The 57,304-nt window shown below is 69.7% G+C and carries 50 protein-coding genes (1 of these 50 cut by a window edge); 16 read left to right on the top strand and 34 right to left on the bottom strand.

Features of this window, described 5'->3' with window-relative positions:
- The 9 genes from Aco04nite_RS14915 to Aco04nite_RS14955 form a co-directional block, all read right to left on the bottom strand.
- Window positions 1-1,296 (bottom strand): Clp protease N-terminal domain-containing protein (locus tag Aco04nite_RS14915; RefSeq protein WP_212997832.1); only part of this gene is annotated, 1,296 nt, incomplete at its 3' end.
- A 371-nt stretch (window positions 1,297-1,667) separates the two neighbouring features.
- Window positions 1,668-2,021, bottom strand: a complete 354-nt coding sequence (locus Aco04nite_RS14920; protein WP_203842875.1) for a histone-like nucleoid-structuring protein Lsr2 — start codon at window positions 2,019-2,021, stop codon at window positions 1,668-1,670.
- Between the two features lie 471 nt (window positions 2,022-2,492).
- Window positions 2,493-3,254 (bottom strand): type III pantothenate kinase, encoded by a 762-nt coding sequence (locus tag Aco04nite_RS14925; RefSeq protein WP_203842874.1) that lies wholly within the window; start codon window positions 3,252-3,254, stop codon window positions 2,493-2,495.
- Window positions 3,255-3,265: 11 nt separating this feature from the next.
- The gene (gene nadC, locus Aco04nite_RS14930; RefSeq protein ID WP_212997833.1) at window positions 3,266-4,123 is read right to left on the bottom strand and encodes a carboxylating nicotinate-nucleotide diphosphorylase; all 858 of its coding nucleotides are present in this window, start codon (window positions 4,121-4,123) and stop codon (window positions 3,266-3,268) included.
- Window positions 4,120-5,772, bottom strand: coding sequence for an L-aspartate oxidase (locus tag Aco04nite_RS14935; RefSeq protein WP_212997834.1), 1,653 nt, complete (start codon window positions 5,770-5,772; stop codon window positions 4,120-4,122). The genes nadC and Aco04nite_RS14935 overlap by 4 nt, the downstream gene beginning before the upstream one ends.
- Window positions 5,773-5,834: 62 nt before the next feature.
- Window positions 5,835-6,749, bottom strand: a complete 915-nt coding sequence (locus tag Aco04nite_RS14940) for a septum formation family protein (RefSeq protein WP_212997835.1) — start codon at window positions 6,747-6,749, stop codon at window positions 5,835-5,837.
- 87 nt (window positions 6,750-6,836) lie between these two features.
- The gene (gene panD, locus Aco04nite_RS14945) at window positions 6,837-7,265 is read right to left on the bottom strand and encodes an aspartate 1-decarboxylase (RefSeq protein ID WP_212997836.1); all 429 of its coding nucleotides are present in this window, start codon (window positions 7,263-7,265) and stop codon (window positions 6,837-6,839) included.
- Window positions 7,265-8,098 (bottom strand): pantoate--beta-alanine ligase, encoded by an 834-nt coding sequence (panC, locus tag Aco04nite_RS14950; protein WP_212997837.1) that lies wholly within the window; start codon window positions 8,096-8,098, stop codon window positions 7,265-7,267. The genes panD and panC overlap by 1 nt, the downstream gene beginning before the upstream one ends.
- Window positions 8,095-8,964, bottom strand: coding sequence for a Rossmann-like and DUF2520 domain-containing protein (locus Aco04nite_RS14955; RefSeq protein ID WP_212997838.1), 870 nt, complete (start codon window positions 8,962-8,964; stop codon window positions 8,095-8,097). The genes panC and Aco04nite_RS14955 overlap by 4 nt, the downstream gene beginning before the upstream one ends.
- 135 nt (window positions 8,965-9,099) lie before the next feature.
- Here Aco04nite_RS14955 and Aco04nite_RS14960 point away from each other — a divergent pair, with 135 nt between their 5' ends.
- Both Aco04nite_RS14960 and Aco04nite_RS14965 read left to right on the top strand, forming a co-directional pair.
- Window positions 9,100-10,062, top strand: coding sequence for an SAM-dependent methyltransferase (locus tag Aco04nite_RS14960; RefSeq protein ID WP_212997947.1), 963 nt, complete (start codon window positions 9,100-9,102; stop codon window positions 10,060-10,062).
- Window positions 10,063-10,083: 21 nt separating this feature from the next.
- The gene (locus Aco04nite_RS14965) at window positions 10,084-11,208 is read left to right on the top strand and encodes an NADH-quinone oxidoreductase subunit D (protein ID WP_212997946.1); all 1,125 of its coding nucleotides are present in this window, start codon (window positions 10,084-10,086) and stop codon (window positions 11,206-11,208) included.
- A gap of 54 nt (window positions 11,209-11,262) precedes the next feature.
- Here the strand turns inward: Aco04nite_RS14965 and Aco04nite_RS14970 are convergent, their stop codons facing one another.
- The 4 genes from Aco04nite_RS14970 to Aco04nite_RS14985 form a co-directional block, all read right to left on the bottom strand.
- Complete coding sequence (locus Aco04nite_RS14970) at window positions 11,263-13,695, bottom strand: hypothetical protein (RefSeq protein ID WP_212997969.1); 2,433 nt, start codon at window positions 13,693-13,695, stop codon at window positions 11,263-11,265.
- A 167-nt stretch (window positions 13,696-13,862) separates the two neighbouring features.
- Window positions 13,863-14,861, bottom strand: a complete 999-nt coding sequence (locus Aco04nite_RS14975) for a glycine betaine ABC transporter substrate-binding protein (protein WP_212997839.1) — start codon at window positions 14,859-14,861, stop codon at window positions 13,863-13,865.
- A 192-nt stretch (window positions 14,862-15,053) separates the two neighbouring features.
- On the bottom strand, window positions 15,054-15,770 hold the full coding sequence (locus Aco04nite_RS14980; protein WP_212997840.1) for an ABC transporter permease: 717 nt from the start codon (window positions 15,768-15,770) through the stop codon (window positions 15,054-15,056).
- Complete coding sequence (locus Aco04nite_RS14985) at window positions 15,767-16,489, bottom strand: ABC transporter permease (RefSeq protein ID WP_212997841.1); 723 nt, start codon at window positions 16,487-16,489, stop codon at window positions 15,767-15,769. Before Aco04nite_RS14985 ends, Aco04nite_RS14980 begins: the two co-directional genes overlap by 4 nt.
- 2 nt (window positions 16,490-16,491) lie before the next feature.
- On the opposite strand from Aco04nite_RS14985, the gene Aco04nite_RS14990 reads away from it, so the two are divergent.
- Entirely contained in the window at window positions 16,492-17,496 is a 1,005-nt protein-coding gene (locus Aco04nite_RS14990) for an ABC transporter ATP-binding protein (RefSeq protein ID WP_212997842.1), read from the top strand.
- Between the two features lie 41 nt (window positions 17,497-17,537).
- On the opposite strand, the gene Aco04nite_RS14995 is transcribed toward Aco04nite_RS14990, so the two are convergent.
- The 7 genes from Aco04nite_RS14995 to folP form a co-directional block, all read right to left on the bottom strand.
- Window positions 17,538-18,029, bottom strand: coding sequence for a hypothetical protein (locus tag Aco04nite_RS14995; RefSeq protein WP_203842862.1), 492 nt, complete (start codon window positions 18,027-18,029; stop codon window positions 17,538-17,540).
- A 59-nt stretch (window positions 18,030-18,088) separates the two neighbouring features.
- Window positions 18,089-18,373: a hypothetical protein gene (locus tag Aco04nite_RS15000; RefSeq protein ID WP_212997843.1), complete on the bottom strand. Its 285-nt coding sequence runs from the start codon at window positions 18,371-18,373 to the stop codon at window positions 18,089-18,091.
- A 28-nt stretch (window positions 18,374-18,401) separates the two neighbouring features.
- Entirely contained in the window at window positions 18,402-19,664 is a 1,263-nt protein-coding gene (locus Aco04nite_RS15005) for an ABC transporter permease (protein WP_212997844.1), read from the bottom strand.
- A 74-nt stretch (window positions 19,665-19,738) separates the two neighbouring features.
- Window positions 19,739-20,260 carry a DUF3180 domain-containing protein gene (locus Aco04nite_RS15010; RefSeq protein WP_212997845.1) on the bottom strand — a complete coding sequence of 174 codons (522 nt, stop codon included), beginning with the start codon at window positions 20,258-20,260 and terminating at the stop codon, window positions 19,739-19,741.
- A complete protein-coding gene (folK, locus tag Aco04nite_RS15015; RefSeq protein ID WP_212997846.1) occupies window positions 20,257-20,775 on the bottom strand; it encodes a 2-amino-4-hydroxy-6-hydroxymethyldihydropteridine diphosphokinase in 519 nt (172 codons plus the stop codon). The genes Aco04nite_RS15010 and folK overlap by 4 nt, the downstream gene beginning before the upstream one ends.
- A complete protein-coding gene (gene folB / locus Aco04nite_RS15020; RefSeq protein ID WP_212997847.1) occupies window positions 20,772-21,131 on the bottom strand; it encodes a dihydroneopterin aldolase in 360 nt (119 codons plus the stop codon). Before folB ends, folK begins: the two co-directional genes overlap by 4 nt.
- Window positions 21,128-21,949 (bottom strand): dihydropteroate synthase, encoded by an 822-nt coding sequence (gene folP / locus Aco04nite_RS15025; RefSeq protein WP_212997948.1) that lies wholly within the window; start codon window positions 21,947-21,949, stop codon window positions 21,128-21,130. The genes folB and folP overlap by 4 nt, the downstream gene beginning before the upstream one ends.
- Window positions 21,950-22,334: 385 nt before the next feature.
- On the opposite strand from folP, the gene Aco04nite_RS15030 reads away from it, so the two are divergent.
- From Aco04nite_RS15030 to Aco04nite_RS15060, 7 genes are read left to right on the top strand one after another with little or no spacing between them, the layout of a single operon-like run.
- Window positions 22,335-22,628: a hypothetical protein gene (locus Aco04nite_RS15030; protein ID WP_203842857.1), complete on the top strand. Its 294-nt coding sequence runs from the start codon at window positions 22,335-22,337 to the stop codon at window positions 22,626-22,628.
- Between the two features lie 13 nt (window positions 22,629-22,641).
- A complete protein-coding gene (locus Aco04nite_RS15035; RefSeq protein WP_203842856.1) occupies window positions 22,642-23,004 on the top strand; it encodes a hypothetical protein in 363 nt (120 codons plus the stop codon).
- Between the two features lie 43 nt (window positions 23,005-23,047).
- Window positions 23,048-26,515, top strand: a complete 3,468-nt coding sequence (locus tag Aco04nite_RS15040; protein ID WP_212997848.1) for an ATP-binding protein — start codon at window positions 23,048-23,050, stop codon at window positions 26,513-26,515.
- Between the two features lies 1 nt (window position 26,516).
- Window positions 26,517-28,508, top strand: a complete 1,992-nt coding sequence (locus tag Aco04nite_RS15045) for an MFS transporter (protein WP_212997849.1) — start codon at window positions 26,517-26,519, stop codon at window positions 28,506-28,508.
- Window positions 28,509-28,514: 6 nt separating this feature from the next.
- On the top strand, window positions 28,515-29,063 hold the full coding sequence (locus Aco04nite_RS15050) for a hypothetical protein (protein ID WP_212997850.1): 549 nt from the start codon (window positions 28,515-28,517) through the stop codon (window positions 29,061-29,063).
- Window positions 29,060-30,199: a M23 family metallopeptidase gene (locus Aco04nite_RS15055; protein ID WP_212997851.1), complete on the top strand. Its 1,140-nt coding sequence runs from the start codon at window positions 29,060-29,062 to the stop codon at window positions 30,197-30,199. Before Aco04nite_RS15050 ends, Aco04nite_RS15055 begins: the two co-directional genes overlap by 4 nt.
- 11 nt (window positions 30,200-30,210) lie before the next feature.
- Entirely contained in the window at window positions 30,211-30,807 is a 597-nt protein-coding gene (locus tag Aco04nite_RS15060; RefSeq protein ID WP_212997852.1) for a hypothetical protein, read from the top strand.
- Between the two features lies 1 nt (window position 30,808).
- Here Aco04nite_RS15060 and Aco04nite_RS15065 read toward each other — a convergent pair whose 3' ends face one another.
- Entirely contained in the window at window positions 30,809-31,327 is a 519-nt protein-coding gene (locus tag Aco04nite_RS15065; RefSeq protein WP_212997853.1) for a hypothetical protein, read from the bottom strand.
- Window positions 31,328-31,497: 170 nt separating this feature from the next.
- Here Aco04nite_RS15065 and Aco04nite_RS15070 point away from each other — a divergent pair, with 170 nt between their 5' ends.
- The 3 genes from Aco04nite_RS15070 to Aco04nite_RS15080 are packed head-to-tail and all read left to right on the top strand — an operon-like array spanning window position 31,498 to window position 34,981.
- Complete coding sequence (locus Aco04nite_RS15070; protein ID WP_212997854.1) at window positions 31,498-34,074, top strand: FtsK/SpoIIIE domain-containing protein; 2,577 nt, start codon at window positions 31,498-31,500, stop codon at window positions 34,072-34,074.
- Window positions 34,071-34,709: a hypothetical protein gene (locus Aco04nite_RS15075; RefSeq protein ID WP_212997855.1), complete on the top strand. Its 639-nt coding sequence runs from the start codon at window positions 34,071-34,073 to the stop codon at window positions 34,707-34,709. The genes Aco04nite_RS15070 and Aco04nite_RS15075 overlap by 4 nt, the downstream gene beginning before the upstream one ends.
- A gap of 11 nt (window positions 34,710-34,720) precedes the next feature.
- The gene (locus Aco04nite_RS15080) at window positions 34,721-34,981 is read left to right on the top strand and encodes a hypothetical protein (RefSeq protein ID WP_203842847.1); all 261 of its coding nucleotides are present in this window, start codon (window positions 34,721-34,723) and stop codon (window positions 34,979-34,981) included.
- Here the strand turns inward: Aco04nite_RS15080 and Aco04nite_RS15085 are convergent.
- From Aco04nite_RS15085 to dacB, 7 genes are all read right to left on the bottom strand, one after another.
- Window positions 34,978-35,385, bottom strand: a complete 408-nt coding sequence (locus Aco04nite_RS15085) for a RidA family protein (protein ID WP_212997856.1) — start codon at window positions 35,383-35,385, stop codon at window positions 34,978-34,980. The genes Aco04nite_RS15080 and Aco04nite_RS15085 overlap by 4 nt on opposite strands.
- Before the next feature lie 4 nt (window positions 35,386-35,389).
- Entirely contained in the window at window positions 35,390-36,064 is a 675-nt protein-coding gene (gene folE / locus Aco04nite_RS15090; RefSeq protein WP_203842886.1) for a GTP cyclohydrolase I FolE, read from the bottom strand.
- Window positions 36,061-38,100 (bottom strand): ATP-dependent zinc metalloprotease FtsH, encoded by a 2,040-nt coding sequence (gene ftsH / locus Aco04nite_RS15095; RefSeq protein ID WP_212997857.1) that lies wholly within the window; start codon window positions 38,098-38,100, stop codon window positions 36,061-36,063. The genes folE and ftsH overlap by 4 nt, the downstream gene beginning before the upstream one ends.
- Window positions 38,101-38,496: 396 nt before the next feature.
- Window positions 38,497-39,072, bottom strand: coding sequence for a hypoxanthine phosphoribosyltransferase (gene hpt / locus Aco04nite_RS15100; protein ID WP_212997858.1), 576 nt, complete (start codon window positions 39,070-39,072; stop codon window positions 38,497-38,499).
- A gap of 127 nt (window positions 39,073-39,199) precedes the next feature.
- Complete coding sequence (gene tilS / locus Aco04nite_RS15105; protein ID WP_212997859.1) at window positions 39,200-40,201, bottom strand: tRNA lysidine(34) synthetase TilS; 1,002 nt, start codon at window positions 40,199-40,201, stop codon at window positions 39,200-39,202.
- 3 nt (window positions 40,202-40,204) lie between these two features.
- Entirely contained in the window at window positions 40,205-41,263 is a 1,059-nt protein-coding gene (locus Aco04nite_RS15110; protein WP_212997860.1) for a zinc-dependent metalloprotease, read from the bottom strand.
- A gap of 49 nt (window positions 41,264-41,312) precedes the next feature.
- Window positions 41,313-43,049 (bottom strand): D-alanyl-D-alanine carboxypeptidase/D-alanyl-D-alanine endopeptidase, encoded by a 1,737-nt coding sequence (dacB, locus tag Aco04nite_RS15115; RefSeq protein WP_212997861.1) that lies wholly within the window; start codon window positions 43,047-43,049, stop codon window positions 41,313-41,315.
- A 1,091-nt stretch (window positions 43,050-44,140) separates the two neighbouring features.
- Between dacB and Aco04nite_RS15120 the strand changes: the two genes are divergently transcribed.
- Window positions 44,141-44,641 carry an inorganic diphosphatase gene (locus Aco04nite_RS15120; RefSeq protein ID WP_203842840.1) on the top strand — a complete coding sequence of 167 codons (501 nt, stop codon included), beginning with the start codon at window positions 44,141-44,143 and terminating at the stop codon, window positions 44,639-44,641.
- A gap of 696 nt (window positions 44,642-45,337) precedes the next feature.
- Here Aco04nite_RS15120 and eccD read toward each other — a convergent pair.
- Entirely contained in the window at window positions 45,338-46,777 is a 1,440-nt protein-coding gene (gene eccD / locus Aco04nite_RS15125) for a type VII secretion integral membrane protein EccD (RefSeq protein WP_212997862.1), read from the bottom strand.
- 170 nt (window positions 46,778-46,947) lie between these two features.
- Here eccD and eccCa point away from each other — a divergent pair, with 170 nt between their 5' ends.
- Together eccCa and mycP are read left to right on the top strand one after the other, a co-directional pair.
- Window positions 46,948-50,922 (top strand): type VII secretion protein EccCa, encoded by a 3,975-nt coding sequence (eccCa, locus tag Aco04nite_RS15130; RefSeq protein ID WP_212997863.1) that lies wholly within the window; start codon window positions 46,948-46,950, stop codon window positions 50,920-50,922.
- Between the two features lie 569 nt (window positions 50,923-51,491).
- Window positions 51,492-52,685 carry a type VII secretion-associated serine protease mycosin gene (mycP, locus tag Aco04nite_RS15135; protein ID WP_212997949.1) on the top strand — a complete coding sequence of 398 codons (1,194 nt, stop codon included), beginning with the start codon at window positions 51,492-51,494 and terminating at the stop codon, window positions 52,683-52,685.
- A gap of 623 nt (window positions 52,686-53,308) precedes the next feature.
- Here the strand turns inward: mycP and Aco04nite_RS15140 are convergent.
- The 5 genes from Aco04nite_RS15140 to Aco04nite_RS15160 all read right to left on the bottom strand — a co-directional run.
- Window positions 53,309-54,487, bottom strand: coding sequence for a MarP family serine protease (locus tag Aco04nite_RS15140; RefSeq protein WP_212997864.1), 1,179 nt, complete (start codon window positions 54,485-54,487; stop codon window positions 53,309-53,311).
- Between the two features lie 22 nt (window positions 54,488-54,509).
- Window positions 54,510-55,214, bottom strand: coding sequence for an NUDIX hydrolase (locus Aco04nite_RS15145; RefSeq protein WP_212997865.1), 705 nt, complete (start codon window positions 55,212-55,214; stop codon window positions 54,510-54,512).
- On the bottom strand, window positions 55,211-55,615 hold the full coding sequence (locus tag Aco04nite_RS15150; RefSeq protein WP_244876007.1) for a TlpA disulfide reductase family protein: 405 nt from the start codon (window positions 55,613-55,615) through the stop codon (window positions 55,211-55,213). Before Aco04nite_RS15150 ends, Aco04nite_RS15145 begins: the two co-directional genes overlap by 4 nt.
- A 149-nt stretch (window positions 55,616-55,764) precedes the next feature.
- Entirely contained in the window at window positions 55,765-56,562 is a 798-nt protein-coding gene (gene nth, locus Aco04nite_RS15155; protein WP_280519346.1) for an endonuclease III, read from the bottom strand.
- Between the two features lie 51 nt (window positions 56,563-56,613).
- Window positions 56,614-57,304, bottom strand: partial view of a CapA family protein gene (locus Aco04nite_RS15160; protein ID WP_212997866.1) — the 3' portion only. It continues 503 nt past the right edge of the window; only the last 691 of its 1,194 coding nucleotides appear in the window; the start codon falls outside the window, past its right edge; it ends in the stop codon at window positions 56,614-56,616.

Here is a 57,304-nt window from a genome sequence, read left to right on the forward strand (position 1 = left end):
CTTGTCACGACGCACCTGAGCAATGCGCTCGTCGAAGTCACGCAGGTCCGGCGGTGCGGTCATCCGACGGATCCGCATCCGTGCCCCGGCCTCATCGATCAGGTCGATCGCCTTGTCCGGCAGGAACCGGTCCGAGATGTAACGGTCAGCCAGCGTCGCCGCCGCGACCAGAGCCGCGTCGGTGATGCTGATCCGGTGATGCGCCTCGTAACGGTCACGCAGACCCTTGAGGATCTCGATCGTGTGCGCCAGCGAGGGCTCACCGACCTGGATCGGCTGGAAACGACGCTCGAGGGCGGCGTCCTTCTCGAGGTGCTTGCGGTATTCGTCGAGGGTGGTCGCGCCGATCGTCTGCAGCTCACCACGCGCGAGCATGGGCTTGAGGATCGAGGCGGCGTCGATCGCGCCCTCGGCGGCACCGGCACCCACGAGGGTGTGGATCTCGTCGATGAACAGGATGATGTCGCCGCGGGTGCGGATCTCCTTGAGAACCTTCTTCAGGCGCTCCTCGAAGTCACCGCGGTAACGGGAACCGGCGACCAGCGCACCGAGGTCGAGGGTGTAGAGCTGCTTGTCCTTCAGCGTCTCGGGCACCTCGCCCTTGACGATGGACTGCGACAGCCCCTCCACGACGGCGGTCTTGCCGACGCCGGGCTCTCCGATCAGGACGGGGTTGTTCTTCGTGCGGCGCGACAGCACCTGCATGACCCGCTCGATTTCCTTCTCCCGGCCGATGACCGGGTCGAGCTTGCCCTCGCGGGCGGCCTGCGTGAGGTTGCGTCCGAACTGGTCGAGCACCAGCGACGTCGACGGGGCTGCCTCGCCCGCGGCGGCACCGGCGGCGGCCGGCTCCTTGCCCTGATAGCCCGAGAGCAACTGGATGACCTGCTGACGGACCCGGTTGAGGTCCGCGCCGAGCTTCACCAGGACCTGGGCGGCAACACCCTCGCCCTCGCGGATCAGGCCCAGCAGGATGTGCTCCGTGCCGATGTAGTTGTGGCCCAGCTGCAGAGCCTCGCGCAGCGACAGCTCCAGCACCTTCTTGGCCCGCGGCGTGAACGGAATGTGCCCGCTCGGCGCCTGCTGACCCTGACCGATGATCTCCTCGACCTGCTGCCGAACCCCCTCGAGAGAGATACCAAGGCTCTCCAGAGCCTTCGCGGCAACACCCTCACCCTCATGGATCAGGCCGAGCAGGATGTGCTCTGTCCCGATGTAGTTGTGGTTGAGCATCCGGGCCTCTTCTTGGGCCAGGACGACAACCCGTCGCGCTCGGTCGGTGAACCGCTCGAACATGCCCTCGTGCTCCTCACGTGCCGTGCGCCAATTAACTGGCGGGGCCAGCGCACGAACATCGGTGATGCCCGTGCTGTAACCACTCTATCGCCGCTGAGGGACTCTGCTGGGCCCTCGAGCCCGGCCGGAACGTCCCGCACCGCTGATTTCCCCAACTTCGCACGCTCAGCGACTGTTCCCCACCCCTACGGAGTACGCGCACAGCGAAATCCCGGCATCGGCCACGACCGGCGCACCCGCCGTCCACAGCCTGTGGACAACGCCGTCCACCCCTGTGGATAACTTACGCAAGGGGGGCGAAGAACGAGCGAAAAGCAGCAGGGTCCGCAGCGCCGGAGCGCTGCGGACCCTGTGGAAAACGACGAACGCGACTAGCGGCCGGGACCCTTGGCGTGGAACTCGTCCACGATCTCCTGGGGAATGCGGCCCCGGTCGGAGATGTCCTTGCCGCTCTTCTTGGCCCACTCGCGGATGGCCTTGTTCTGCTCCCGGTCGGCGGTGGCACCGCCACGACCCCGGGCGGCCCGGCCACCCACGACCACTCCGCCCCGGGCGACCTTCGCTCCGGCGCCCACGTAGGGCGCGAAGACGTCGCGCAATTTCGCGGCGTTCTTGTCGGACAGGTCGATCTCATACTGAATGCCGTCGAGCGCGAACTTGACGGTCTCCTCGGCGTCACCGCCGTCGAGGTCGTCGACAAGCTTGTGAATGATCTGCTTGGCCACGGGCCGTTATCCTCCCGAATACAGGTTCTCTACGTCAGACGTCAGGCAATCCCCACCGCAACAATAACGCCAAGCCCGCGTGATCCGTCAATGCGGGTTCGATATCTGCCCACAGAGCGCACCAAGGGGAACGCAGACGTTTCCCGAATGCCCCGTCCGAGGCCGTTTCCTATTCCGCGGCAGCGCCTCGGCTGACATTCCCCACACCTTGACCCCGGTCAATCCGGGCGGCGTACCACCCACGGATCGGGTGCCGTACCGGCTCCATAGTGTGACTCGTTGTCACTTCTGGACGCCGATTCGGGGCAATTACATCGAAGTGCGTCACCATCCGTGATGCGCTGTCACGTCACGAACTCGGGCCCCGGCGGGGAATCCATTGCGGACAGTCACAGAAAGCCCCGGATAGAGATCTATGTCCACCGCGTCGCGCAGAGTCACAAAAATTATCCGGCCAGAAAAAGCGCGCGGTCAGCCGACATTCCGCTCATAAACCATCCGCAACCCGATCAGAGTGATCATCGGCTCATACGCGGTGATGGTCCTGCAGGCGTCCTTGACCAGCCCGGCAAGCCCACCGGTGGCGATCACCGCCCGCACGGAACCGAGCTCCTCGGTCATCAGGTCGACGATCCGATCGACCTGACCGGCCACCCCGAAATAAAGGCCGGACTGCAGGCACTCGACGGTGTTCTTGCCGATGACCGAACGCGGCTTCGCGGGCTCCACCTTGCGCAACTGAGCGGCCCGCGACGCCAGCGCGTCGAACGAGATCTCGATGCCGGGCGCGAACGCACCACCGAGAAACTCACCGCGCGCGCTGATGACGTCGAAATTGGTCGTGGTGCCGAAGTCGACAACGATCGACGGCCCGCCGTAGAGGGCGTGCGCCGCCAGCGTGTTCACCACGCGGTCGGAGCCGACCTCCTTCGGATTGTCGATGGCGAGCTGCACTCCGGTCTTCACGCCGGGTTCCACGACGACATTCGGTAGATCCCGGTAATAACGCCCGAGCATCGTGCGCAACGTACGCAGGGCAGCGGGCACCGTCGAACACGCCGCCACCCCGGTGATCTCGACGGCATCCCCCGCGAGCAGACCCCGCAGAATCAGCCCCAGCTCGTCGGCGGTGGACCTGGCGTCGGTCTTGATGCGCCAGTTGTGAACCAGTTTGTCGCCGTCGAACGTGGCGAGAACCGTGTTGGTATTGCCGATGTCGATGCACAAAAGCACGGTCAAAACCCCTAACGCGCGACGCGCAAGTCCATGGCGATGTCGAGAATCGGCGAGGAGTGGGTCAGCCCGCCCACGGACAGGTAGTCCACTCCCGTGGCGGCGTACGCGGCGACCGTTTCCAGGGTGAGGTTGCCCGTGGCCTCGAGCTCGGCCCGCTCCCCCACCGCGGCCACCACCTCGCGCAGCAGGTCCGGGGTCATGTTGTCGCAGAGCAGGAAGTCCGCACCCGCCTCGACGGCCTCGATCGCCTCGGCCACCGTGGTCACCTCGACCTGCACGGGGACGTCCGGGAAGGTTTCACGGACGAGCCGGTACGCCGCGGTGATGCTGCCCGCCGCGAGCTTGTGGTTGTCCTTGATCATGGCCACGTCGTAGAGGCCCATGCGCTTGTTGGTGCCGCCGCCGACGCGTACGGCGTACTTCTCCAGAGCCCGCAGGCCCGGAGTCGTCTTGCGGGTGTCGAGCACGGTCGCCTTGGTGCCGGCGAGCTCGTCGGCCCACCTGCGGGTGTGGGTCGCGACGCCCGACATCCGGCACAGCAGGTTGAGCGCGGTGCGTTCCGCGGTCAGCAGCGAGCGCGTCGGGCCGGTCACGACCGCGAGGACGTCACCACGCGTCACCCGGGTGCCCTCCTCGACCCGCTGGTCGAAGGTCGCCGTGCCGCCCGAGGTCGCCGCGAACACCTGCGCCGCGACGGGCAGCCCGGCCACCACACCGGCCGCGCGGGCGACCAGCTCGGCCGTGTCGACCTGGGCCGCCGGGATGGTCGCCTCGCTGGTCACGTCGCGGGGCGGGTCGCCCAGGTCCTCGGCGAGCGCGGTGTAGACAACCCGCTCCACCTCGGCAAGATCCAAGCCGTCGGTCATGCCATCTCCTCGAAGGTCTGGGTCAGCCGGCCGCGGGGGTCGATCGAGTTCAGCAGGTGGCCGCGCCACTCGTCGGCTGCGTTGGGGTGGTCCTCGCGCCAGTGGCAGCCGCGGGTCTCGCGGCGCTCGGCGGCCGAGGCAACCAGGGCTGCCGCGACGGTGAGCAGGTTGGTGGCCTCCCAGGCGGCGTTGCGGGGGGTGCCGTGCTGCTCGCCGAGACGGGTCAGCTCCTTGGCGGTGGCCGCGAGCGAGTCCGCCGAGCGCAGCACGCCGGCGCCGCGGGTCATCGAGCGCTGCAGCTCGGCGCGGATGGCCGGGGCCACGACCCAGCCCGGGCCGGCCGCCGCCGGGGTGGGCACCGGGTCCGCCTGCGGGGGCAGGTCGCGGGCGATGTCGTCGGCGATCCGGCGGGAGAAGACCAGACCCTCGAGCAGGGAGTTGCTGGCCAGGCGGTTGGCGCCGTGTACGCCCGTGCAGGCGACCTCGCCGCACGCGTACAGCCCGGGGATGGAGGTGCGGCCGTGCAGGTCGGTGCGGACGCCGCCGGACGCGTAGTGGGCTGCCGGGGCGACCGGGATCAGCTCGGTGGCCGGGTCGACGCCGGCCGCGCGGGTGGACGCCATGATCGTCGGGAAGCGCTGCTCGAGGAACTCGCGGCCGAGGTGCCGGGCGTCCAGGTAGACGTGGTCGGCGCCGGTGGCGCGGAGCACCCGGTGGATGCCCTTGGCGACCACGTCACGCGGGGCCAGCTCGGCGAGCTCGTGCTGGCCGAGCATGAACCGCTCGCCGGCCTCGTCGACCAGGTGGGCACCCTCGCCGCGCAGCGCCTCAGAGATGAGCGGGCGCTGCACCGAGGTCACGCTCGCGGTCACGAACGAGGTCGGGTGGAACTGGACGAACTCCACGTCGGTGACGACCGCGCCGGCACGCAGGGCGAGCGCGACGCCGTCGCCGGTCGAGACGGACGGGTTGGTGGTGGACGCGAAGACCTGGCCCATGCCGCCGGTGGCGAGCACGACCGCGCGGGCCAGGATCGCCCCGACGCCGTCCTCGCTGCCCTCGCCCAGCACGTGCAGGGTGATGCCGCAGGCCCGGCCGTCGCCGGCGCGCAGCAGGTCGAGCACGAGCGCGTGCTCGACGAGCCGGATCCAGGGGTCGCGATGCACCGCCTCGTGCAGGGCCCGCTGCACCTCGGCGCCGGTCGCGTCGCCGCCCGCGTGCACGATGCGGTCGGCGCGGTGTCCGCCCTCGCGGGTGAGCATGAGCGACCCGTCGGCGTTGCGGTCGAACTCGGCACCGATGCGGATCAGCTCGCGGATCCGGGCAGGGCCCTCCTCCACCAGCACCCGCACGGCGGCCGGGTCGCAGAGGCCGACGCCGGCGATCTCGGTGTCGAAAGCGTGCGCCTCGGGGGTGTCGAGCGGGTCGAGCACGCCCGCGATGCCGCCCTGCGCCCAGCGGGTGGACCCGTCGTCGATGTTGACCTTGGTAACCACCGTGACGTGCAGGCCCTGTTCGCGCAGGTGCAGTGCGGCGGTGAGGCCGGCGACGCCCGAGCCGACCACCAGCACGTCGGTGGTTTCGGTCCAGCCAGGCTCAGGGGCGGCCAATCGACGGGGTAGCGCCGGAAGGTCGGCGAGATGCGACATGAGATCAGTCAACATCGCGCGCGCGAGGAATTCATCGCCGGGGCACCACAAAGTGCCAAGCGTTACTGGTATTGAACGGGTAGCGACTTTTCGCCCTTGCCCTTGAGCGACGCGGTCAGGGTCGCGGTGTCCACCCAGAGATAGCAGCGCACCCCACGGTCACCCATCGCCCACACGTCATCGCCGCCCGGCAGAGATACCACACCGGCACGATATTGCAGGTCAGCGTCGTCGGGCACATCGACGTACTCAGCGATCAACGCGCGACAACCGGCATGGAAGTCGTCCCAGTCCTTACTCATCTCCGGGTACGCCGTAGCCGCCCCCGCCTTCCACAACCCGACGAACTCCGCGTTGTGCGCGGCGGCGCACGGAGCCGAGGGCATCGTGCTGATCTTGCCTTCCTTGTCGAGCTGGACGGCGTAACACGTTAGCAGCAGCGGGGAATTCGTTTCCCTGAGCGCGTTCCGCAGGCTGCCGACCCGTTGCACCAGACCCCCGTCATCCTCGACGGAGCTGCTCACGAGCACCTCGCAGCGGTACCAGCGGGCGCCACCGCTCCAGGCAGCCTTCGTCGGCTGGGTCACCCCGATCCACAACCGGGCCGTACGCCACGCCCCGCCCACGTATGCCGCGGTCTTGTCGTCGCACGTCTCGTACGCCGCCCGCTGTCCCGCCGACTCGTCCTCCGGCGGACTGTCCGCCTGCGAGGCCGGCGCGCCGTACTCGCCCACGTAGACGGTCTCGGTGCGGTGCTTGATCTGACAGTCGACCTCCTCGTAGGAGGAGCGCGATCCGGAGGTCGAGAAGTTCGCCAGGTGACAGGTCTGGGACGCGGGCGTGAACCCGGTCGGCACCGAGATCGCCGCCCAGTTGTTGGTGAGGTCGCCGTCGACGCCCGGCGGATTCCCGCAGCCGGCCGTGACCAGCACCAAGCTCAGCGCCGCGGCGACACCCCAGCGGCTGACACGCAGCATGAACCCAGCCCTCCACCCATGTCCGATTTGTCGAGCATAGGGCAAAGGTCGGTACAGCCACGTTGCTTTACAACGGAACCCTGGGTGTCAGTGGGTGGAAACGGTCAAGTCCCCGCGTACGAGATCATCTGCCATTCCGGGAACAGCGGCCGCGGGATCCGTACCCAACTCGATGATCCGGTTTTGGGCATCGACATGGACCACCCGCGGCCGGAACGTGCGCGCCTCGGCGTCGTCCATCTGGCCGTAGGCGATCAGAATGACCAGATCACCGGGGTGTACGAGGTGGGCGGCCGCGCCGTTGATGCCGAGCACTCCGGTGCCCCGCTCACCGGCGATCACGTACGTCTCGAGCCGCGCCCCGTTGGTGACGTCCACGATCGCGACCTGCTCGCCCGGGAGCAGGTCCGCGGCCTCCATCAGGTCCTCGTCGACCGTCACCGAGCCCACGTAGTGCAGGTCGGCCTGGGTCACCGTGGCGCGATGGATCTTGGACCTGAGCATCGTGCGGAGCATCAGCCGGCCTCGCCGAGGTGCACGGGGACGTTGTCGATCAGCCGGGTCGCGCCGACCTTCGCCGCGACCAGCAGCCGCGCGGGACCCCCGGCCGGTGCGGGGCCGAGCAGCGGGTCGGTCAGGGCCAGGTAGTCAACGTGCACGCCGGGCTCGTCCTCGAGGATCTTCGTGGCAGCCTCGAGCACCCGCTGGGCGTCGTTCTGCAGCGCACCTTCGCGCAGCGCGTGCGAGAGGGCGAGCGCCGCCTGCCGCTGCCCGGCGGAGAGGAAGCGGTTACGGCTGGAGAGCGCCAGGCCGTCCGCCTCACGCACGGTCGGCACGCCGACGATCTCGGTCTGGATCTCCAGGTCGCGCACCATGCGCTTGATCAGGGAGAGCTGCTGGAAGTCCTTCTCGCCGAAGAACGCGAGGTCAGCGCCGGTGAGCAGGAGCAGTTTGGCGACGACGGTCAGCATGCCGGAGAAGTGGCCGGGGCGGCTGGCACCCTCCAGGATCTCGCCCATCGGGCCGGCGTTGAGCGTCACCGACGGGGTGCCGCCGGGGTACATCTCGTCGCGGTCGGGCGCGAAGACCAGGTCGACGTCCTCAGCCGTGCACGCTTCGACGTCGGCGGTCAGCGTGCGCGGGTATTTGTCGAAGTCCTCGTTGGGGCCGAACTGCAGCGGGTTCACGAAGACCGTGACGACCACGAAGTCGGCCTGCGCGCGGGCCTCGCGCATCAGCTGACGATGCCCCTCGTGCAGGGCACCCATGGTCATCACGACGGCTACCCGGCCGGGCGCGCCCGCGAGGCCGGCGGCGAGGTCGTTGCGGGTGTGAACGAGGGCGGTCATGCGGGGCTCCCAACGGTGGAGAGGACATCCAGCAGCGAAATCGCGTCCTGCGGCCGCAGCCGGCCTGCGGCTACGGCTCTTTCGGCAGTTCGTCGGGCGAGAGCCAGGTACGCCGGCGCGGACTCCGGCGTGAGGTGATCCAGATGCTTGCGTACGGTCCCCGCGTCGCCGCGCGAGACCGGCCCCGTGAGAGCCGCATCGCCCATCGCGAGGGCGTTGTCGAGGGCAGCGTGCAGCAGCGGCGAGAGCACCACCTCGGGACGCCGGACCCCGGCGGCGCGCAGCAGGTCGGCGGCTTCGTTCACGAGCGTGACCAGGTGATTCGCGCCGTGGGCAAGCGCCGCGTGGTACATCGGGCGGGCCTGCTCGTCGATCCACTCGGGGATGCCGCCGAGCTCGGTGACCAGGCGGGCGGCGAAGACGCGGTCCCGTGCGGTGATTCCCCAGGCGATGCCGGGCAGCCGGGCCAGATCGGCGTCCGTGCCGGTGAAGGTCATCGCGGGGTGCAGGGCTAGACCGTTGACCTCACCCAGGACGGCGAGACCGTGGGCTCCGGAGGTGTGCGCGACGACCGTACGCGGAGAAAGCGCGCCGGTCGCGGAAAGCCCCGCCACCACGCTCCGCAGCGCGTCATCGGGAACGGAGAGCAGAAGAAGGTCGGTGGCGGCCCGGGCCACCTCGTCGGCCGGAAGAACCGCGGCCTGCGGCAACAACCGCCGGGCTCGCTCCCGGGACGCGGTGGACACGGCAGCGGTGGCGACGACGTCATGCCCGGCAGCGGCGAGTGCGGAACCGATGACGGCTCCCACCCGGCCCGCGCCGACAACGCCGACGACAAGCTGACGTGCACGCAGCTGTGCGCTCATGTTCGGATCCAGTCCTCGATCAAGGGGTACCGGTCGAGGCAAGTATGCGCCGAGTTAACACGCTCGTGACAAGCACCTGTGAACTACTCCACGCCCTAGATTGAGAGCGTGACGAGGGTTGGTTGGCGGGCAGCGATGACCACGGCGCTCTACGGGCCCGGGGGCTTCTTCACCCGCGCCTCGGAGGGGCCCGCGGACCACTTCAGGACCAGCGTGCACGCGTCGCCGCTGTTCGCCGGGGCGTTGCTGCGGCTGATCCAGCGGGTGGACGCCGCGCTGGGGCGTCCCCGGGTGCTGCAGGTCGTGGATGTCGGTGCGGGGCGGGGCGAGCTGCTCGCGGCGTTACGGGCGCTGGCCGACGGCACGGGGCTCGGCGAGCGGGTCCGGTTCACCGGGGTCGAGGTCGCACCGCGACCGGACGGGCTGCCCGCGGAGATCGGCTGGCAGCCCGACGTGCCGCAGGACATCGTCGGTGTGCTGCTGGCGACCGAATGGCTCGACAACGTGCCGCTGGACGTCGCCGAGGTCGACGAGCACGGGCGGATCCGGCGGGTGCTGGTCGACCCGGTCGGCGGGCTCGAGTCGCTCGGGCCGGACATCGACGCCGCCGACCGGTTCTGGCTGGCGCGGTGGTGGCGCGGGGCCGGCCTGGGCGACCGGGTCGAGCTGGGCTGGCCGCGCGACCTCGCCTGGGCGGATGCCGTTTCTTCGGTACGCCGGGGAAGCGCACTCGCCGTGGACTACGGGCACCTGCGAACCGCCCGGCCGCCCCTGGGCACGCTCACGGGGTTCCGCGGCGGCCGGCAGGTCAGCCCCGTGCCCGATGGCGGGAGCGACCTGACCGCTCATGTGGCGCTCGACTCCGCCGCGGCGGCTGCCGGGTGGGCGTACACCATCGTCAGTCAGCGGCATGCGCTCAAAGCGCTGGGGGTCGACGGCGGCCGGCCACCGCTGGAGCTCGCCCGAACCGATCCGGCGGGTTATCTCCGGGCCCTGAGCGCCGCCGGAGCCGCCGCCGAACTCACCGACCCGGACGGACTCGGTGGACACTGGTGGTTGCTGCACGAAGTGGGCATCGAGCTTCGTGGGACGATCTGACCCGTGAGTGACGTGCGGGAGATGACGGTCGGTACGGGTGCCGGGCTCGACACCGCCGACATGGTGCTCAACATCGGCCCGCAGCACCCCTCGACCCACGGCGTGCTGCGGCTCAATCTGACCCTCGACGGTGAACGCGTCAAGACCTGCGAACCGATCGTCGGCTACATGCACCGCGGCGCGGAGAAACTCTTCGAGGTCCGCGACTACCGGCAGATCCTCGTCCTCGCCAACCGGCACGACTGGCTCTCCGCCTTCTCCAACGAACTCGGCGTGGCGCTCGCCGTCGAACGGCTCATGGGCATCGAGGTGCCCGAGCGCGCCACCTGGCTGCGGATGGCGCTGGCCGAGCTGAACCGGGTGCTCAACCATCTGATGTTCCTCGGCTCCTACCCCCTGGAGATCGGCGCGATCACGCCGATGTTCTACGCGTTCCGCGAGCGGGAGACGCTGCAGGCGGTCATGGAAGAGGTCTCCGGCGGCCGCATCCACTACATGTTCAACCGCGTCGGCGGGCTCAAGGAGGAGGTCCCGGCCGGCTGGACCGGCCGCGCCCGGCAGGCGATCGCCGAGGTCCGTTCGCGGATGCCCGACATCGACAACCTGATCCGCAAGAACGACATCTTCATGGCGCGTACGGTCGGCGTCGGCGTGCTGACCGCGGAACAGGCCGCCGCGTACGGCGCCTCCGGGCCGGTCGCCCGGGCCAGCGGGCTCGACATGGACCTGCGGCGCGACGAGCCGTACCTCGCTTACGACCAGCTCGACGTGCCGGTGGTCACGCGCACGGCCGGGGACTGCCACTCCCGCTTCGAGGTGCTGCTGGAGCAGGTGTACGTCTCGCTCGACCTCGCCGACGAATGCCTCTCCCGCGTCGACACGATCGGCGGACCGGTGAACGTCCGGCTGCCCAAGGTGGTCAAGGCACCCGAAGGCCACACGTACGCGTGGACCGAGAACCCGCTCGGCATCAACGGCTACTACCTGGTGTCGCGGGGCGAGAAGACACCGTGGCGGTTGAAGCTGCGCACCGCCTCCTACGCGAACGTGCAGGCGCTGGCGACGCTGATCCCCGGCTGTCTCGTGCCGGACCTGATCGCGATCCTCGGCTCGATGTTCTTCGTCGTCGGGGATATCGACAAGTAGGCCCTCCAGGTTCCGTTCTGTAGGTCAGGCCCGGCCTCACCTACGAAACAGAACCTAACGGCTCTGATAGACGTTGCGCGCCGGGATCGGGTCCGGGGCGTAGTGGTGATGGTCGTCGTCCCGCTCGTAGCCGACGCCGGCCGGACCGCCGTAGCCGTAACTCCCTGCCGACACAAAATCGCTGCTGTCGTAGCTGGACGGGGTTTCGGGCGTTGCGATGCTCCGGCCGTAGGTCGCCGGCGCCGGGGTGCCGTAGGTGGTCCCGTATCCGGCGGCTTCCTCGCGGCCGTAGTCGTTCTCCTGGTAGCCGCTGTCCGCGCTGCCGTCGTCCGCGCCGCCGTTGTCCGCCGCCTGCGCTTCGCCGGTGTCCGGGTAGCTGCTGCTCGCGTAGCTGCTGCCAACGCCGTAGGTGTTGCCCTGCTTCACATAGCCGGGCTGGTCATAGCCCGCGTCCGCGTAACCTGTCTGCTCGACGTGCTCATATCCGGTCTGCTCAGCCTGCTCGTAGCCGTCCTGCCCGGTCCGCGCCGAGCCGTAATGCCCGGCCTGCGCTGAGCCACGCTGACCGGCCTGCGCTGAGCCGTATTGACCAGCCTGCGCTGAGCCGCGCTGACCGGTCTGCGCTGAGCCGTACTGAGCGGCCTGGTCGTAGCCCTTCTGGGCATAACCCGGATTGCCATAGTTGTCCTGCGCGTAGCCGGTGTTGTCGTAGCCCGCCTGGGCGTAGCCGTCGTTCTCGTAGCTGTTGTCGGGCTCGTAACCGCTGGCCTGCCGATAGCTGCTGCCATGTTCCCCGGCGTCACCCGGCTCATAGGCATCGTCCGACTGATACGCACTGCCGACCTGATAGGCACTGCCGGCTTGGTAGGCGCCACCCTGCCGATAGCCATCGTCCGGCTGGTAGCCATCGTCCGGTTGGTAGCCATCGCCTTGCTGGTAGGCGCTGTCCTGCTGGTACGCGCCGTCCTGCTGATAGGCCTCGTCCGGCTGGTAGATGCCGTCCTGCTGGTAGGTGCCAGCCTGCTGATAGTTGCCGGCCTGCTGGTAACTGCCAACCTGCTGGTAACTGCCAACCTGCTGGTAGGCGCCGTCTTGGTGATCGGCTTCGTCGTAGGTGTCGTGGCCGGGGGTTGCGTCGTCCGGGGCCGTGCGCGCCGCCGTGCTGCCGTAGACGCCGGGCTGCGGGGTGACGTTGCCGGTCGTCAGCCCGTAGCCGAGGCTCGGCTCCGCATGAATTTCCCGGGCCAGATCCGTGCTCGTGTCGGGCGCCGCGTGCCGGCGTCTCGGTGCTGCGACGGGTGCCTCCGGCTCGGGGGCAGGCAGAGGGCCGAGCTCGTCCATCGCCGGGGCGACCGAAGCCGCCGCGGATGCCCGCACCGCGCCCTTCGGAGCTTTGTAACCGGCAGCCGGGTCCTGCTGCTCGTAGGAATCGTAAGGCTGCGGAGAGACGCTCGCCGGAACCGCGCGGCCCGGCCTCGGACCGTCAGGACGCGCCCGCCCCGTCCGGTTCGCCGCCGCCCCGGACTGCGGCGCACTCGCTGAGCTTCCGGACCACGGCTCCCCAGTCGGAACCCCGGATCTCGGCGAGCCCACCGCGGCACCAGACCTCGGCGCGCTGGTCGCGGCACCAGACCTCGGCGCTCCCGCGGACGCTCCCGGGATGGGCCCGCCAACCACCGACCCAGACCTCGGCGTGCCCGCGGGGGCTCCGGACCTCGGCATTCCCGCAGGGGCCCCAGATCTTGGTGTGCCCGCGGGGGCTCCGGATCTTGGTGTGCCCGCGGGGGCTCCGGATCTTGGTGTGGTGGGGGCGGCGCCTGGCCGGGGCGCATTGGCCGGGGCGCCGGAGCGTGGGGGGCCGGAGCGTGGGGCGCCGGGACCGCCGTGCAGGGACGGGTCGATGGGGGCGGAGACCCTCGGTGGGGCGGGCTTGTCGGGTGCGCTGCCGGGGACGACGACGCTTGCCGAGCCGACCCGGGCTGACCCGGCACCCCGCTGAGCGGGAACCGGAGCCGGACCCGGCACGGACGCGGCTCCGGCAGCGCTGATCGGTGCCGAGATCGGTGCGGAGATGCGGGGCGGCGGCGGAGCCGGCCGGGCTGAACCCCCGGCGGGTCTCGGTGCGATGGGAGGGCCGGGGACGGAACGCAGTGCGCCCATCTCGTCCTCGAGGGCCTGGACCCGGTTGTCCGTGGCGCGGGCCGTGGCGGTCAGCTCGTCGCGCAGGCCGCCGCGGAGGGCGTCGACCTCGGCGGAGACGCGGTCCTCCACGTCCATCCGGTGCAGGACCGGGTCGGTGCGGATCAGCATCGCGGCGCCGATGAGGACCACGCAGACCGCTATGAGCAGCACCGCGAAGCGCATCGCGCCGGTGCTGCCGCCGATCAGGACGACGATTGCCGCGATCGGGGCCAGCCCGATGCCCGCCCAGATCAGCCCGGTCAGCAGACGGGTGTGCTGCTTCACCTCGGGGTCCCGGTCCGGCATGGTCGCAGATGTTATCGAGAGTGACCGGGCCGGCGAAACAAGCGGCATGGGATCAAGGATCGCCGATCGGGCTGAATCAGCAGGTGGCCGGGCGGAAACCGGCGTTTGAGAAAAAACCGCCCGCCGGGTGCGTGGGGCACCGGGCGGGCGGATCACATCGGATGGGGTCAGCCGGCGGCGAGGGCGCCGTCCGAGCTGAAGACCAGGCCCACGCTGATCGTGCCCTGCTTGAGGCCGGTCTTGGTGAGCGGGCCGCCCGAGTCGAGCGAGCTGAACTTGCCGGCCTGGAAGCCGTACGTGTCGACCAGGCCCTGCTGGCACTTCGGACGCTGCGGGCATTCCGCCGGGCCGCCGAGCACCGTGGCTGCGCCGGAGCACTTGGCCGCGAGGTCGGAGAGCGTGGTCAGGGCGTACTTGGTGGCGAACGCCTCGGTGACGGCGAACGCGTTCTGGTCCTGCGCCGCCGACGGGGTGCCGAAGGTCAGGCCGGCCTTGTCGCCGAGCGCCTTGAGGTTGGTCATCGTGGTGGTGAGGTCGGTCGAGGACGGGTCCTTGGCGTTAGCCCCGTCGATCTTGCCCGAGAGGAACGTCGCGAGGGTGGCGGCGTACTCAGGGACGATGTCGATGTCGCCCTTGGCGAGCGCGGGCTCGTACAGCTCGCGGTTGCCGATGGTCTGCACCTTGACGGTGTAGCCGGCCGCCGTGAGCGCGATGCCGTAGAGCTCACCGAGGGTCTTGCTCTCGCTGAAGTCAGCGGCGCCGACGGTCAGGTCGCCGCCCTTGCCCTTGGTGATGCCCGTCGTGACGCTGTTGGCGGTCACGAACTCCTGGGCCGCGTCCTTGGCCGACTTGCGGTCGACGTCGACGGCCTTGTTGAGCTCGATGAGCTTCTCCGTGTCGAGCGCGGCGGAGACCTTGTCCAGCGCCGCCAGGATCTCCGGGGAGGACGCCTTGGTGTTGATCGCCGGCACCACGTTGTCGGTGTTCTGCAGGGCCTTGTCGTCGGTCAGCACGACGAGCTTGTCGCCCGCGACCGGGGCGCACCCGGAGCCCGAGGCCGCGCTGGGCGGGGCCGAGGTGCCGGACGAGCCGGACTCACCACAGCCGGCGAGGATGACGGCGGCGGTCAGGAAGGTGCCGGCCGTCAGGAGCAGATTTCGACGCATACAGCCGCCTTCTGTGTCCCGGCACGACCGAGGTCGTGCCGCGTGTCCGACGGGCAGCCGAGGTGTCGATGCCCGCTCATTTTCGATTGTTGTGCCGCCCACCTGCGGCTGCACCTCCAGTTCATTAACCCCGGGGCGCGGCAGGCTATGCCGATCTTCGCCCTAAGTTGCGGATTCGTTACACGCGAACGCTCAAGCGGCGGGTGCCGCGGCGCTGGGACGACGACGCCGCCGCGTACGCAACGGGCGCGGGGTCACCAGCCGCTGCACCAGGGCCAGGAGGCCCTCGACGAGCAGCGCGAGCCCCGCCACGACGATGCCGCCGGCGACGATCTGACCGCCACCGCCGTTGCTCATCCCGATGCCGAACCCCGCCGAGATGATCTCGCCGAGCCCGCCGCCGTTCACGAACGCCGCCAGGGCCGCCGTCGCGACCACCTGCACCGCGGCCGTACGCAATCCGGCAGCGAGATAGGGCACCGACAGCGGAAGCTCGACCTGCCGCAGCACCTGCCCGCCGGACAGACCCATCCCGCGCGCAGCCTCCCGCGTCTCCGGGTCGATCTGCCTGAGGCCCGTGTACGCGTTGGCCAGCAGCGGCGGCACCGCGAAGACGGCGAGCGCCACCACCACGGGCGGCTTGCCGAACCCGAGCGGAGTCAGCGGCAGGATGGTCAGCAGCGCCAGCGTCGGCAGCGCGAGGGTCAGGTTGGCCACCGTGATGACCGCGCCGCCACCCCGGCCCCGATGCCCGAGCCAGATGCCGAGCGGCCAGCCGATCGCGCAACCCAGCAGGACCGCCCACAGGCTGATCACCAGGTGCTCCTGGAGCCGTTCGAGCAGGCCGCCCGGGTTGGTCCAGTTCAGCGGGTCGTTGAGCCAGACGATGCCCTCGTGGAAGTAGTTCACGAGCGCCGCTCCCGGGTCCAGGGCGTCAGCAACCGCCCGATGCCGGCCAGCGCCAGATCGAGGACGAGGGCGAGCGCCACGCAGAGGATCGCGCCGGTCAGGATCTCGGCCTTGTAGAAGTTGTTCCGGAAGCCACCGAGGATCATGTCGCCGAGGCCGCCCTGCCCGATCAGCGAGCCGACCGTGACCAGCGCCACCGTCGACACGGTCGCGAGCCGCAGCCCGGTGAGGATGCCCGGTAGCGCGAGCGGCAACTCGATGCGCAGGAGGCGGCCGAACCGCCCGTAACCCATGCCCGCCGCCGCGTCACGCACCTCGCCGGGGACCTGGGTCAGACCGGCGAGCGCGTTGCGCACGAGCACCAGCAGGGCGTACAGAACAAGGGCGATCAGCACCGACGTGTCGCGGGTGGTCCCGACCGCCGGAGCGATCAGGGCGAGCAGTGCCAGCGACGGGATCGTGTAGAGGACGCCGGAGAGTGCAAGAATCGGGCCGGTCAGCGGACGCCACCAGTAAGCGACGACCGCGAGCGGCAAGGCGACGATCAACGCGATGATCACAGCACGCGCGGTGAGACCCGCGTGGAACTGCAGCGCGGAGAGAATCTCGTCGGCGTTGTCGTGGACATAGCGCCAGGAGAACCACGGATTTCCCGGCCCGTCATCAGCGGGGGCGGCCAGGGGCCACGCAGGCGCCGGGGCCCTCGACAGGAAGGACATACGTGGACGCTACCGCGATCACCGACACCGGCGCTGGCCGGACCGCCGCGTCGATCACGCTCGAGAACCTCGGGAAGGTCTATCCCGACGGCACCGTGGCGGTCGGCGACATCAGCCTGGAGGTCGAGGCCGGCGAGCTCGTCGTGCTCATCGGCCCGTCCGGCTGCGGCAAATCCACGATCCTGCGGATGCTCAACCGGTTGATCGAGCCGTCCAAGGGCCGGATCCTCATCGACGGCGAGGACGTCACCCAGCAGGACCCGGTCCAACTGCGCCGACGCATCGGGTACGTCATCCAGAATGTGGGACTCTTCCCGCATCAGAGCATCCGTACCAACGTCGGGACGGTGCCACGGCTGCTGGGCTGGGACAAGAAGAAGACCCGGGCCCGCTCCGAGGAGCTGCTCGAGCTGGTCGGCCTCGACCCGAAACGGTACGGCGGCCGCTACCCGCACGAGCTCTCCGGCGGGCAGCGGCAACGCGTCGGCGTGGCCCGGGCGCTCGCCGCCGACCCGCTCGTGCTGCTGATGGACGAGCCGTTCTCCGCGGTCGACCCGATCGTCCGCGGCCGGCTCCAGGAGGAATTCCTCAATCTCCAGGCCGCGGTCCGCAAGACCATCGTGCTGGTCACCCATGACATCGATGAAGCCGTACGCCTCGGCGACCGGATCGCCGTGCTCGGCGAGGGTGGCCGGCTGCTGCAGTACGCGAGCCCGGCCGACCTGCTCAGCGACCCGGTGTCCGAGGAGGTCAGCGACTTCGTCGGCAACGATCGCGGCGTCCGGCGGCTCGCGGTCACGAAGGTGCGCGGGGCGATGCGGCCGATCGGTCAGGTCGAGGAGATCGAACGGCTGCCGACCGTCGACGTGGGCGGCACGCTCTATGACGCGCTCTCCGCCATGCTCACCAGCGACTCGCTCAACGTGGTCGTGACCGAGAACGGGAAACCGGTCGGCAGCATCTCTCGTTCAGCGCTGTTCGACGTACCGAACAAAACCGCCGTCTGAGTGGCCGCGGCCCGGGCTCGACCACCCGGGCCGCGGTCGCGTCAGCGTGTTCCCCGGCGTCCGCCGAGCGTGGCAAGGCCGATGATCCAGCCGATGAACAGGCCGTAGGTGGCCCCGTCGCCGGCCGACCGGAACGCGCCGAGCAGCGTCGGGTTCGCCAGGAACAGCGTGGTGAGCAGCGCGGCGAAACCGCCGGCGAAGATGTAGGCCGCCCAGCCCGCGAAGAACTGGCTGAGCGTGCCGCGGGCCCGGGCCAGCTGGGATCCGGGCAGCAGGTAGAGGAACAGGGCGGTCAGCACCACGACCAGGATCGCCTTGAGGTCGGCGATCAGGATCGAGCGCAGCGAGTCGTCGGAGTCGAAGCGCCAGTGCGGCCACGACAGCAGTCGCAGCCACCAGCCACCTGCCGTCTCAGGGTTGGTGTTGTCCGCGGCCCAGTCGGCGAACCAGGGGCTGCCGAAGACCAGGACCAGGATGAGCGCGGCGAGGGTGCCCGCACCCGGCGCGGATTTGTAGCGGTTGGTGAGAGCCATGGCCCGCTAATTCCCAGCTACCGATCACTTTCAAACGACGTGCACCAATGCCCCAGAAGCTAATGCTTCTGGAGATAATCGATGAAAGCGGCGCGAAGTAGCGGCTCCTGCTCCCCGTACCCGTGTCCGGTCAGTTCACGCCAAAGTGCCACGGCTTCTTCGATGGTCGGGCCGACGGTGTTGGGCGCGCCGTCCAGCGAGGCGGCCTCGTCGGAGTCGGGCAGGTGTTTGAACACCGACCAGAAGAAGCTCAGGTCGTGGCGCTCCCGGGCCTTCGCGAAGGCGCGCTCGCGCAGCTCCTCAGTGGGCAGGGAATCCAGCTCGGCGAAGGTCGCGTCGGTCATGGAGCCAGCATAGGGCGGCCGCCCGCACTCAGCGGCCGGTGCCCCAGGGACCTAGATCCCATTGTTCGTTCGCCCGGGGCTGCTGCGGTGCGGCGGCCGACGGTGTCCACGTCTCGGGCAGGTCCGGCGACCATCCCGTGCCGGTGGTGGGCGCGGCGTTCCAGTCCTCGTCGGTGCCCTCCGGCACCGTGCGCCCGTACGTCTCGACGAGCCGGGTCACCAGCAGACCGGCACCGATCGTGGCGGCCCCGATCGCGAACAGGGCGATGTCGAAGTTGCGCCGGTCGGCGTAGTCGAGGAAGAGCGCGATCCCGGCCACTGCCAGCAGCGTGCCGAAGATTCCGCCGCGCCGGCCGTACGCGCTGGTCCCGGCGAGCAGCGCCGCACCGAACGCGATGCCCGTCCACTCCAAACCGGTGCCGGGCACGATCGGCCCGGTCGACTTCGCGGCCAGCAGTATGCCGGCGCCGACGGCGAAGACCGAGGAGAGCAGCAGCGAGGCGATGATCGGCAGGGCCGCGATCCCGCCACGCCGCTCCGCCGGGTCGCCGTAGGGGCGCATCCGGCCGACCAGCCGGCGGATCGGGGTGAGGGTGCCGAATGCGCCACCGAGGACGGCGAGCAGCGCGAAGCCACCGAACAGGTAGAAGGCATGGTCGGACGGGTCGTAGGTGCCCTGGACGTTGACCGGGCCGGTGCGCAGCTGGTCGTACACGATGACGCCCATCGCCGCGGCCAGCGTCGCCACCCACCCGGGGATGTGCAGCATCAGCACGAGCAGCGCGACCACCAGAGCGCCACCCGCGGCGATGCCCAGCGCGGGCACCGCGGCCGAGAGCAGGCCCCGGTCACCGTTCTCGGCGTAGTGCAGCGACGCGGCCAGGGCGATCGGCCCGACCGCGAGATTGGGTACGCCGGCCCGCAGCGTCAGCCCCGCCCCCAGGGCCAGCAGGCCGATCGCGGCGCCCGAGATGAGCAGAGTGTCGAGCGCGGGACGCTGCAGCGCGGCCGGGTCGAGGCGGTAGAGCAGGAAAGCGAGCGCGGCCACCGTCAGCAGCAGCACGATCTCCCAGCCGATGTGGACGCCGAGCCGGTCCCGCCCGCCCTCGGGCTCGGGTCGCCGGCCGATCTCCAGCGAGTCGGTGGTCCGCAGACCCGAGGTGTCGTCCGGGTCGAGATCCCGGCGGCGGTTGCGGTAATCCGTGGCCGCCACGCCCGTGCGGTATGCCGAGGGATCGCTCGGCTGATCCCCACCAGCGTTGCGACGGTATGCGGTCTCGTCGTATGCCATCTCGTCCACCTCCTCGCCGCGGCCCAGCATACGGATCCGAGGGGGTTTCGGTTCAAGCTCGAGACCCGGTCACCTCAGGTCAGCTCGGCACGCCTGCCCGAGTCGTCCCCGTTCTTCCGGTCGGGCTCATCGGGAACCCGGCAGGACCGTTCCAGCCAGAGCGCCGCACCCACCAGCGCCAGCGAGGTGACCACCCCGCCGACGGCCGCCGGGATGTCGTTGCGCGCCGCCTCGGTCGACTCCAGCGCGAGCCAGGCCAGCAGCCCCGCGGAGTAGCCCGCGAACAGGGCTCCGCCCAGCGAGGACGCCTTGGCGAGCACCACGAACCGGGCGACCGCGAGCGGGTTGATGCGCCCCGCGCCCGGCTTGTGCTGGATCCGGGCGGCCGTGTTCTGCGCGAGGGCGGCCTCGGCGATCGCGAGAGCGGCGAACACGATGATCGGCATCCAGGGCAGCCGGTAGTCGTGGTCGTAGTAGAGGAAGCTGAGCAGCAGCCAGCCGACCGCGGCGGCGGCCAGGCCGGCGACCAGGAGCGCCGAGATGCTGGTCGGCCGCAACGACGGATCGGGGCCGGCTCCACCGGGGTTGCTGCTCACAACTGAGACTCTAACGGCAGATCCGGGCGGGGGGTCAGCGCGTGCGTGTCGGCGGCGAGCTCCGGGGTGGCCAGCAGGACGGCGACCGGACCGTGGCCGGGCAGCTCCGCGTGCGGATCGATGTCGAGCCACGGCTTGAGCACGAAGGCCCGCTGGTGCGCGCGCGGGTGAGGAAGGGTCAGCTCCGGATCAGCGCTGAGTACGGGCTTGTCGTCGCCGTCCCACACCGCGATCACGTCCACGTCGAGGGTGCGTGGTCCGAAGCGTCGCTCCGGGTCCCGCACGCGTCCCGCAGCGACCTCGAGGCTGTGCGCCCGCTCCAGCCAGGTCCCCGCGTCGGCGGCCGGGTCACTGACGAGCACCGCGGCGTTCAGATAGGCGGGCTGGTCGGCATCGCCCCACGGCGGCGTCTCGTAGACCCCCGAGACAGTCCCGCTAAGAGCAGACAGTGCCTCTTTGAGGTACGCCCACCTGTCGCCGAGGTTGCTCCCGATCGACAACAGCGCCCGCGTCATCGGGTCCTGCGCAGGGTGACCGCCACATCGGCGAACTCGTGCGAGATCGGGGCCTGCGGTTTGTGCACCGTGACCGTGGCGGCGGCGACCCGGTCGTCGACCAGGCACACCGCGACCAGCCGGTCGGCGAGCGTCTCGATGAGGTTCACCGGCTCGCCCGCGATCACCTCGGCGAGGCTCTCGGCCAGCTCGCCGTAGTGGACGGTGTCCGACACGTCGTCGGTCCTGGCCGCCGTGGCGAGGTCGAGCTCGAGGTCCACGTCGATCACGAAATCCTGCCCGTCGCGGCGCTCGAAGTCGAAGACGCCATGGTGGCCGCGGACCCGGAGCCCGCGTAGCTGGATCAGATCACTCATGCCGCTTCTCCTCCAGTACGCAGACGCGGGCTACCTGTGGCCCGCCAGACGGCGAGAGCGTCGACGGTGGCGCGGACGTCATGGACCCGTACGCCCCAGGCGCCGGCGGCGACCGCGAGCACCGACGTGGCGACCGTTGCCGCCTCCCGGCCCTCCACGGGGCGCGGCTCGCCCTCCGGCCCGGACAGCAGCCGGCCCAGGTACGTCTTGCGCGAGGCGGCGAAGAGCACCGGGAACCCGAGATCCACCATTTTGTCCAAGTGTGCGCTCAGCGCCCAGTTGTGTTCGGCCTTCTTGGCGAAGCCCAGCCCCGGATCGAGGATCAGCCGCCCGGGGTCCACGCCGGCGGCGACCGCCTCGTCCACCCGCTGGAGCAGCTCGGCCTGCACCTCGGCCACCACATCGCCGTAGACGGCGAGGTCGGCCATCCGGTTCGAGTGGCCGCGCCAGTGCATCAGGATCCACGGGCAACCCGCCTCCGCGACCACCGCGGCCATGCCCGGGTCGGCGAGCCCGCCGGAGACGTCGTTGATCACCGAGACACCGGCATCGAGCGCGGCGGCTGCCACCGCGGCCCGGGTCGTATCGATACTGATCGGCACCCCGGCGGCGACGAGCTCCTTGATCACCGGGAGAACTCGATCGATCTCGGTCGCCGCGTCCACCCTCCCGGCGCCCGGACGGGTGGATTCACCGCCGACGTCCACAAGATTGGCACCCGCACGCCGCAGTGCCACACCGTGTTCGACCGCGGCATCGATGTCGGCAAACCGACCGCCGTCCGAGAACGAGTCCGGGGTCACGTTGAGGACGCCCATCACGACCGGGTGATCTTGCCGGAAAAGCAGGTCGCCGCTGACCTGGGCAGTCGTAGCGCTACGGGTCGACTCAGTCACGGTACGACCGTACCGGGCGCTGGTCTTTCGAACACGTGTACGATAGAACATGACTCACGTTCAGTCACGTCTTTACCTTGGGTAACGAATCAGGCAGCTTGTAGGTAAGAAGTACGGCCCGTACTCTTCGGAGCTAGGCATCATTAATGAACCGAAGAGAGCAGAGCGGTCGTGTGGAGGACAGCAGTGCCCTTACGGTCTTACTCGACGTGGTGAGCGGGAAGTAGCACCATATGGGCGTCGCCGTCAGGCTTCACTACTGCAGCGTGTCCGGCGCCCTCACGCTGGTCACCCGGGAGGTTTACCGATGATCGCCACAGAGTTCGCCGCACAGGCCGTCACGGCGGTTCAGCACACAGCAGTGCTGGCAGCCGACCCCAAGGGAATCAACACCGAAGGCATCGTCACCTTCTTCGCCAGCAACATCGCGCCGATCCTGCTCGCCGTCCTGGGCATCATCTTCATCGGACGGGCCAGCCGGGGCGAGATCTCCAAGGTGCTGACGAGCTCCGCCATCGCGATCGTGGGCCTCGCCTTCATCGCCGGCGCCGCGACGCTGTTCTTCGTGGGCGACTACCTCATCGACATCATCTTCGGCTGAGGCCCCGGGTCCCATGCGGCTGCGCACAGACGATGACATCTACCGGGCACGCCTTGTCTACCTGGGCCCGCCCGGATACACGCTGCCCATGCACCTGCCGTATGCCCAGTACGGGATGTTCGTCCTGCTGGTCCCGGTCTTCGTGTTCCTGCACTACCTGATCAGCTGGAAGTTCGACGCGTTTCCCGCCTGGGAGATCGCGTTGGCCATGGTGACGACTTCGTACGTCTTCCGTCACGTCGACCCCGACCAGCCGGCTCGCATGGTCATCCGCACCGCCATGACCGACTGGCGGCGCACCCGTGAGCCGTCCGTCGAGCAGCGGGACCCGAGACTTGTCGCCACTCGCATCCGGGTTAGGGAGGAGTTGGTATGACCATTTTTGCCACTCTCGCTGCATGCCCGAACGGGGTCGTCGCATGACCGCTTCCCCACCGCCCGGGTCTTCCCGCGCGGACGCCAATCGTCAGGGCAGACAAGGTAACGTTCCGCGTTCACCTGATTACTCTTCGGATGACAATCCGGAGCAGGTGGCCGGGCCGGGCCACGGTGCGGTCGCGGTCTTCCAGGCGCCCCAGCCGGTGCGTCCCCGCGGCGCCAACGGCAGCCCACCGCCGGTCGACCCGCTGGACATCGACTCGCCCTTCCTCGACCTCTTCGGCGGCACCGCCCCCCGCCAGGCCCCGCCCGGGGACGAGCCCCCGCCGGACGACCCGGACACCGACTTCGACTACGGGTTCGAATTCGAGTCCGAGCCGGACAGCCCGCCGGCGACCGTGGCCGGGCCGGGCTCCGGCTCCGCCCAGGCCGCCAACGGCCAGCCCCTCGTGACCCCGCCGCCGGTCAACCCGCCCACCGCGGACGTGCGGTCGTCGGTCCCGTCGGCCGAGCCCGCCCCGCAGCCCCCGGACGCCCCCGTCTCGCCGTTCCGGCCGGCCCCCACCGGGCCGCGGGCCGACTTCTACGACGAGAACGCCGCTGCGGACAACGACTTCGAGGACTGGCCCGAGTCGGCCACCATCGCGAGCACACCGGTCCAGCCACCACCGCCGGACCACGTGCCGGTTCCTCCCGTGCAGACCCCGCCGTTGTGGCAGCAGGTCGGCGCCCAGCAGCCGCCGATCGCGCCGGGAGTGCACCCGGTTGCGCCCGTCACGGCGTACCAGCCTCCTGCGGTTCTTGAAAACCGTGAGCGGCACGCCGACCTGGCACCGATGCCGGAGAAGGCGCCCGCGCCCCGGCGGGAGAAGGCGCCGGCCCGCAGGAAGAGCCGCAAGAAGGACGAGCTGGAGAACCTGCCGATCAAGGCCTCCCCGCTGCGTCCGCACAAGCTGAAGTTCAGCGACCGCGACCCCAGCATCGAGCTGGAGATCAGCGAGATCGCCGGGCACCTGACCTTCACCCAGAGCACGGTCACCGCCTGGTATTACCTGCCCGAGGTGCGCTGGGCCTTCCGTCCCGACGCCGAGCGCGAAGCCCTGCTCTCCGCGATCTCCGAGCAGTATGCCGGTCTCGCCGGTTTCCGCCTGCACCTGCGCCGCACCAACCGGCCCTTCCCCGCCGACGAGTGGGCCCGCACGGTCGACTCGTTCACCGCGAAACCACTGCCCGACGTCACCGGTGGCACATCGTGGAGCGACCACCTGGTCGCCGCGCAACGCCACCTACTCTCGGTCAACCACGCCGAAGGGCAGACCTACCTCGGCGTCACGTTCGCCCGGCGCTCGCTCGGCGACACGTTCAGCGAGCGCATCCTGCGGATGTTCGGCAAGGGCACCTCCGACGGCGAGCGGCGCAAGCTGGGCCGTACCGTCGAGCAGTTCGACGAGGTGCTCAACGCGTTCGGCATGCGCGGACGCCGGGTCACCCCGCAGGAGCTCGAGTGGCTGCTCTTCCGCTCCGTCGCGCTCTGCATGGCCCCGCCCGGCCCGCTCTCCCCCGTCTCCAACGGGCAGTGGGAGCGCGGCGACCTGCTGGCACTCACCGAGCAGGTCGAGCGTTACCGCACCCCGTACGGCTCCACGGTCAAGCTGGTCAACCGGATGACGGGCGAGGAGCGGCACGTCGCCGTGCTCTCCGTCGGGCGGATGGAGCCGTTGGAGATCCCGGAGAAGCACGAGCCGTGGATGCACTTCCACGAGCGGCTCCCGTGGCCCATGGAGCTGTCGTCCCGCATCGACATCCTCGGCTCCAACAGCTCCTTCAAGAACCTCGAGCACCGGCTGCGGATGATCCGCTCCCAGCAGCTCGACTACGCCGAGCACGGCATCGACGCGCCACCCGAGCTCGAACGCCTCGCCAAGCGCGCTCTGGTGATCGGCGACGAGATGACTACCGGGCTGCCCGTCGAGTCCGCTCGCGCACACGGGTGGCACCGGATCGCGGTCGGTGGGCGTACCCGTGAGGAATGTCTGGAAAGGGCCCGCCGGCTCATCCAGCTCTACTCCCGCGAGTTGCGCATCTCGCTGCAGCACCCCAAGAACCAGGACCAGCTCGCCCGGGAGTTCATCCCCGGCGAGCCGATCGCCAACACCGGATACGTGCGACGGATGCCGGTCAAGCTGCTCGCCGCGGCGCTGCCCCAGGCCGCGTCGACGGTCGGTGACCGGCGCGGTGACCTGATCGGGCGCACGGCGGGCACCTGCCGCAGGCCGGTCTTCCTCGACCTGCACTTCCCGATGGAGGTCCGGGAACGCTCCGGCCTCGGTGTCTTCGTCGCCGAACCCGGTGGTGGCAAGTCGACCCTGATGGGCGCGCTCGGCTATCTCAACGCCCGGCGCGGCGTCCAGGTCACGCTGCTCGACCCGTCCGGCCCGCTCGCCCGGCTGTGCTCGATGCCGGAGCTGCGACCGTACTCCCGCGTGCTCAACCTGACCGGTTCCGAACAGGGCACCCTCGCTCCGTACGCCCTGATCCCGACCCCGGTCCGCACCGAGTTCGCCACCGGCCCCGGCGGCGACCGCGAATACGAGATCGCGGTGTCCAACGCCCGCGCCGAGCGTCGCATGCTGGTCCAGGACATCTGCTCCATGCTGGTCCCGCCGCAGGTCGCCAAGGAAGCCTCCACGGCAACCCTGCTCCGGCACGCGGTCCGCCAGGTCCCGGCCGAGGAGACCTCGACGCTGGACGACGTCGTCGCCACCCTGCAGGGCCTCGACGACGAGGGCAAGGAGCTGGCCAACCTCCTGCTCGACACCGCCGAGATGCCGCTGGCCCTGCTCTTCTTCGGGCGCCCGCCGCAACACCTGCTCGGCGCCGACTCCGCGCTCACCGTCATCACGATGGCGGGTCTGCGCCTGCCCGACCTCAAGATCGAACGCGAATACTGGTCGGCCGAGGAGTCCCTCGCCCTGCCCATGCTCCACACCGCCCATCGCCTCGCGGTCCGGCGCGCCTACGGCGGCTCGATGTCCGCCCGCAAGATGGTCGGCCTGGACGAGGCCCACTTCATGGAGGGATGGCGCTCCGGCCGCTCCTTCCTGGTCCGCCTGGCCCGAGATTCCCGCAAGTGGAACCTCGCCGCCATGGTCGCCTCCCAGAACCCGCGGGACATCCTCGGCCTGGACGTGCAGAACCTGGTCTCCACGGTCTTCGTCGGCCGCATCGCCGAAGACCAGGAAATCGCCTCGGAAGCCCTCCGCCTCCTAAGGGTCCCGGTCCACGACGGCTATGAGGCAACGCTCGCCTCCCTCTCGCAGGCGGATGCATCATCGTCATCCCGCCTCGGCTTCCGAGAGTTCGTGATGCGGGACGTGGACGGCCGCGTCCAGAAGGTCCGGGTCGACGTCTCCTACGTGGATGGCCTCCTCGACCACCTGGACACCACGCCTGCAGCGGCAAAGGCCGCCCCCACGGCCATCCCCAGCCTCTCCGACCTGGAGGTCTGACATGCCCCGCCGGGTCTGCGCAACGCTCATAACAATGGCAATCGCAGTGGTGGCCAGCCTCGCCTGGGCAGTCGCCACCCCCTCCCCGGCGTCAGCGGCCCCCGTCAGAGCACCCGCCGGACTGTGCAGCACCGACGAGTGGAAACAGGACTTCAAGTCCTGCGTGGAGCGGCTCAAGGCCGAGGCCAAGGACACCGCGCAGTGCGTGAAGCCACCCATTCCCAGCACGCCGGACTCCGGGCTCGGCGGGTGGTTCGCGGAACGCCCCGCGTCCTCGACGCTCAACGGGCCGCAGGGCATCTACAGCCAGTACGGATACGCCGGCTACAACTTCATCACGTACGACCTCGAAGGAGGTTGTGCGGCATCGCTGACCGAGCCCGACAGCAAGGTCGAGACGACGATCGCCAACGGCGAGTTCATGATCGCCACCGCGGTGATCGGCGCCTCGAACGCGCTCCGCGAGCGCGCCTGGGACCCGCAGTCGTTGTGGGGCTGGGCCGACACGCTCGTTGATCAGGCCACCAAGGCGGTCTACGAGAAGGTCTTCAGCGTCTTCGGCGTCATCACACTGGCGATCGTGGGTCTCTACCTGATCTGGCGCTCCCAGCAGGCGGACATGGGTGCGGCGACAACCACCGCGGGCTGGGCGATCGTGGTCATGGTCGCGGTCACTGCCATCGCCGCCTGGCCCGTCAAGGCTGCCAACGTTGCAGACGGCACTTTGACCACGACGCTGAGCGTTGTCCACGATGCGGTCGGGCCGCGTGCTCAGGACGGCGATACGACCGCTGGTTGCAAGCTCGGTAAGCCCGACGCCTGTAAAGACAACCGCCCGCCGGCCGTCCGTGCGAGCGATACCTCGACCGAGACCATGCTCTACCGGAACTGGCTGCGTGGAGTCCTCGGGTCGGCTGACAGTGTGACCGCGCAGAAGTACGGCCGGGCCCTCTACGACGCGCGATCGTTCACCTGGGACGAAGCGCAGAAGATGCGGGACAACCCGGAGACCCGCAGTGCGACGACCGACGCCAAGGGCGCGCAGTGGAACCTCGTCGCCGAACAGATCCACACCGAGGATCCCGAAGCCTACGAGTATCTGACCGGCGCCAACGGCATGGACCGGATCGGTGCCGGATTCATCGCGATGCTGGCCTCGGTCATGTTCGCGATGTTCGACCTCACGGCGTCCGTCCTGGTGCTGCTCGGCTTCCTGATCTTCAGGTGGGCCGTGATCGCGGCACCGATCCTGGGCACGGTCGGTCTGCTGCGGCCGGCCAGCTCAGGGATCCGGCGACTCGCCAACGCCGTGGTCGCGGCGGTCTTCAACATCGCGATCTTCGGCACCGGGGCGGCGATCTACCTCTTCGCCGTCGACCTGATCATGAACACCGCGAGCCTTCCCGGCTGGCTGCAGGTCGTACTCGTCTGGCTGTGCGGTGTCGTCGGGTGGTTGCTGCTGCGGCCCTACCGGCGGATCACTCAGCTCGGCGGCAAGGACGGCACCGCCGCGATCACCTCGGCCGGTTCCTGGCACCGGCGCTTCTTCCGAGACATGCGGGAGGCCGCGAAGATCGACGTGGTCGAACCCGGCGGGACCAACGAGCCCCGCTTCAACAGGGGTCGCACCGTTTTCGCCGAGCAGACGAACCTGCGCCCCGAGGCCCGGCTCGAGGATCCGGCCCACTCGGCGGCCGGCCGCCCCGGCCTGGCCGTCGCTCCCGCACCGGTCGCGGCCGGCAGAACGCCGATCACCCGGTCGGAGGGCAACGAATCGGTCCGCGAGGAAGCATCGCCGTCCGCTGACCGCTCGCCCGCGCCCGTCGGTGGCGGTGCGCCGCCGACCCGGTCGCGCCGATCCGCCTCGACCTGGACCGATCCCGACGTCTCCGACGGGGCCTCGTCCTACGCGATCTACCGACCGGCGACCGGCAGCACGACCCGCGAGCCGGCGGCCCCGGCCACGCCCCGGATCCGCACCGAGGCCCGGTGACCTGCCGTGCCCCCGATCCTGGAACGTGGCCTCACCGGACTCTTCCGGTCGCGCTGGGGCGTCGCGTTTGTCATCGCCCTGCTCGTCCTCGCGGTAGTGGGGATCGGCCGGCTCTTCGCCGATGAGGACAGCGAGCGGCCGCTGCTCGATCCGGTGGCGCCGGCCACGACCGTCAGCGTCGATCCCAGCCACGAGGACGGGGTCGTGCTGGACGACGACCCGCCGGCGACACCCAAGACGAGTCCGGGCACGGCTCAGCCCGAAGCTGTCGCGTACGCGTTCGCCTCGGCCTGGGTCGACCACAAGAGCGTCTCCCCCAAGGCCTGGCACGACGGCATCATGCCCAACGCCACCAAGAATCTCTCCGACGAGCTCGACGGCGTCGATCCCGCCGACGTCCCCGCGGACCGGGTGGTGGGGCAACCGAAGCTGACGCCGGTCGGCGACGGGCTGGTCAATGCGATCGTCACCGTGGACACGGGCACGCTGACGCTGCAGCTCGTGGCGCCCGACGGGCGGTGGCTGGTCGACGGTGTCGACTGGGACGGCTCATGATGCGCTGGCGGCCCCGGCGGGCCGCACTCCTGATCGCCCTGGTGTCCACGCTCGCCCTGCTCTGCTGTGGCGGCAGCGTCACCGCACTCCTGCTCGGCGACCTGAGCGGGAAAGGCGAGGATCTCAAGCTGTACACCACCGGCTGCGGAACCGGCGGGCCCGTCGACCCCGATGCCAAGTTGCCGAGCCTGCGGCACTACGGCGCGTCGCAGATGCGGAACGCCGCCGTCATCATCAACGTGGGCGCCAATCTGAAGTTGCCGCCCCGGGCCTGGGTGATCGCGATCGCCACGGCCATGCAGGAGTCGCGCCTGTCGAACCTCGGCAACCTGGGCAAGAGGAACGACCATGACTCGCTGGGCATCTTCCAGCAGCGGCCCAGCAGCGGCTGGGGAACCCCCGCCCAGGTCACCGACCCGGTGTACGCGTCGACCAAGTTCTACGACAAGCTCAAGACCATCGACGGCTGGGAGACGATGCCGCTCACCGAGGCGGCTCAGCGCGTGCAGATCAGCGCCTACCCCGATGCGTACGCGAAGCATGAGCTCGTCGCCACGCAGATCGTCAACCTGCTCGCCGACGGAGCGGCCAACGCCGTCGGCAATTCGCTCAAGATGGTGTGCGCCTCCGCCGAGGATGTCGCCGCTTCCGGCTGGACGAACCCGCTGGCGGTGAAGGGACCGGACGCCCACAAGTGGAACGTCGGCTCGGGGTTCCGCACCTCGGACCGCCCGACCCACCAGGGTGTGGACCTGATCGTGGAGACGGGTACGCCGATCCGCTCGGTGGCCAGCGGCGTGGTCTCGCGGATCAAGTGCGACGAGACCTTCACCGGCAAGAAGGACTGCGACCGGCCCGGCTACTCCGGTAAGGGCGGCTGTGGCTGGATGCTGGAGATCCGGCATGCTGGCAACATCATGACTCGTTACTGCCACCTGGTTCAGCGGCCCAGCCTCAAGGCCGGCCAGCGCGTCGCCGCCGGGCAGGTCGTCGCCCTCAGCGGCACGAGCGGCAACTCCTCCGGCCCGCACCTGCACTTCGAGGTCCACCTCAACAACGACCGGTCGAGCAAGAGCGCGGTTGACCCGGTGCAGTTCATGGCACAGCGCGGAGCGCCGCTGGGCGGCTCGCAGTGACGGGCGGAGCGATGCCGGACCCGTTCGCCGGTCATTCGGACTGGGCGCCGGACCCGCCGCGCCCGGTCGTGCCGACACCGGCCACGATGGGTGGCCAGCTCCGCGGGCGCCGGGTGCTGATCGGCCTGCCGGGTCACGGCTGGCGCTCGGACCTGCGCGCGGACGAAAAAGTGGTGCAGGGCAGCCGTACCTATGTGCCGGTCATGCCGGAGGCGGAGTGGTATCGCGCGGAGGCCGAGCAGACCGAGGTCTTTGCTCCGCTGGTGCCGGTGGAGCGCGTCTGGGTGGAGGAGCTCGGGATGGCCGGGTTCGGGGCGGCGAAGAAGCCCTCCGACGTGATGTCCCGCCTGGTTTCGCTGGACGACCCGCCGCGCCGCAACCCGACGGCCGCACTCGACACCGACACCCTCACTGGCCGTCGCGTAGTGCAACTACTCGAGGACGGCGGCGAGCGCCGCGACCTACGCGCAGTGACGGAGCTCCACACCAGCGACGCCGGCGACATCTGCGCCCGCGTAGCGACCGAACTGGACTGGTATCGCTGGGCCTGGAGCGGCAAAGCCCCTCGAACCCTCGAGGTGCCCGTTCAGCTGCTCTGGCTCGAGTAGGTCAGGCCACCGGCAGCGCGCCACAGACGCGCCAGCCGTCGTCGTCGATCATGGGAAATTGCCAGCGATCCGTCGTTCGTTCGCTGCCGTCGGAGATCATGCGGCGAATGTCAGTAGTTACCGTGGTCTTCCCGTTATCGGAGGAAACCGTGAGGCTCGTCCAATCAGCCCGGATTCCTATGGAGAACCTCTGCTCGCGGCTCTGGATGTCCGTACGGAAAGCTTCCAGCCGGGACAGGTCCAGCCCTGACTTGCAGGTATAGAGCGAGGCTTCTTGATCGTCACGGTTGACGAGGTATGCGCGGAGGAAGCTGTCGACCACCGCGTCGGGGGCCTTTCGCTCGATTTTGGTGGCTTCGTCGTAGAAGGAGACGAAGACGCCGACTCCACCGAGGCACAGCAGGGCCATGATCCCGCCGGCGAGGGCGACGATCAGGCGTACCCGCCGATTTTTGGGCTTGGGGGGCGCAGCGGCCGGAGGCGGGACCGCCGGCTGGGCGGGTGGGTTCGAGGGCTGCACCCTTACCAGGTTAGTGGTTTCCCCTGTGGACGCGAGTCCGGTCGGCGGGAGGGGGCGCCCCGCGCGTCACCCCGTTGACCCCGCACTGGGAAGATTGACCAACGGCTGCGCGTCGCTATTTCGTGGGCTGGCGCAGGGTACGGTTTGAGCGCACATATGGAGGTGGGGCGGTGGAGCCGACGGGGCGCATCGGTCAGGCCGCTGCCCTGCACCGCCAGGCGGAGGCCACCGTCGCGGCGGCCGCTGCCGCTCTGGAGACCCAGGCGTTGCCGGCTGCGGATTCGTTGGAGCAGTTCCGGCTCGCTGAGGAGATGCGGGCGGCTGCGGGTGAGCTGGCTCCCGGTTGGCTGGGTGCTCCGCTGGATGCGCTGGCTGCCAATACGCCGCTCGGGGGTTCGCTTCCGCCGCAGTTCGTGCGGCTGGGGGTGGCGCAGCCGCTTGATGACGTCCGCTTTCCCGCGATTGTCCCGCTTCTCGGCACGGGTCATCTGACCGTCGACGCCGACGCGCGGGATCCCCGGGTTGCGGGGCTGCTGCGTTGTCTGATGCTGCGGCTGCTGGCCGCGGCGCCGGCGGGGTCTTTGCTGGTCCGTGCCGTTGACGGCACGGGCGGCGGCAGCGTTTTCGCGCCTTTCGGTGTGCTCGCCGACGCCGGTCTGATGTCGCCACCCGCCATCGACCGGGCCGGGTTGCGTGACGTGCTCACCGAGGCTGAGAAGTGGCTGCGGCCGGTCCACAAGAACAGGGGCGGCCGACGCGACCGGGTCATGGTGCTCATCCTGGCCAGCCTGCCGGAGCTGACCGAGGGCGCTGATCTGGTGCGGATCGCCGCGCTGGCGCAGCAGGGGCCGGAATCGGGTCTGCACCTGATCGTGGCGGGCTGGCCGCCGCCGCCGTTGACCGCCGAGACCACGCAGCCGCCGTTGCCCCGGACGACACAGGTCTCGCTGCGCAATCCGTATGCCGTGATCGGCAATCCGCCCGGGGCGATGTTCGGTTCGATCCCGGAGGCGGTGTGGCTCAACGCCCCGGTCTTCCTGGACGAGGACCCGCCGCCGCATCTGGTGGATGCCGTCTGCCGCGAGCTGGCCGACCACTCCGCGGCTGCTTCCGAGGTGAGTCTTACCCAGCTGCTGCCCGACGCGGCGGAAGAGTTGTGGTCCGGCGACGCGGCGGACGGGCTCGGCACCACGGTCGGTCATGACGGTGAGACCCCGGTTGTGCTGCGGTTCAACGATCTGACACCACACTGGATGGTGGGCGGGCGGTCCGGCGCCGGCAAGACGGCCTTCCTCATCAACGTTTTGTACGGGCTGTGCGCGCGCTACGGCCCCGATGAGCTGAACCTGTACCTCCTGGACTTCAAGGAAGGCATCTCGTTCGCCGAGTTCGTGCCGACCGCGCGGGACAGGACCTGGTTGCCGCACGCCCGGGCGGTCGGTGTCGAGTCCGACCGGGAGTACGGCCTGGCGGTCCTGCGAGAGCTCGATGCCGAGATGACGCGGCGTTCGGTGGCCTACAAGCGTGCGGGGGTGACCCGGTTCGCGGATCTGCGCTCGGTCGCCGCCGAGGAGGGGCGCGGGAAGCCGATGCCCCGGGTGCTCTGCGTCATCGACGAGTTCCAGGTACTGCTGGCCGGCAACGACCCGATGGCGATCGAGGCGGTGCAGTTGCTGGAGTCGCTGGCGCGTAAGGGCCGCTCGTACGGCATACACCTCATCCTCGCCAGCCAGACCGTCCTGGGCGTCGAGGCGCTGTACGCGAAACGTGACTCCATCTTCGGCCAGTTCCCGGTCCGGGTGGCGCTGCCCGGTGGCGGTGACGTGCTGGAGCCCACGAACGATTCGGCGGCCGGCCTGCCCCTCGGCACCGCCGTCATCAACACCGCTGGTGGCCTCGGTGGCCCCCGGGGTGCGACCCGCGGCCACGAACGCATCGTCCGCTTCCCGGACCCGCACGCCGACCGTGAGGTGCTGGGCGAGTTGCGGCACCGGTTGTGGGCCGCCCGCGATCCGGAGTCGGTGCCACCGCGCATCTTCGCCGGGTACGCCCACCAGCATCTCGCCGACGACCCGACCTACCGCGCCGCGCTGGCGGGCCGGGCCGGGCGCCCGTCCGCGCTGCTCGGCCGGGTCATCGATGTCGGGCTGTCCACTGCCGCGTTCCCGCTGGATGCCTCGCCGGGCCGGCACCTGGCGATCTTCGGGTCGCAGCCGATCGGCGCGGCGGTGCTGGCAGCCGCAGCGCTCAGCGTTGCAGCCTTCCACGCCCCGCGTACGACACGCTTCGTGTTGTCATCCCTGGTAGCCGAGGGTGATGACCTGGTGAAGGAGCTCGCCCTGGAGATCGGCCATCGCCAGGAGGTGACGGTGGTGGACGCCGCCGGTCTGGCCGCTGAGCTCGACCCCGGGCAGCCCGGCTATCGCGTGGTCTTCGGGATGGACGCCGCCGCCCCGGGATCGCTGCCCAAGCTGCGTCAGCTGCTGCGTGAGGGCCCGAGCCGCGACGCGCATCTTCTGTCATGGTGGCGGGGGCTGCGCCGGTTCTCCGAGGAGACGGGCGGCAGCACCGGTCGCGAGGACGTCGCCGGCCTGGTCTTCCTGAACATTCCCGGATCGGATGTGTCGATGCTGCTCGGCAAGCCCGTCGACTGGCAGCCCCGCGAGAACAGGGCGCTGCTGCATGACCGGCACGCCGACCGCACGGTGACGATGGTGCCTTTCGTCCAGCCGGAGGACGAACGATGAGTGACGAGTCCGGCCCCTGGGCGGATTATCTCGGCGCGGCCCGGCGCCTGGATGCGGTGCGCCGGGCGGCCAGTTCCGCCGCGGGTGAACAGGCCGCGACGGTGCAGGCCGCGCATCAGGAGCTGTCCGCCGTACGAGCCAGGTTGGCGCCGCAACGGGCGCGACTGGTGCAGGATCTCGGCGTACCCGAAATGGCACTCTTCCCGCAGCCGGCCGAGCAGGCGCTCGCTGCCCAGACGATGTCGGGTGGTCCCGCGGCGGTTCTCGGTGCGCTGCGGCAGGCCCGTGCGACGGCGGATGCCGCGGACGCCGGGATGCTGGCTCCCGCGCCGGCGTCGCCGCTTCGGCCATGGGCCCGCAACCTCCTGGTGTACGGCCCGTTCGCGGCCGCCGTGCTCATCGTCCAGATCGTGCTCTACGTGGTCGCGCCCTCCGGCTCGTTGCCGACGTACGCGCTGCTCTGCGGTCTGAGCCTGCCCCTGCTGGCTTTCGGGCTGGGCTGGCTCACCATCGGCTTCGTCTACGGCGGGGCCGGGCAGAAGGTCGACCGCACCCCGATCGTCGGGGCGGTCGCGTGCCTGACGCCGGTCCTGCTGACCTGCATGGGTGTCGGCCTTCTAGCGTTCATCCAATAGGGAGGCCGGGCATGGCCAGCGTCGAAGAGGTCAAGGCGAACGTAGCGGCGTCGGTGGACGGCACGCAGCGGGCAGTGACGGGCATCCAGCAGGTGAACGACCAGCTGGAGGACGCGCTGATGCGGCTGCGGATCACCGCGGTGGGGTCGATGCACCCGTCGATCGCGACGGCGATCGCCCACCTGGAGCAGGCCCGCACCCGTCTGGACGAGGCCGGGGTCCTGGCCCGCGCCGCGATGGACAGCGCCGACAACTACCGGATGATCGTCTAACTCTCGGCGAGCGCCGCGGTCAGGTCGATCTCGATGAGCTGGCCGGTGTAGCCGAGCGACGCGACGCCGAGCAGCGTGCTGGCGGCCGTGAAGGCCGGTGCCAGCGGCGACTCGCTGAGCTGGTCCCAGACGCCGGAGAGAACTGCGCTGTCCGGGCTGACGACGTAGACGATCGAGCGGACCACGTCGGCCGGGCGGGCGCCGGCGGCTTCGAGCACCGCGAGACAGTTGGTGATGACCTGCTCGGTCTGGGCCGCGAAGTCGCCCGGGTCACCGACCACCTTGCCCGCGAGGTCCAGCGGGCACTGGCCGGCGAGGTGAGCCAGACGGCCCACGGAGCTGATCGTCACGTGGCTGTAGCCGGACGGCTCGTGCACCGTCGGCGGATTGAACTTCTCAATCATGGATTCACCTGGCGTTGATGAGCATCATGGCTTCGGCACGAACTTTGCCGTCCCGCTGGAAGGCGCCACGTACGGCAGAAGTGACCGTACGCGCGCCGACCTTACGGATGCCACGCATTTCCATGCACAGGTGCTCGCACTCCAGCACGACGATGACGCCGCGCGGGTCGAGCTTCTCCATCAGGAGGTCCGCTATCTGCGAGGTGAGCCGCTCCTGGACCTGCGGCCGCCGGGCGAACACCTCGACCAGCCGGGCGAGCTTGGAGAGGCCGGTGATGCGCCCGTCCGTGCCCGGGATGTAGCCGACGTGGGCCACACCCTTGAACGGCAGCAGGTGGTGCTCGCAGAGGCTCATCAGCTCGATGTCCTTGACGAGCACGAGCTCCTCGTGGTTCGCCTCGAACGTCGTGGTGAGCACCTTCGCGGGGTCGACGCGGAGCCCGGCGAAGAGCTCCGCGTAGGCCCGCGCCACCCTCGCGGGGGTGCGTTGCAGACCGTCACGGTCCGGGTCCTCACCAATAGCGATGAGGATCTCCCGGACCGCTTTCTCGATGCGCGCCAGGTCGACGGTGTTCTCCACCGGTGAACCGGTGACCTTGCCGTCGACCAGACGCGCAGCGAGATAGTCGAGCTCGTCGTCGGAGTCCGCAGGCTCCGTCGCGCTGCCGTCGGTGCTCAGTGCCCCTCCACGGTGCCGTTCGGGTTGAGGTCCGACGTGGTGGCGTTGCTGCTGCCACCGCCGACTGCGACCTGACCGTCAGCCTCGGCCTGCGCCTTGAGCTTCTCGCGCTCGGCCGGGGTGACCACCGGGGGTGCCTCGGAGGGAAGCCGCTTGCCGAAGCCGTTGAACGGCGACATCGGCGCGCGCTTCGCAACCCGGACACAGATCCGGTCCATGTCCTCGCGGGTGATGGTTTCCTTCTCCATCAGCTCGAGGACCATGCTGTCGAGCACATCGCGGTATTCGACCAGGATCTCCCACGCCTCGTCGTGCGCCAGCTCGATGAGCGCGCGCACCTCGGCGTCGATCTCGGCGGCGACCGAGTCGGAGTATCCCCGCTCGTGGCCCATCGAGCGGCCCATGAACGGCTCGTCGTTGTTCGAGCCGTACTTGACCGCACCCAGCTTGGTACTCATGCCGTACTGGGTGACCATCGCACGGGCCAGGGCGGACGCCTTCTCGATGTCGTTGCCGGCGCCGGTGGTGGGCTCGTGGAAGACGAGCTCCTCCGCCGCGCGGCCACCCAGTGCGTAAGCCAGGGTGTCGATCATCTCGGCGCGGGTCTGGGTGTACTTGTCCTCGGTCGGCAGCACCAGCGTGTGGCCCAGCGAGCGGCCACGCGGCAGGATCGTCACCTTGTGCACGGGGGCGGAGTGCGGCAGCGCGTAGGCGACCAGAGCGTGTCCACCCTCGTGGTACGCGGTGATCTTCTTCTCGCTGTCGCTCATGGCCCGGGTGCGCCGCTCGGGACCCGCGATGACCCGGTCGATCGCCTCTTCGAGGAAGTAGTTGGAGATCGCCCGCTTGTCGTTACGGGCGGTCAGCAACGCCGACTCGTTGATGACGTTTGCCAGGTCGGCACCCGAGAAGCCGGGTGTGCGCCGGGCGACCGAGTCCAGGTCGACGTCGGGCGTGAACGGCTTGCCCTTGGCGTGCACCCGCAGGATGGCCTTGCGACCCTCCATGTCCGGGTTGTCGACAGGGATCTGCCGGTCGAACCGGCCCGGGCGCAGCAGCGCCGGGTCGAGGATGTCCGGCCGGTTGGTGGCGGCGATCAGGATCACGCCACCCTTGGTGTCGAAGCCGTCCATCTCGACGAGCAGCTGGTTGAGCGTCTGCTCGCGCTCGTCGTGACCGCCACCCATGCCGGCACCGCGGTGCCGGCCGACGGCGTCGATCTCGTCGACGAAGACGATCGCCGGCGCGTTGGACTTGGCCTGCTCGAAGAGGTCGCGGACCCGGCTCGCGCCGACACCCACGAACATCTCCACGAAGTCGGAGCCCGAGATCGAGTAGAAGGGCACCCCGGCCTCACCGGCGACGGCACGCGCAAGCAGCGTCTTACCGGTGCCTGGCTGGCCGAAGAGGAGCACGCCCTTGGGGATCTTGGCGCCGAGCGCCTGGTACTTGGCCGGGTTCTGGAGGAAGTCCTTGATCTCGTGGAGCTCCTGGACGGCCTCGTCGGCGCCCGCCACATCGGCGAACGTCGTCTTGGGCATGTCCTTGGTCAACATCTTGGCCTTGGACTTGCCGAAGTTGAGGACGCGCGACCCGCCACCCTGCATCTGCGACATGAAGAGCAGCAGCAGGATCACGAGGATCGCGATCGGGAGCAGGTTGACCAGCAGACTGAGCAGAATGCTGTCACCCGAGACGGTGGCGTTGAACGCGCCGGTGATCCGGCCTGCGGTCTTCGCCTCCTGGACGTCGTTCCAGACCTCATCGGTCAGCTCGTAGGGGTACTGGGTCTCGATCTTGTCCGTGGTCTTGCCGTCGAAGCGTTCGGGGGAGGCCAGTTCCAGCTGGAGCGTCTGCTCCTTGTCCTCCTGGATGACCTTCTTGATCCCGGGCTGGTTGAGTCGCTCGAGGACGACGGAAGTATCAACTCGCTGGTAGCTCGGACCACTGGTGAAGAATGAGCTCAGCGCAATCGCACCGATGATCACCAGAATGATCCAGACCACCGGGCGGCGGAAGAAACGCGTACGTTCCATACTGTTGTCGGGCGCTTTGTGCGCCCGGACCCTCCTGATCGGCGTCCTGGTCACCTGGGTGGACATATCCCCATTGCCGACCGCCGATCAGGCGAACGAGCAACGGAGACGCGGCCGGTTCGGGATAACCGCCGAGCCGCGAGCCAAACCCCTCGCGAGGTAACCCGGCGGCCCGTCCGTTACCGGTCCGGCCCCTCCGGCGCTCGTGACACTGCGCCATCGGTCACTCGACCGTACACCGTGGGTGCCTCCTGCGACTCTGTGAGCCCGCCCCACGGAGACGCCCTCGTCACCAACCGTTCCCCTTGTGGGCGCTTAGAAACCGCGCCAAACTCGGACAATACTCCTCAGTTCAGGGCCAGATGGCCCATTCCTGAGAGTCCGCTGGGAGAGCGTTCAGCTACGGGCGTAGACCTCGGGCTTGAGCACCCCGACATACGGCAGCTCGCGGTAGCGCTCGGCGAAGTCCAGGCCGTAACCGACCACGAACTCGCTGGGGATGTCGAAGCCGACATACTTCGTCGGAACCGGCACCTTGACCGCCTCGGGCTTGCGGAACAGGGCCACCACCTCGACACTCTCCGGCGCGCGCGACTTGAGATAGCGCATCAGCCACGAGAGGGTCAGCCCGGAGTCGACGATGTCCTCGACGATGACCACGTGCCGGCCCGAGATGTCGCTGTCCAGGTCCTTGAGGATGCGCACCACCCCGGAGGACGTGGTGCCGGAGCCGTAGGACGAGACGGCCATGAACTCCATCTCGCAAGGGGGGCCCTGCCGGCCCAGTGCACGTGCGAAGTCCGCCATGAACATGACCGCGCCCTTGAGCACACAGACCAGCAGGATGCCGCCTTCGGCGTCCGCGTAGTCCACTGCGACCTGCTTCGCGAGCTCTTCGGTCTTCTCGCGGATCTGCTCCTCGGAGATGATCACGCGGTCGATATCGGCGTCGTACCAGGAGCCGTCTGCCATGCACCTAGCCTGCCGCATGCAGGGTGCAACGCGCGGCCGGGGGCAGCGGTCCACAACGGGACAAGCGCAGGTTATGGGGCGAATCCCCCCGAGACCTCCCTGCCTGGACCACTCACAGTGACCACTCTCACAACCCTATCCGGACAAGGTGCCCGTTTTGTCGGGCCACACCAATCCCTCCGGGTAACACTGTGTGACCTTGGCCGTGCCAGCCGGTGACCAAGGCGTCCAGTGCGGCCACATGACGATGCGAAAGAGCGGACCCCGGCGCCCCCAGCGAGAGGGCCCAGGCATGCAACACACGCCCTCGGATCGCCGGGTTCAAATCCGACAGATCCGAAACACGCAGGCCAACAGCGGAACGAGATGCGAGCAGGGCCGCCCGCGCAAGATCATCAAGAAAGGCAACGTCGGCGGCGACCAGCGAAGCCGTCCGGGCCAGGTTGGCCACGACCCCCGGCCCCAGCGTGGCGGTCAGCGCGGGAAGAGCCGAGGCACGCACCCGCGACCGCGCGTACGCGGGATCGGCATTGTGCGGGTCCTCCCAGGCCACCAGCCCGAGCGCCGCGCACGCTTTGTGCGTGTCGGCCCGGGACACGTCCAGCAACGGCCGGAGAAAGATCCCCCGCCGGCGTGGCATCCCGGCCACCCCCCGCGGCCCGGAACCCCGGGCCATCGCCAGCAACACCGTCTCGGCCTGGTCATCGCGGGTATGCCCCAGCAGCACCGACACCGCCCCGAGCCGCGAAGCCGCAGCGGAGAGCGCTTCGTACCGCGCCTCCCGGGCTGCGGCCTCGGGACCACCTCCACGCCCACCGACCTCGACCGTCGCGACCTCGACCGGATCAAGCCCGGCCGAGCGCGCCCAGTCAGCCACCGCCGAGGCCCGCTCGGCGGACCCCTCCTGCAGCTGGTGGTCGACGGTGACGAGACCGGCCCGCACCTTGAGACGCGCGGCGACGAACGCGGTCGCCGCGGCCAGCGCCAGCGAATCAGCGCCCCCCGAGCACGCGACCAGCACCGGCCCAGGCAGCACCGGCCCACCCAGCGCCGGCCCAGGCTCGCCGGACTTGAGGGCCTGCCGCACCGCGCCGCGGACGTTGGCCACCGGCGCCGGGATCCGGGCCATCGGTTACGAGACCAGACCCACCGGGCCGTGCACCCGCGCCACCCACGCATCGGGGTCGCCCAGCTCCTCGAGCCGGGGCAGGGTCAGGGGCGAGCTGAAGATCTTGTTGAAGCCCTCCATGCCGACCCGTTCGACAACGCCGTGCACAAACTTGCGACCCTCGGCGTACTGACGCATCTTGACCTCGATGCCGAGCAGTCGCCGGATGGCCTTCTCCAGGGGGTTGCCGCCCTCGCGGCGGTGGTTGAACTTCGACCGGATGGACTCGACCGAGGGGATGACGTCGGGCCCGACCCCGTCCATCACGAACTCGGCATGCCCCTCGAGCAGGGTCATCAGCGCGGTGAGCCGGTCCAGGACCGCCTTCTGCGCCGGCGTCTGCACGATGTCGAGCACCGAGGAGCGGCTGTCCGGGTCACGCAGGGCATCGGACATCGAGGCGACACCCCGGCGCATGCGCTCGAGGACGTGCTCGCTGTTCTGCGAGGCGTCGACGAAGGCCTGCACCTCACCGAGGAAGTAACCCCGCATCCACGGCACCGCCTGGAACTGGGTGAGATGGGTGACCTCGTGCAGACAGACCCAGAGCCGGAAATCACGGGAGTCGGCACCGAGCTTGCGCTCGACCTCGACGATGTTGGGCGCGTTGAGCAGCAGCTGCCCCGGCTCGGCGGAGAAGACCTCATACTGCCCGAGCACCCGGCCGGAGAGGTACGCGAGCACCGTGCCGGCCTGCACCCCGGTCACCCGCGACCCGATGGCGTCGGCCACCGGGCTCGGCTGCCGGTCCCCGGAGAGCCGGCTGACCAGCGGAATGATCACCTCTTTGAGCCCGGCGATGTTCACCGCGGCCCAGTCCTTGCGGTCGACGATCCGCACCGGCGGCCCCTCGACCTGCGGGGTCAACCCCGTGTAGGCAGCGACGTGCAGCCGCGCCTCATCGGTGAGCTCACGCAGCTGGGCAACCACCTGCGTCGCTTCCTCGTAGGACACCGCGGGCCCGGACTTCGACAGCGCGCCCGCGGTGGCGGCGGCCAGATCCCAATCAACGAACTGCGCCATGCTGACCACCGTACCCGCGGCGTACCAGCTCCCGACCCTGAGAAATCCCCTACTGGCAGCCGCAGCCGACCAGCGTCGCTGCGATCCTGTCCAGAGCCTGCCGGGCCGCCCCCGACTCCCCGGTCGCATCAGCCATGATCGCGAAGACCAGCAGCCGTCCGTCCCTGGTCATCAGCTCGCCGGAAATCGTATTGACCCCGGTCAGCGATCCCGTCTTGGCCCGGACCACACCCCGCCCGATCTGATTGGGCGCCGGAGTGGCGAACCGCGTCCGCAACGTCCCCGACCAACCGGCCACCGGCAGTCCCCCGAACAAGCTACTAACCTGCGGATTCGTGCCACCGGCCGCCAGCTCGAGAACATCGGTCAGCAACTTCGGGCTGATGCCGTTGTGCCGCGAGAGCCCGCTCGCGTCGTACAGGTTCGCCTCATCCGAGGTGAGCCCCAGCTCATCGAGCTCAGCCAGCATCGCCGCGGCGGCACCCTCGAAAGACGCCTTCTGCCCACCGGCGAGCGCCACCTGCCGAGCCATCGCCTCAGCGAGGACGTTGTCACTCTGCTGCAACATCCAGTCCACGACATGCACCAGCGGCGGCGACTCCACCTTGCCCAGCTCACCGGCAGCAGCCCCCGCTCTACCCCTCTTCACGGCGGAAGCGGGCACACCCAACTGCTTCGCGAAAGCCTTACCAGCAGCCATCGCGGGATCAGCGAACCGAGGATCACCCCCGACCTCGTTGTGCACCGGCTTGACCCGCCCGGCATCGGTCATCAACGCCTGAATGCGCGCAACCTGCCCCCCACCGATCACATCCCCGTCCCACCCCACGGCCGTCTCAGGCCCGGAGTAGAGAGAGGTGTCGATCGTGACCTTGGTAGGAGCCTGCCCCCCGAGCGCCTTCTTCACCTGACCAGCAAGCTTGTCCAGCCGAGCAGCCCCGGGAAACTGCCCGTCAGCCCCGACCGCCAATGTCGGATCACCCCCACCGACCAACACCACCTCACCCGGCGCCACCCCGGCGACAGCCCTGGTCACCAACTGGTAGGCAGGCCCCCGAGCAGCAAGAACAGTCGCAGCGGTCAGCAACTTCGTGGTGGACGCAGGCGTGGTCATCAGGTCAGCGTTCTTCTCGTACAACGAATCGCCCGTAGCCGCATCAACCACCGAAACATTCACCCGGCCACCCAGCGCCGCAGCCTTCGTCAACGGCTCAATCGCCGCCTTCACCCCACCAGCACTGGGCGCACTGCCCCCCACCCCCGCAGCAACCAGCACCGGCGTAGGCGTGGGATCAGGCGTGGGCACCACCGCAGGCACCTCCACCGGCTCCGAAGCCAGCCACCCCTCAACCGGCCCGGGCCGCACCACAAAAACAGCCCCGACCAGCACAATCAACACCACAACCGACAAACCAATATATGTACGCTTCCCAAACAAGCTGGCCGGCTTCGCCGCTGGCGTCCCCCCACCTGAGTAATCCGCCAAGCCTTTGCCGGGCGTTCCGGGCTCAGCTGCCACCACACCGGAAGCCCCCACCGTCCCCTGCCCAACCTGAGCCTGCCCAGCCTGCCCCTGGCCGGCCTGGCCCTGGCCGGCCTGGCCCTGGCCGGCCTGGCCCTCACCCACCTGGCCCTGGCCGACCTGAGCCAGACTGACCTGGGCTCGGCCTACTGGGGCGTGACCGCCAGATGTCACACCCGTCGAAAACTGGCCACCGGACTGCAGCCCGACGGAGGGCTGACCCTCCGACTTGCCTGGAGGCAGACTCTCCTGCCGATCGGACATCGCGACCTCAGTCCGAGCCTCAGAAGGCCCCTGAGCCCAAGGCGACGAAGGCGCCCAGCCCGTCAAGCCAGACTGACCCGACGTCCCACCGTGCACCTGCCCGAGCGCCTCACCCGGCGCACCAGTCCGAACCTGGCCCGGCGTGCCGCCCTGAACCTCGCCCAGCGCACGACTCTGAACCTGGCCCGCCGTGCCGTCCTCCGGCTGACCTGGCCCACCACCCTGCGGCCAGCCCGGCGCATTCACCCGTGCCTGACCCGACGCACCGCTTTGCGTTCGCCCCTGCGCCCCAGCCCGCCCCTGACCCTCCGCCCCAATGTCGGCCTGACCGGGCATACCTGCCTGAGTCCCACCGTGGGCCTGACCCGAGGTACCAGTCGGAATCTGGGCTCCAGGCTGCCCCTGCACCTGGACCGACTGCTGAGGCTGAAGCTGGCCAAGTTGCTGGGCCTGCGAGTTCGGCTGCGCCTGGACAGGCTGCTGAACCCGCGGGTCCGACTGAACCTGTGGGTGCAGCCGAACCTGTGGGCCCGGCTGAGCCTCCGGGCCCGGCTGAGCTTGCGGGCCCGGCTCAACCTGCGGGCTCGGCTGAGCTTGCAGGGGCGACTGAGCTTGCGGACTCGGCTGAGCTTGCGGGCCCGGCTGAGCTTGCGGGTGCGGCTGAGCTTGCGGGTGCGGCTGGACCGGCGACTGAGCAGACTGCTGCGCCGGATGCTGAAGCGGCGGAGACGTGGGGGACGAACCTGGTGGTGGGCTGTGCGGCTGAACCGGGGGTTGGGGGTGGTTGAGCGGAACCGAGGCTCGCCCATACGTGTTACCCGGCGGACGCTGGACAATTTGCTCATTACTGGGCAAATCGGATGGCACTACCGGAGAATTGCCGTTCTGCTGGTCCGACACGCCGTCATACTCGGGGGTGTTCTGTGAATCTTGCCTCCCCACGCGGCCCTCCTCAGTACGTAGCGGCAGACTTAGGGGAGACTACAAACATCCGGCACACCGGTGCGCACGGATCTGGCGGCTTGCGGGCTGCGTCCCCGCCGCCCGGAAACCAGCCGGTCCTCCGGGCCGGGCGAACAAGGGAGCGAACGATGGATTTCGACGTTACGGTTGAGATCCCCAAGGGCCACCGAAACAAGTACGAGGTCGACCACAAGACCGGTCGTATCAGGCTCGACAGGACGCTCTTCACCTCGACGCAGTATCCGGCCGACTACGGCTTCATCGAGGGCACCCTCGGGCAGGACGGCGACCCGCTCGACGCGCTGGTCCTGATCCAGGAGCCGACCTTCCCGGGCTGCCTGATCCGGGCCCGCGCCATCGGCATGTACCGCATGTCCGACGAGAAGGGCCGCGACGACAAGGTCCTGTGCGTGCCCTTCGAGGACCCGCGCCAGGAGCACCTGCGCGACATTCACCACGTGGCCGAGTTCGACCGCATGGAGATCCAGCACTTCTTCACGGTCTACAAGGACCTGGAGCCGGGCAAGTCCGTCGAGGGCGCGACCTGGACCGGCCGCATGGAGGCAGAGGAAGAGATCCGCGCCTCCTTCAAGCGCGCCGAGGCCGCCGAGCACGACGAGGCCCACTGAACCACCCGCACCACTGAGCCACCGGAGCCCGCAAGGGCCCGAAAGCACAAATGACGACGGCCGGGCCCCACGCCCGGCCGTCGTTGTTTACTGCCCGGAGCACAACCCGACCAACGCCCCAACCCCACCTCACCCCGAGCCACTCAGAGCCCGTCGAGGGCGGCCCAGGCAGAAAACAATTCGGCACAAAACCAAGATTCCAAACGGCCCACACGCCGCGGCCTGACACGAAGCGACCCCACACCAAACAACCCGGCACGAAACGACCGGCACAAGATCAGCGACACAAAGGCAGCCCGAACCGAAGCGACCCAGCCCGCGTCGGTCCAGCCCGCGTCGGTCCAGCCCGCGTCGGTCCAGCCCGCGTCGGTCCAGCCTGAGTAGGCCCAGCCCGAGTCGGCCCAGCCCGAAGCGACCCAGCCCCAGTCAGCCCCAGCTTGAGTCGCCCCCGGCCTGAGTCGGCCCCGGCCCCGCGCAGAACTCAGCCCCGGCCAAAGCAACCCGCCAAGCACCCGGTCAAAAAAGCCCGGCCAAAGAAGCCCAGGCCAAAGCAACTCGGCCGGACCGATCCGATCCGATCCCAAGGAATCCGGCTCGGCGCAGCCCGGCCCGAACCAGCCCGGCCTGGAGCAGCTCGGCCCGGAGCAGCCCGGCCGGAACCAATCCGGCCGAGAGCAACCCAGGCCCCGAAGCGGATCAGCCGAGTTTGATGTTGCTGACCAGGCTGTAGAGGCCGACCACCGCGCAGGCCACCGGGATGACCGCGATGACCGCGAGGCTGTCCAGGAGGTCGGTGACCCGGCCGAGGTACGGCGAAGGCGCGCGGCGGGTCCAGGTTGCACCCGCGGCGACCGTGGCCATGGCGAGGAGCAGGCCCGCCACGCTTAGGCCGATCAGCATGGTCGAGCCGGCGCCCCACAGCAGGTCCACGCCGAGGACGAACGCGCCGAACAGGCCGGCGGTGATCAGCGGGACCCGTTGGCGCAGCGTGACGAAGAGGCGGGAGCGGAGGAGGAAGGCGGCGACGGCCAGGCCCATCAGGATCTGGGCGGAGAGGCCTCCCGCTGCGGCCAGAACGACGAAGGCGCCCGCGGCGAGGACGGCGTGACCGGTGAGCATGCCGGTGAGGAGTTCTTCGGTGCGGCTGACGGCGGCGAAGACCCGGGCGCGGTCGGGGCGTTCGCGGGCGGCGTCCATTGTTGTGTTGCGGGCGCCGGTGAAGGTCTGTTCGGCTTCGCTGCCGGTGGGGAGGGTGACCGGCGGGGTGGGCATCTTGCCGAAGCGGATGGCGAGCAGGGGCAGGGCGCCGATGCCGCAGACCAGGATCGAGATGAGTACGGCGGCCGCGCCCGCCGCCGAGGTCAGGAACCCGACCAGGGCGGTCACCGCGCCGAGCAGTCCGACGGTGACGCCGGCCGCGAAGATCCGCAGTGAGGATGCCACTCCGACGCCGCCGAGCGCGGCGAGCAGAAGCAGTGCGACCGAGCCCGCGAGGAGTTCGGGGCCACCCAGCCAAGGCAGCAGCGAGAAGGCCCCGGCACGGTCGACGGTGCCCTCGGTGACCAGCACCGCTCCACCCGCGAAGGCGTACGGCAACGCGAGGCCACCCAGAGCAGCCCCGGCGCGCGCGTCACCGTACGCCCGGGAAGCAGTGATGCCTGAAAGCGAGAGCACCAGTCCCACGCCGAGCCCGACGAAGGCCGAGCCGTCCCAGGCCGGCCCCGTCACGAGGACGGCGAGCAGTCCCAGTGAGAGGAGCACAGCCGCACCGACGAGCGTGGCCGTGCGGGTCGACGCGGTTGACCACACCGTGCCGCGGCGGCGGGCGCCTTCGGCGATGGCTTCGACCACGTCGTCGTACTCGAGCTCGGGCCATTGGTCGCGGGCTGGGACGAGGTGAAGTACCTCACCATCGCGTACGCCCTGGGGAAACAGGCCCTGAGCAGTGGCAAGCGCCACACCGTCGGTGCGCCGGAGCACCCAGCCGCCGTGTTTTTCGCCGTCGTCGGCGAGTCCTTCGCCCGCGTGGCGCAGGACTTCGGGGAGCAATTCGGCCAGTGGCACGTGCTCAGGCAGCGCGACGTCGACCCTGCGCGAAGGCGCGCTGATCGTGACTCGAGCAAGACCTACGCTCATGGCCCAATTTCCCATCGATGAAGGCGAGGCTGCGGAACTCAGGGGACTTTACCTATCCTGGGCCCAGCATGGTGCCCGGTCACGGGCGCCGTGAACGGGGAGCCGCCATTCGGCCCGGGTGGATGATCCGCCCAAAAGCCGTGGTGGCTGACGAAAGGGATTGAAGCGGTATGAGCACGGTGGTGATCAAGCGGGCGGCACGACGCCCGGCTCCTGAGATCCCGACCGGCGAGCTCGCCGTCGATCCACCGCCCGAGATCCCTCAGGCGGTCGGCGGGCGCTGGCAGCAGGCCTTCATGGTCCTGCCGATGCTCGGCGGCTCCGTGGCGATGGCCATGATGATGGGCCAGGGCCGCGGCGGCGGGATGTCCTATGTGATCGGCGGCCTGTTCGGCGTCTCCTCGCTCGCGATGCTCGCGACCTCCTTCGGCGGCAACGGCACACCGAAGAAGGCCGAGATGATGGCCGCCCGCCGTGAATATCTGCGGCATCTGTCCGGCCTGCGCCGCCGTGTGCGTGACACGGCGAGCCGCCAGCGGACCGGCCTCTACTACCGGCATCCCGATCCCGGCCAGCTCTGGTCGACTGCGAGCAGCCACCGCGTCTGGGAGCGCCGCCCGACGGATCCCGACTTCGGCGTCGTACGCCTCGCCGTCGGTCCGCAGACGCTCGCCACCCCGCTGATCCCGCCGGTCACCCGCCCGCTGGAGGATCTCGAGCCGATGACCGCGGGTGCGCTGCGCCGGTTCCTCGACGCGTACTCCGTGGTCCCCGACCTGCCCGTGGCCGTCTCCCTGCGGGGCTTCGCGCGGGTCTTCCTGCGCGGCAACGGCGGTGGCGGCGAGGCTGACGCCCGCGCCCTGACCAGGGCGATCCTCACCCAGCTCGCCGTCTTCCACGCCCCCGACGACCTGCTCATCGCGGTGTGCGCCGGCCCCGAGCGCCGCGCCATGTGGGAGTGGGTCAAGTGGCTGCCGCACAACCTGCACCCGGCCCGGATCGACCGGCTCGGCCAGGTCCGCCTGGTCGCCAGCGCCGGCCCCGACCTGGAGAAGCTGCTCGAGGACGTCATCGGTAACCGGCCGCGGTTCAACCCCGCCGGCATCAGTGGGTCCAGCCCGCACGTCGTGATCGTGCTCGACGGCGCCGACCTGAAGGGCGCCACCCAGCTCGACGACGGCATCGACGGCGTCACCGTGCTCGACCTCGACGAGATTCCGCCGCGGATGCTCGACCGGTCCCTGCTGGTGCTCGAGGTGCGGGGCGCGGGCAACAACCGTGAGCTCCACACGTACGCGATGGATCATGCCTCTGAAGTGGGTATGCCCGACCGGCTGAGCGAGGAGGAGGCCGAGGCCGTCGCGCGCCGGCTCTCCCCGCTGCGGCTGGGTGCCATGTCCAAGTCGACCGACACCCCGCTGGCCACCGAGATGGGCCTCGCCGAGCTGCTCAACATCGGTGACCCCGAGTCGTTCAGCGTGGCCCAGGCGTGGCTGCCGCGGCCCAACCGCGACAAGCTGCGGGTGCCGATCGGCCTCGGCGCCGACGGCTCCGCCATCGAGCTCGACCTCAAGGAATCGGCCCAGGACGGCATGGGTCCGCACGGCCTGCTGATCGGTGCGACCGGTTCCGGAAAATCCGAATTGCTCCGTACGCTCGTGCTGGCCCTCGCCGCCACCCACTCGTCCGAGGTGCTGAACTTCGTCCTCGTCGACTTCAAGGGTGGCGCGACGTTCTCCTCGCTCGACCGGCTGCCGCACACCGCCGCGGTCATCACCAACCTCGCCGACGAGCTTCCCCTGGTCGACCGCATGGTCGACGCCATCGACGGCGAGCTGATCCGGCGCCAGGAGCTGCTGCGCAAGGCCGGCAACTACGCGAGCCTCCGCGACTACGAGAAGGCACGCGCGGGTGGTGCCGCCCTGCCGCCGCTGCCGTCGCTGCTCGTGATCTGTGACGAGTTCTCCGAGCTGCTGTCGGCGAAACCGGACTTCATCGACCTCTTCGTCCAGATCGGACGGCTGGGGCGCTCGCTCGGCGTGCACCTGCTGCTGGCCAGCCAGCGTCTCGAGGAGGGCCGCCTGCGCGGCCTCGACACCCACCTGTCGTACCGGATCGGTCTGCGGACGTTCTCGGCACTGGAATCCCGCGCGGTGCTGGGTGTGCCGGACGCCTACGAGCTGCCCCGCTCCCCCGGTCACGGCTACCTGAAGTTCGGCACCGAGCCCCTGATCCGCTTCAAGGCCGCGTACGTCTCGGGAACCTTCCGCAAGGCCGGTAGCCGGGGTCCCGGCGCGTCCCGCGACGGTGCGGCGCCGCAGGTTTTGTCCTACTCGACCCACTACGTCGCGGCGCCGAAACCGGTGAAGCCGGCCAAGCCGACGCCCGAGGACGAGCAGGCCGGCGAGAGCGTGCTCGACGTGATGGTCGACCGGCTCAACGGCCAGGGCCCGCCGGCGCACCAGGTGTGGCTCCCGCCGCTGACCAAGTCGGCGGCTCTCGACGAGCTGCTCGGCCCGGTCACCGTGGACGCCGCCCGCGGTCTGGCCTTTGCCAACCCGGAGCTGCACGGCGCCCTGCAGGTGCCGATCGCGCTCATCGACAAGCCCCGCGAGCAGATCCGTGACGTGATGTGGCTGCAGCTCGCCAGCGGCGCGGGTCACGTCGCCATCGTCGGCGGCGCGCAGTCCGGCAAGTCCAGCGCGTTGCGCGTTCTGATCCTCGGCCTGGCACTCACCCACACCCCGGCCGAGGTGCAGGTCTACTGCCTCGACTTCGGCGGCGGCTCGCTCGGCATGCTGCGCGACCTCCCGCACGTCGGTGGCGTCTCGCAGCGCCTCGACTCGGTGGGTGTGCGGCGTACCGTCGGCGAGGTCTCCACCCTGCTCTCCCAGCGTGAACGCCGCTTCGGTGAGCTCGGCATCGACTCGATGGGCTCCTACCGCAAGCGCCGCGCCGCACAGGCGGGCCTCAACAACGGCGCCGACACCGACCCGTTCGGCGACGTGTTCCTGGTCATCGACGGCTGGACCACCCTGCGCAAGGACTACGACGAGCTGGAAAGCGTCATCACCGACATCGCGACCCGGGGCCTGTCCTACGGCATCCACGTCGTGACCAGCGCACCCCGCTGGATGGATTACCGCCCGGCGATCCGCGACCTCTTCGGCTCGCGGGTGGAGCTACGCCTCGGTGACCCCACCGACTCGTCGATCAACCGGCGCGCGGCCATCAACGTGCCCGAGAAGCCCGGCCGCGGCATCATCGAACACCCCAACGACAAGAACAAAGCCCTGCACTTCCTCACCGTACGGCCGGAGCTCGCCAACGCCGAGTCTGCGGAGCTCGTCAAGATGATCGCGACGAACTGGTCCGGCCCCGTCGCCCCGCGCGTGCGTCTGCTGCCCGACTCGTTCCCCTACGCGAACATCGATCTCAACGCGAGCACCGGTCTGCGCCTGCCGATCGGCATCGCCGAGGCCGACCTGCAGCCGGTCACGATCGACTTCGCGAGCGACCCGCACTTCCTGCTGTTCGGCGACGCCGAGTGCGGCAAGTCGTCGTTCCTGCGGGCCCTGGCGACCTCCATCACCACCCGGTTCCAGCCGACCGAGGCCCGGATCATCCTGGTCGACTACCGGCGCAGCCTGATGGACCTGCCGGAGACCGAACACCGCATCGGGTACGGCATCCAGGCGCAGAAGGCCCTCGAGCTCATGCAGTCCGTGGCCGGTTACATGGAACGCCGCCTGCCCGGCCCCGACGTGACCGCCCAGCAGTTGCGCGACCGGTCCTGGTGGAACGGCCCGGAGCTGTTCGTACTCGTCGACGACTACGACCTCATCGCGTCGGGCCCGACGAACCCGCTGCAGCCGATCCTGGAATACCTGCCGCAGGCCCGCGACGTCGGCCTGCACCTGGTCGTCACCCGCCGCGCCGGCGGTGCCAGCCGAGCCATGTACGACCCGGTGATCCAGCGCCTGCGCGAGCTCTCCTCACCCGGCCTCGTGATGTCCGGCCCGCCCGACGAGGGCATGCTCATCGGCCAGGCCCGCCCGACCCCGATGCCGCCGGGCCGTGGCCGTCTGGTGACCCGCCGTGAAGGATTGCGCCTGATCCAGCTGTCGCACCTCCCGCCCTTCTGACCCGTTCACCAGGACGAACGCACCAAGGGTGCGATAGTCGTCCACATACAAGGGCACCCACGTGCAGATTCGGAGTAATCTCCCACCATCGACCGCCCATGATGAGAATGGCAACGCCGACCAGTGAGAGCTGTGAGCGAAGCACCGCAGGCGTCCCGCCCCCCGCGGCGGGCCACTTCCACGCGACCCCATGCCTGTCGGCCCGCCGCCCTCCGAGCGGCACGGCCCGCGGCCATGGCGTGCCAGGCGCCGCTTGACCCGGCCCAGGGCGGCCGTGGTCGCGGTGGCGTAGGCACTGGTTCTCCGCGACAGACCCGGCACGGCGGTGCGCGTTGGTAGGCCACATCCCGTCCCGCCTCGCAGCCGCAACCTCAGCCGCCTGCCTCTGCGCCGCCCTCACCACAGCCCCAGCCCTGGCCGCCCCCGCAACGGCCGGCCCGGCCCTGGTCGGCTCAGCAACAGCCCTGGCCCGCCCAGCAACTTCTCTTGGCGGCTCAGCAACGGGTCTGGGCGGCTCGGCAACTTCTCTTGGCGGCTCAGCAACGGGTCTGGGCGGCTCGGCGGCGGCGATGGGTGGTTCGGCGGCGGGGCTTGGGGGCACGGCGGTGGCGGCGCCGGTGATCGGTGACTCCGTGCGGGCCGAGCAGTGGCATCTCAAGACGCTGAACGTCGCCGGTGCCTGGACCTACTCGATGGGCGAGGGCGTCACTGTGGCCGTCATCGACTCCGGGGTCGACGCCGACCACGTCGATCTGCAGGGTCAGGTGCTCAAGGGCCTCGACCTGGTCGACCCGGAAGGCGACGGCGACACCGATCTCGTCGGCCACGGCACGACGGTGTCGGCCATCATCGCGGGCCGCTCCGACGACAACGCCGGCGTGGTGGGCATCGCGCCCAAAGCGAAGATCCTCCCCGTCCGGGTCCTGGACCGCGAGAACCGCTACGACGACGCGATGATCGTGGCGAAGGCAGTCCGCTGGGCGGTCGACAACGGTGCCCGGGTCATCAATCTCTCGCTGGGCGGCAACGGCAGCAGCGCGGCCCTGGCAGCGGCGCTCGACTACGCGTTCGCCAAGGACGTGGTCGTGGTGGCGTGCACGGGCAACGCAAGCACCTCGACATCGACCGGCGTCTGGTATCCGGCCCGCGAGCCCGGCGTGATCGCGGTGGCGGGCATGGAGAAGGACGGGACCGACCTCTGGTCCGGCTCGATCACCGGCAAGGAAACCGTGGTGACCGCCCCCGCGACCCAGCTCGTCGGCGCCCGCCCGGACGGCTACTGGCGGGTCCAGGGCACCAGCTTCGCCGCCCCGATGGTGTCGGCCACCGCCGCCCTGATCCGTTCCCGCTGGCCCACGATGCCGGCCGGTGAAGTGGTCAACCGCATCCTCAGGACAGCCAAGGACCGCGGCGTCCCCGGCCGCGACGACGAGTACGGCTACGGCATGGTCGACCCGACCGGCGCCCTGACCGCCGAGCTCCCCACCGTCGTCCAGAACCCCCTAGACACCACGGCGTCGCCCGGTGTGGCCCGGATCGGAAGCGCCCCGGCATCCGGCGGCCAGGCCCAGTCAGCCCCGGACACCACCGGCAAGGGAACGGTCGGCGCCCTCGTCCCCGGCACCAACGCGGGCAGCGCCATCCCCGGCGGCCAGGCCGAAGCCCCGGCAGAAACCCACACCTGGTGGCCCGCCGCAGCCCTGTTCCTGCTCTCCACCCTGGCAGCGTTACTAACGGTCCGCCGCTTCGCCGGCGCCACCTAGCCCCCGCCCAAGGTCCGAGCAGACCACCGCGGTCGCGAAGGGTCCGAGCAGACCACCGCGGTCGCGAAGGGTCCCAGCAGACCACCGCGGTCGCGAAGGGTCCCAGCAGACCACCCCGGTCGCGGAAGGTCCCAGCGGACCACCTCAGTCGTGAAGCGGTAACCGTTGTTCCCACCACGGCGAGCCGGCCGGTTGGTGTGGATCCCTTGCGCGTGTGCCGGCGGAAGTCGTCGTCGAGCGGGCCGATCAGGTTCAGCAGGCGCCGAGCGGTGGGCGCGGTAATCCGGTCAAGGGCCTCCTGCAGAACAGCCCGCGGATGACGGCCGCAGCAGGCGCACGGCAGAAACACCCGCGTCCGGGGCCGTTCGACGATCTGCCGCCAGGCCTTCAGCGCCTCGCCGACGGCGCCGGGCCAGAGGCCGTCCCGGGCCCAGTCCTGAGCCGTTCTCCATTCGATGCCGCTGATCTCGTGCTGGCTGTGTTTGTCGAGTCCCGGCACGTGGGGCACGTCATGCCACAACGTTTTGGGCAAAGAGGTCTGCCGAAGGATGCTTGGCCGCTTCCGCGGCATGGTGCCTTCTTCTAAGTGCAGGGGAGCGGTCAGGCCCAGTGCAGGGGAGCGGTCAGGCGCATTCGCCGGTCTTGACGCCCCGGGTGCGCTGGATGCCGAGGGTAGCCGTTCCGGCGGCTTCGGCTGCGGTGAGTGCGAAGCCGACGTTCCGGTCGTCGGCCGCGGCGGCGAAGATGACGCCGAGGACGTCGCCGTTGGGGGCGATCAGGGGGCCGCCGGAGTTGCCGCTCTGGACCAGGGCCCGGATCGTGTAGATCTCGCGGGTGACCTTGCCGGCGTCGTAGATGTCGGGGCCGGTGATTTTGCTGACGTCGCGGACCCGGGCACCCTGGGCGTTGTAGGGGCCGTCGAGGGGGAAGCCGAGGACGATGGCGTTGGCTCCGGTGGCGGCTGGCTTCTTGACGAACGGCATGATCGGAGCCTTGAGACCGGGGACGTAGATGACGGCGAGGTCGCGCTCCGGGTCGTACACGACGACTTTGCCCTCGAGTTTGTCGTTCTGGGTCTCGATCTGGACGTCGCGGGTGCCGGCGACGACGTGGGCGTTGGTCATGATGCGTTCGTCGGCGTAGACGAAGCCGGAGCCCTCGATGCGGCGGGAGCAGCTCGGGGCCGTGCCCAGCACCTTGATGACGGATTTGCGGGAGTTGACGACCACCTGGGATTTGGCGAGGGCCGGGTCGGGTGCCGCCACTTCGCGGGCGTCGGTGCGGGTGAGGCCGCCGAAGACGTCGGGGAAGCCGTTGGTGTTGAGGGATTCGCGCAGGCTGGAGGAGAGCGCCTGGGCCTCGGCCGGCATGAGCGAGTTGATGCCGTTGAGGACCGAGCTGCTGCGCACCTGGCGGTTGATGTCGGGGAACGGCGTGGAGCCGAGCGGGACCGCGATCAGCCAGGCGACCAGGAGCACCGCCACCACCGAGACCAGCGCACCGCCCGCGTCGTCGAGGCGTTGCAAGGGGCGGCTCTCGATGGCGCGACGGACCTTGGTGCCGAGCCAGCCGGCGAGGGTCTGGCCGAGCACCGCCAGCGCGAAGATGGACACCAGGGCCACGATCAGGCGGGTGGTGCTGCTCGCGAACTGGTTGGCGATGAGCGGGCCGATCTGCAGGCCGATGAGCAGGCCGCTGAAGAATCCACCGAAGGACAGTGCGCCGATGACGAAACCCTGCCGGTAGCCGCTGATCGCGAAGACCACCATGAGCAGGATCAGGATTCCATCGACCACAAGCACTCGCTCAGGATAGAAGTGACGGTCACGAGACCACCTCGTCGGAGGCGGTCGGTGCCGCAGTGGCCGGGTCGGAACCCCGTGGGGGCAGGATATCGAGCCCCTCCAAACCCAGGACGCGACCGGGATCCCAGGGCACGCTCCAGCCGGCCATGTCGAGCAGCGTCGAGATGACTCCGGCGGTGAAACCCCAGACGAGCATGCCCTGGACCTGGAACGCGTCGCCGACCCAGCCGCTCGGATGGCGTACCCGTAGGCGGTTGGCAGGATCGACAAGCTCGGCGATGGGCAGCCGGGCGACCCTCGCGACCTCCGCGGGCTGGCAGGGCCAGACCGGGTGCGGGGCGTGCCACCAGGCCAGGACGGGGGTGACCACGAACCGGCTGACCGGGATGTAGAGCTCCGGCAGCGTGGTGAGGACCGTCGCCGTCGCCGGGTCGAGACCGACCTCTTCCTGAGCTTCACGCAGTGCGGTCGCTGCCGGGTCACGGTCTTCCGGATCGGCCGCCCCACCGGGAAAAGCGGGCTGACCGGCATGGGTACGCATGGTCGCGGCCCGCTGCAGGATCAGCAGGTCCGGCTCTCCGGGTCTTTCCTCCCCCATCAGTACGAGGACAGCGCTCGCCCGTCCCCCACTGCTCGGTGGCCGGATGGGCGTGAAGTCCTCGCTACGTGCCGTGCTGACCCGGGTGAGCAGCGGCTCCCACCAACCCGGCAGGCCGGCGGTCATCCGGTCACCGTCACACCGGTGTGGGTGCGCACGAGCGTCCCGAGGGTGGGTTTGTCCAGCGCCGTGCCCGTGTAGACGAAGCGTTTCCCGTCCGCGTCGAGGAACACCGTCACGGGCAGCGCCGTCTTTCCGAGGCCCAGCAGCAGTTTCCGGTCGCGGTCGTAGAGGGTGGGGAACGTGACGCCGAAGTCCGTGGCGAACGACGCGGCGGCGTCCCGGGAGTCGAACGTGTCGACGCCGAGCACCTGGAGCCTGCCCGTGGTCGCGTCGGCGAGCGCCTGCATCACGGGCAGCTCATCCCGGCACGGGTCGCAGGAGGAGCTCCACAGGTTGATGACCGCGGGCCCACGCAGATCGCCGGTCCGCACCTCGGCGCCACCGGTGAAGCAGGGCAGGGTCAACGCCGGCAGGTCGGGCGCGGGGCCGGACCCGCCAGTGAAAGAACATCCGGCAAACGGGGACGAAGCGGTCGGGGTCGGCGTCACCGCGGTAGCCGTGCAGGCGGAGAGCAGCAACACCATCGGCGCGCCCGACCACCGGAAGCCTCGGATCACGGAACGTCCGGGGTCGCGATCGCCGCGGCGGGCACGAGGTCGGGGTCGAGGCCCACCTGGATGGCCAGCTCGCGGGCGCGGGGACCCTTCAGGAGCTTCGCGGCAGGGGCGGCCTCGGTCGGGCCGAGGCCGTACGACGGGCACATGGTGGCCAGGCTGCAGGCGCCGCACGCGGGCTTCTTGGCGTGGCAGACCCGACGGCCGTGGAAGATGATCCGGTGCGAGAACATGGTCCAGTCGCGCTTCTCGATGAGCTCGGCGACCAGGAACTCGATCTTCACGGGGTCTTCCTCGTGCACCCAGCCGAAGCGGTTGACCAGCCGGCGGAAGTGCGTGTCGACGGTGATGCCCGGGACGTCGAACGCGTTGCCCAGGATCACGTTGGCAGTCTTGCGCCCGATGCCCGGGAGCGCGACCAGCTCGTCGAGCGTGTGCGGCAGGACGCCTTCGTGCCGCTCCTCCAGGGCCTGACCCAGCTTGATCAGCGAGTCGGTCTTGGCACGGAAGAAGCCGGTCGGCCGGAGGATCGCCTCCATCTCCATCCGGTCGGCCGCCGCGTAGTCAGCCGCGCTGAGGTAACGCTTGAAGACGATCGGCGTGACCTCGTTGACCTTCTTGTCGGTGCACTGCGCCGACAGAATGGTCGCGACGGCCAGCTGCAGCGGGGTCTCGAAGTCGAGCTCGCAGTGCGCGTCGGGATGCGTCTCGGCGAGCACCCGGGCCATCTTGCGGGCCCGGCGCTTGCGGCCGATCGGGGTCTCCCCGGCGAACCGCTTCGCTGACCGGGCCAGCACGGCGGAAACGGGCAGGGTTGCGGGACGACTCACGCGGCCAAGAGTACGTCGTCACGCCGGCGGTTCGATCGATCCGTCCTTACCGATCACCGCGGCGGTGTCCCCGAAGTCGGCGGTGGAGAGCTCCCGGACGCGCGCCAGGCCCCGCTCGTTCTCGCTGTCCCGGGTCGGCGTGCCGACGGAGTTCAGCGCCGTGGAGAGGAATTTGCCGCCCTTGAACGTGCCGTCCTTGGTGATGGTCACGTGCAGGATGCCGCCGTAGCCGAGAACCCCGGTGCGACTGAGCGTCTTACCGCCGCCGGCGAAGTTGCCGAGGCTGTACGCGATCAGCTTCCCCTTGTAGAACTCCATACCCCGCAGCACGTGCGGCCCGTGCCCGACGACCACATCGGCACCGGCGTCGATCACCGTGCGGGCGAACTTCTTGGGGTCACCGCGGTTCTCGCCGAAGAACAGCTCGCTGCCGGACTTCACGTGCCCCTTGTCGGAGCCCTCGGCGCCCATGTGCACCTGGACGACGACGAGGTCCGCCTGACCCTTGGCCTCCTCGATCACGGCCTTGGCTGCGGCGTAGTCGTTCACGTTGTTCGCTGTGGCGTACGGCGAGAAGCCCACCACCGCGACCTTCACGCCCTTGACCTCGGCCACCGTGATCTCGCCCTTGGCACCGGTGTGCTTGAGCCCGGCGCCGTCCAGCGCCTTGACGGTGTTGGCGTAGCCCTGCGGCCCGAAGTCGCTGGAG

The organism is Winogradskya consettensis (assembly GCF_018332715.1).
Lineage (GTDB): Bacteria > Actinomycetota > Actinomycetes > Mycobacteriales > Micromonosporaceae > Actinoplanes > Actinoplanes consettensis.

Excerpts from the sequence above, each read along its gene's own strand:
- Aco04nite_RS15005 (WP_212997844.1), bottom strand. The coding sequence starts at position 19,664 with ATGGCATACGACGAGACCGCATACCGTCGCAACGCTGGTGGGGATCAG.
- folB (WP_212997847.1), bottom strand. The coding sequence starts at position 21,131 with ATGAGTGATCTGATCCAGCTACGCGGGCTCCGGGTCCGCGGCCACCAT.
- Aco04nite_RS14975 (WP_212997839.1), bottom strand. The coding sequence starts at position 14,861 with ATGCGTCGAAATCTGCTCCTGACGGCCGGCACCTTCCTGACCGCCGCC.
- Aco04nite_RS15145 (WP_212997865.1), bottom strand. The coding sequence starts at position 55,214 with ATGACCGCCGGCCTGCCGGGTTGGTGGGAGCCGCTGCTCACCCGGGTC.
- Aco04nite_RS15080 (WP_203842847.1), top strand. The coding sequence starts at position 34,721 with ATGGCCAGCGTCGAAGAGGTCAAGGCGAACGTAGCGGCGTCGGTGGAC.
- Aco04nite_RS15055 (WP_212997851.1), top strand. The coding sequence starts at position 29,060 with ATGATGCGCTGGCGGCCCCGGCGGGCCGCACTCCTGATCGCCCTGGTG.
- Aco04nite_RS15040 (WP_212997848.1), top strand. The coding sequence starts at position 23,048 with ATGACCGCTTCCCCACCGCCCGGGTCTTCCCGCGCGGACGCCAATCGT.
- eccD (WP_212997862.1), bottom strand. The coding sequence starts at position 46,777 with ATGAGCGTAGGTCTTGCTCGAGTCACGATCAGCGCGCCTTCGCGCAGG.
- Aco04nite_RS15045 (WP_212997849.1), top strand. The coding sequence starts at position 26,517 with ATGCCCCGCCGGGTCTGCGCAACGCTCATAACAATGGCAATCGCAGTG.
- nadC (WP_212997833.1), bottom strand. The coding sequence starts at position 4,123 with ATGACCGACGGCTTGGATCTTGCCGAGGTGGAGCGGGTTGTCTACACC.
- Aco04nite_RS14935 (WP_212997834.1), bottom strand. The coding sequence starts at position 5,772 with ATGTCGCATCTCGCCGACCTTCCGGCGCTACCCCGTCGATTGGCCGCC.
- Aco04nite_RS15110 (WP_212997860.1), bottom strand. The coding sequence starts at position 41,263 with ATGGCGCAGTTCGTTGATTGGGATCTGGCCGCCGCCACCGCGGGCGCG.
- Aco04nite_RS14965 (WP_212997946.1), top strand. The coding sequence starts at position 10,084 with ATGACGGTCGGTACGGGTGCCGGGCTCGACACCGCCGACATGGTGCTC.
- Aco04nite_RS14995 (WP_203842862.1), bottom strand. The coding sequence starts at position 18,029 with ATGGCTCTCACCAACCGCTACAAATCCGCGCCGGGTGCGGGCACCCTC.
- tilS (WP_212997859.1), bottom strand. The coding sequence starts at position 40,201 with ATGGCCCGGATCCCGGCGCCGGTGGCCAACGTCCGCGGCGCGGTGCGG.
- Aco04nite_RS15120 (WP_203842840.1), top strand. The coding sequence starts at position 44,141 with ATGGATTTCGACGTTACGGTTGAGATCCCCAAGGGCCACCGAAACAAG.
- folK (WP_212997846.1), bottom strand. The coding sequence starts at position 20,775 with ATGACGCGGGCGCTGTTGTCGATCGGGAGCAACCTCGGCGACAGGTGG.
- Aco04nite_RS14940 (WP_212997835.1), bottom strand. The coding sequence starts at position 6,749 with ATGCTGCGTGTCAGCCGCTGGGGTGTCGCCGCGGCGCTGAGCTTGGTG.
- Aco04nite_RS14960 (WP_212997947.1), top strand. The coding sequence starts at position 9,100 with ATGACCACGGCGCTCTACGGGCCCGGGGGCTTCTTCACCCGCGCCTCG.
- Aco04nite_RS15030 (WP_203842857.1), top strand. The coding sequence starts at position 22,335 with ATGATCGCCACAGAGTTCGCCGCACAGGCCGTCACGGCGGTTCAGCAC.
- Aco04nite_RS14970 (WP_212997969.1), bottom strand. The coding sequence starts at position 13,695 with ATGCCGGACCGGGACCCCGAGGTGAAGCAGCACACCCGTCTGCTGACC.
- Aco04nite_RS15060 (WP_212997852.1), top strand. The coding sequence starts at position 30,211 with ATGCCGGACCCGTTCGCCGGTCATTCGGACTGGGCGCCGGACCCGCCG.
- dacB (WP_212997861.1), bottom strand. The coding sequence starts at position 43,049 with ATGTCCGATCGGCAGGAGAGTCTGCCTCCAGGCAAGTCGGAGGGTCAG.
- eccCa (WP_212997863.1), top strand. The coding sequence starts at position 46,948 with ATGAGCACGGTGGTGATCAAGCGGGCGGCACGACGCCCGGCTCCTGAG.
- ftsH (WP_212997857.1), bottom strand. The coding sequence starts at position 38,100 with ATGGAACGTACGCGTTTCTTCCGCCGCCCGGTGGTCTGGATCATTCTG.
- Aco04nite_RS15000 (WP_212997843.1), bottom strand. The coding sequence starts at position 18,373 with ATGACCGACGCGACCTTCGCCGAGCTGGATTCCCTGCCCACTGAGGAG.
- Aco04nite_RS14985 (WP_212997841.1), bottom strand. The coding sequence starts at position 16,489 with ATGTCCTTCCTGTCGAGGGCCCCGGCGCCTGCGTGGCCCCTGGCCGCC.
- Aco04nite_RS15035 (WP_203842856.1), top strand. The coding sequence starts at position 22,642 with ATGCGGCTGCGCACAGACGATGACATCTACCGGGCACGCCTTGTCTAC.
- hpt (WP_212997858.1), bottom strand. The coding sequence starts at position 39,072 with ATGGCAGACGGCTCCTGGTACGACGCCGATATCGACCGCGTGATCATC.
- Aco04nite_RS14955 (WP_212997838.1), bottom strand. The coding sequence starts at position 8,964 with ATGAGCGCACAGCTGCGTGCACGTCAGCTTGTCGTCGGCGTTGTCGGC.
- panD (WP_212997836.1), bottom strand. The coding sequence starts at position 7,265 with ATGCTCCGCACGATGCTCAGGTCCAAGATCCATCGCGCCACGGTGACC.
- mycP (WP_212997949.1), top strand. The coding sequence starts at position 51,492 with ATGGGTGGTTCGGCGGCGGGGCTTGGGGGCACGGCGGTGGCGGCGCCG.
- Aco04nite_RS15085 (WP_212997856.1), bottom strand. The coding sequence starts at position 35,385 with ATGATTGAGAAGTTCAATCCGCCGACGGTGCACGAGCCGTCCGGCTAC.
- folP (WP_212997948.1), bottom strand. The coding sequence starts at position 21,949 with ATGGGCGTCCTCAACGTGACCCCGGACTCGTTCTCGGACGGCGGTCGG.
- panC (WP_212997837.1), bottom strand. The coding sequence starts at position 8,098 with ATGACCGCCCTCGTTCACACCCGCAACGACCTCGCCGCCGGCCTCGCG.
- Aco04nite_RS15075 (WP_212997855.1), top strand. The coding sequence starts at position 34,071 with ATGAGTGACGAGTCCGGCCCCTGGGCGGATTATCTCGGCGCGGCCCGG.